At 27.0% G+C, this 57,671-nt stretch carries 64 protein-coding genes (2 of these 64 cut by a window edge); 46 read left to right on the forward strand and 18 right to left on the reverse strand.

Translation table 11 applies throughout. The features are described 5' to 3' along the window. A protein-coding gene (locus AAQM_RS03140; RefSeq protein WP_129096074.1) for a GNAT family N-acetyltransferase crosses the window boundary here: on the forward strand, positions 1-267 show its end. 270 nt of this gene lie to the left of the window's left edge; 267 of the gene's 537 nt are visible here — the last part of the coding sequence; the start codon falls outside the window, past its left edge; it ends in the stop codon at positions 265-267. Between the two features lie 12 nt (positions 268-279). On the opposite strand, the gene AAQM_RS03145 is transcribed toward AAQM_RS03140, so the two are convergent. Further along, positions 280-876, reverse strand: a complete 597-nt coding sequence (locus tag AAQM_RS03145) for a TetR/AcrR family transcriptional regulator (RefSeq protein ID WP_129096073.1) — start codon at positions 874-876, stop codon at positions 280-282. A gap of 104 nt (positions 877-980) precedes the next feature. On the opposite strand from AAQM_RS03145, the gene AAQM_RS03150 reads away from it, so the two are divergent. After that, positions 981-1,178 carry a YwbE family protein gene (locus AAQM_RS03150; protein WP_129096072.1) on the forward strand — a complete coding sequence of 66 codons (198 nt, stop codon included), beginning with the start codon at positions 981-983 and terminating at the stop codon, positions 1,176-1,178. A gap of 33 nt (positions 1,179-1,211) precedes the next feature. On the opposite strand, the gene AAQM_RS03155 is transcribed toward AAQM_RS03150, so the two are convergent. Next, complete coding sequence (locus tag AAQM_RS03155) at positions 1,212-1,634, reverse strand: FKBP-type peptidyl-prolyl cis-trans isomerase (protein ID WP_129096071.1); 423 nt, start codon at positions 1,632-1,634, stop codon at positions 1,212-1,214. A gap of 128 nt (positions 1,635-1,762) precedes the next feature. On the opposite strand from AAQM_RS03155, the gene AAQM_RS03160 reads away from it, so the two are divergent. Beyond that, a complete protein-coding gene (locus AAQM_RS03160) occupies positions 1,763-2,521 on the forward strand; it encodes a hypothetical protein (protein ID WP_129096070.1) in 759 nt (252 codons plus the stop codon). 4 nt (positions 2,522-2,525) lie between these two features. On the opposite strand, the gene AAQM_RS03165 is transcribed toward AAQM_RS03160, so the two are convergent. The 7 genes from AAQM_RS03165 to AAQM_RS03195 all read right to left on the reverse strand — a co-directional run bounded on the left by AAQM_RS03165 (position 2,526) and on the right by AAQM_RS03195 (position 10,637). Then, positions 2,526-5,624 carry an efflux RND transporter permease subunit gene (locus tag AAQM_RS03165; RefSeq protein WP_129096069.1) on the reverse strand — a complete coding sequence of 1,033 codons (3,099 nt, stop codon included), beginning with the start codon at positions 5,622-5,624 and terminating at the stop codon, positions 2,526-2,528. 162 nt (positions 5,625-5,786) lie between these two features. After that, positions 5,787-6,686 carry a phytanoyl-CoA dioxygenase family protein gene (locus tag AAQM_RS03170; protein ID WP_129096068.1) on the reverse strand — a complete coding sequence of 300 codons (900 nt, stop codon included), beginning with the start codon at positions 6,684-6,686 and terminating at the stop codon, positions 5,787-5,789. 9 nt (positions 6,687-6,695) lie between these two features. Then, entirely contained in the window at positions 6,696-7,091 is a 396-nt protein-coding gene (locus AAQM_RS03175) for an ectoine synthase (protein WP_128986530.1), read from the reverse strand. Further along, on the reverse strand, positions 7,091-8,371 hold the full coding sequence (gene ectB, locus AAQM_RS03180) for a diaminobutyrate--2-oxoglutarate transaminase (protein ID WP_129096067.1): 1,281 nt from the start codon (positions 8,369-8,371) through the stop codon (positions 7,091-7,093). The genes AAQM_RS03175 and ectB overlap by 1 nt, the downstream gene beginning before the upstream one ends. A gap of 10 nt (positions 8,372-8,381) precedes the next feature. After that, on the reverse strand, positions 8,382-8,864 hold the full coding sequence (ectA, locus tag AAQM_RS03185) for a diaminobutyrate acetyltransferase (protein WP_129096066.1): 483 nt from the start codon (positions 8,862-8,864) through the stop codon (positions 8,382-8,384). Positions 8,865-9,094: 230 nt separating this feature from the next. Further along, positions 9,095-9,436 (reverse strand): MerR family transcriptional regulator, encoded by a 342-nt coding sequence (locus AAQM_RS03190; protein WP_129094876.1) that lies wholly within the window; start codon positions 9,434-9,436, stop codon positions 9,095-9,097. Positions 9,437-9,446: 10 nt separating this feature from the next. Further along, entirely contained in the window at positions 9,447-10,637 is a 1,191-nt protein-coding gene (locus AAQM_RS03195) for a peptidoglycan DD-metalloendopeptidase family protein (RefSeq protein ID WP_129094875.1), read from the reverse strand. Positions 10,638-10,716: 79 nt separating this feature from the next. Here AAQM_RS03195 and AAQM_RS03200 point away from each other — a divergent pair, with 79 nt between their 5' ends. The 6 genes from AAQM_RS03200 (at position 10,717) to AAQM_RS03225 (ending at position 20,290) form a co-directional block, all read left to right on the forward strand. After that, positions 10,717-11,676 (forward strand): L,D-transpeptidase family protein, encoded by a 960-nt coding sequence (locus tag AAQM_RS03200; protein WP_228254509.1) that lies wholly within the window; start codon positions 10,717-10,719, stop codon positions 11,674-11,676. Positions 11,677-11,739: 63 nt separating this feature from the next. Next, complete coding sequence (purL, locus tag AAQM_RS03205) at positions 11,740-13,953, forward strand: phosphoribosylformylglycinamidine synthase subunit PurL (protein ID WP_129094873.1); 2,214 nt, start codon at positions 11,740-11,742, stop codon at positions 13,951-13,953. An 87-nt stretch (positions 13,954-14,040) separates the two neighbouring features. Beyond that, complete coding sequence (gene purH, locus AAQM_RS03210; protein WP_129094872.1) at positions 14,041-15,573, forward strand: bifunctional phosphoribosylaminoimidazolecarboxamide formyltransferase/IMP cyclohydrolase; 1,533 nt, start codon at positions 14,041-14,043, stop codon at positions 15,571-15,573. A 118-nt stretch (positions 15,574-15,691) separates the two neighbouring features. Beyond that, positions 15,692-18,301, forward strand: coding sequence for an ABC transporter substrate-binding protein (locus tag AAQM_RS03215; protein ID WP_228254508.1), 2,610 nt, complete (start codon positions 15,692-15,694; stop codon positions 18,299-18,301). A 63-nt stretch (positions 18,302-18,364) separates the two neighbouring features. Continuing rightward, positions 18,365-19,633: an adenosylmethionine--8-amino-7-oxononanoate transaminase gene (gene bioA, locus AAQM_RS03220; RefSeq protein ID WP_129094871.1), complete on the forward strand. Its 1,269-nt coding sequence runs from the start codon at positions 18,365-18,367 to the stop codon at positions 19,631-19,633. Next, positions 19,634-20,290 (forward strand): NUDIX hydrolase, encoded by a 657-nt coding sequence (locus AAQM_RS03225; RefSeq protein ID WP_129094870.1) that lies wholly within the window; start codon positions 19,634-19,636, stop codon positions 20,288-20,290. Here the strand turns inward: AAQM_RS03225 and AAQM_RS03230 are convergent. Then, positions 20,287-20,628: a DsrE family protein gene (locus tag AAQM_RS03230; protein WP_129094869.1), complete on the reverse strand. Its 342-nt coding sequence runs from the start codon at positions 20,626-20,628 to the stop codon at positions 20,287-20,289. The genes AAQM_RS03225 and AAQM_RS03230 overlap by 4 nt on opposite strands. 61 nt (positions 20,629-20,689) lie before the next feature. On the opposite strand from AAQM_RS03230, the gene AAQM_RS03235 reads away from it, so the two are divergent. The 3 genes from AAQM_RS03235 to msrA are packed head-to-tail and all read left to right on the forward strand — an operon-like array spanning position 20,690 to position 22,172. Continuing rightward, a complete protein-coding gene (locus AAQM_RS03235; protein WP_129094868.1) occupies positions 20,690-21,304 on the forward strand; it encodes a fumarylacetoacetate hydrolase family protein in 615 nt (204 codons plus the stop codon). 10 nt (positions 21,305-21,314) lie between these two features. Beyond that, a complete protein-coding gene (locus AAQM_RS03240) occupies positions 21,315-21,674 on the forward strand; it encodes a methionine-R-sulfoxide reductase (RefSeq protein ID WP_129094867.1) in 360 nt (119 codons plus the stop codon). Between the two features lie 3 nt (positions 21,675-21,677). Continuing rightward, complete coding sequence (msrA, locus tag AAQM_RS03245) at positions 21,678-22,172, forward strand: peptide-methionine (S)-S-oxide reductase MsrA (RefSeq protein WP_129094866.1); 495 nt, start codon at positions 21,678-21,680, stop codon at positions 22,170-22,172. On the opposite strand, the gene AAQM_RS03250 is transcribed toward msrA, so the two are convergent. Next, a complete protein-coding gene (locus AAQM_RS03250; protein ID WP_129094865.1) occupies positions 22,169-22,507 on the reverse strand; it encodes a hypothetical protein in 339 nt (112 codons plus the stop codon). The genes msrA and AAQM_RS03250 overlap by 4 nt on opposite strands. Positions 22,508-22,608: 101 nt before the next feature. Between AAQM_RS03250 and AAQM_RS03255 the strand changes: the two genes are divergently transcribed. Beyond that, positions 22,609-22,923, forward strand: coding sequence for an MTH1187 family thiamine-binding protein (locus AAQM_RS03255; protein WP_129094864.1), 315 nt, complete (start codon positions 22,609-22,611; stop codon positions 22,921-22,923). 1 nt (position 22,924) lies between these two features. Here the strand turns inward: AAQM_RS03255 and rnhB are convergent, their stop codons facing one another. Continuing rightward, complete coding sequence (gene rnhB, locus AAQM_RS03260) at positions 22,925-23,497, reverse strand: ribonuclease HII (protein WP_129094863.1); 573 nt, start codon at positions 23,495-23,497, stop codon at positions 22,925-22,927. A 91-nt stretch (positions 23,498-23,588) separates the two neighbouring features. Between rnhB and AAQM_RS03265 the strand changes: the two genes are divergently transcribed. From AAQM_RS03265 to AAQM_RS03310, 10 genes are all read left to right on the forward strand, one after another. Then, entirely contained in the window at positions 23,589-24,689 is a 1,101-nt protein-coding gene (locus AAQM_RS03265) for an ABC transporter substrate-binding protein (RefSeq protein WP_164967034.1), read from the forward strand. Beyond that, entirely contained in the window at positions 24,686-26,842 is a 2,157-nt protein-coding gene (locus AAQM_RS03270) for an ATP-binding protein (RefSeq protein ID WP_129094861.1), read from the forward strand. The genes AAQM_RS03265 and AAQM_RS03270 overlap by 4 nt, the downstream gene beginning before the upstream one ends. Positions 26,843-26,903: 61 nt before the next feature. Beyond that, positions 26,904-29,483, forward strand: coding sequence for an ATP-dependent Clp protease ATP-binding subunit (locus AAQM_RS03275; RefSeq protein ID WP_129094860.1), 2,580 nt, complete (start codon positions 26,904-26,906; stop codon positions 29,481-29,483). 65 nt (positions 29,484-29,548) lie between these two features. Further along, positions 29,549-29,683, forward strand: coding sequence for a 50S ribosomal protein L34 (gene rpmH, locus AAQM_RS03280; RefSeq protein WP_118886902.1), 135 nt, complete (start codon positions 29,549-29,551; stop codon positions 29,681-29,683). Further along, entirely contained in the window at positions 29,671-30,006 is a 336-nt protein-coding gene (gene rnpA / locus AAQM_RS03285; RefSeq protein WP_129094859.1) for a ribonuclease P protein component, read from the forward strand. The genes rpmH and rnpA overlap by 13 nt, the downstream gene beginning before the upstream one ends. After that, positions 30,003-30,353 (forward strand): membrane protein insertion efficiency factor YidD, encoded by a 351-nt coding sequence (gene yidD / locus AAQM_RS03290; protein WP_129094858.1) that lies wholly within the window; start codon positions 30,003-30,005, stop codon positions 30,351-30,353. Before rnpA ends, yidD begins: the two co-directional genes overlap by 4 nt. Next, complete coding sequence (gene yidC / locus AAQM_RS03295; RefSeq protein WP_171920646.1) at positions 30,340-31,947, forward strand: membrane protein insertase YidC; 1,608 nt, start codon at positions 30,340-30,342, stop codon at positions 31,945-31,947. Before yidD ends, yidC begins: the two co-directional genes overlap by 14 nt. Positions 31,948-31,955: 8 nt before the next feature. After that, positions 31,956-32,828 carry a Jag N-terminal domain-containing protein gene (locus tag AAQM_RS03300; RefSeq protein ID WP_129094856.1) on the forward strand — a complete coding sequence of 291 codons (873 nt, stop codon included), beginning with the start codon at positions 31,956-31,958 and terminating at the stop codon, positions 32,826-32,828. A 2-nt stretch (positions 32,829-32,830) separates the two neighbouring features. Further along, positions 32,831-34,171, forward strand: a complete 1,341-nt coding sequence (gene mnmE / locus AAQM_RS03305; RefSeq protein WP_129094855.1) for a tRNA uridine-5-carboxymethylaminomethyl(34) synthesis GTPase MnmE — start codon at positions 32,831-32,833, stop codon at positions 34,169-34,171. A gap of 10 nt (positions 34,172-34,181) precedes the next feature. After that, the gene (locus AAQM_RS03310; protein ID WP_129094854.1) at positions 34,182-34,595 is read left to right on the forward strand and encodes a hypothetical protein; all 414 of its coding nucleotides are present in this window, start codon (positions 34,182-34,184) and stop codon (positions 34,593-34,595) included. A 24-nt stretch (positions 34,596-34,619) separates the two neighbouring features. Here the strand turns inward: AAQM_RS03310 and AAQM_RS03315 are convergent, their stop codons facing one another. After that, positions 34,620-35,099, reverse strand: coding sequence for a SixA phosphatase family protein (locus AAQM_RS03315; protein WP_129094853.1), 480 nt, complete (start codon positions 35,097-35,099; stop codon positions 34,620-34,622). A 113-nt stretch (positions 35,100-35,212) separates the two neighbouring features. On the opposite strand from AAQM_RS03315, the gene htpX reads away from it, so the two are divergent. Then, positions 35,213-36,067: a zinc metalloprotease HtpX gene (htpX, locus tag AAQM_RS03320; RefSeq protein WP_129094852.1), complete on the forward strand. Its 855-nt coding sequence runs from the start codon at positions 35,213-35,215 to the stop codon at positions 36,065-36,067. A gap of 86 nt (positions 36,068-36,153) precedes the next feature. Here the strand turns inward: htpX and aroC are convergent, their stop codons facing one another. The 3 genes from aroC to AAQM_RS03335 form a co-directional block, all read right to left on the reverse strand. Next, on the reverse strand, positions 36,154-37,230 hold the full coding sequence (gene aroC, locus AAQM_RS03325) for a chorismate synthase (protein ID WP_129094851.1): 1,077 nt from the start codon (positions 37,228-37,230) through the stop codon (positions 36,154-36,156). A 7-nt stretch (positions 37,231-37,237) separates the two neighbouring features. After that, positions 37,238-37,912: a ribonuclease III gene (gene rnc / locus AAQM_RS03330; protein ID WP_128986574.1), complete on the reverse strand. Its 675-nt coding sequence runs from the start codon at positions 37,910-37,912 to the stop codon at positions 37,238-37,240. Between the two features lie 69 nt (positions 37,913-37,981). Next, positions 37,982-39,031 (reverse strand): tetratricopeptide repeat protein, encoded by a 1,050-nt coding sequence (locus tag AAQM_RS03335; protein ID WP_129094850.1) that lies wholly within the window; start codon positions 39,029-39,031, stop codon positions 37,982-37,984. A gap of 84 nt (positions 39,032-39,115) precedes the next feature. On the opposite strand from AAQM_RS03335, the gene dnaG reads away from it, so the two are divergent. The 7 genes from dnaG to fmt all read left to right on the forward strand — a co-directional run bounded on the left by dnaG (position 39,116) and on the right by fmt (position 44,871). Next, positions 39,116-40,753, forward strand: a complete 1,638-nt coding sequence (gene dnaG / locus AAQM_RS03340) for a DNA primase (protein ID WP_129094849.1) — start codon at positions 39,116-39,118, stop codon at positions 40,751-40,753. 83 nt (positions 40,754-40,836) lie between these two features. Then, positions 40,837-41,220 carry a Rid family detoxifying hydrolase gene (locus AAQM_RS03345; RefSeq protein ID WP_129094848.1) on the forward strand — a complete coding sequence of 128 codons (384 nt, stop codon included), beginning with the start codon at positions 40,837-40,839 and terminating at the stop codon, positions 41,218-41,220. A gap of 117 nt (positions 41,221-41,337) precedes the next feature. Beyond that, positions 41,338-41,655: a 50S ribosomal protein L21 gene (rplU, locus tag AAQM_RS03350; protein ID WP_129094847.1), complete on the forward strand. Its 318-nt coding sequence runs from the start codon at positions 41,338-41,340 to the stop codon at positions 41,653-41,655. Between the two features lie 27 nt (positions 41,656-41,682). Then, the gene (gene rpmA / locus AAQM_RS03355) at positions 41,683-41,937 is read left to right on the forward strand and encodes a 50S ribosomal protein L27 (RefSeq protein ID WP_118886868.1); all 255 of its coding nucleotides are present in this window, start codon (positions 41,683-41,685) and stop codon (positions 41,935-41,937) included. A gap of 143 nt (positions 41,938-42,080) precedes the next feature. Next, positions 42,081-43,190 (forward strand): GTPase ObgE, encoded by a 1,110-nt coding sequence (obgE, locus tag AAQM_RS03360; RefSeq protein WP_129094846.1) that lies wholly within the window; start codon positions 42,081-42,083, stop codon positions 43,188-43,190. Then, on the forward strand, positions 43,171-43,941 hold the full coding sequence (proB, locus tag AAQM_RS03365; RefSeq protein ID WP_129094845.1) for a glutamate 5-kinase: 771 nt from the start codon (positions 43,171-43,173) through the stop codon (positions 43,939-43,941). The genes obgE and proB overlap by 20 nt, the downstream gene beginning before the upstream one ends. 9 nt (positions 43,942-43,950) lie before the next feature. Then, positions 43,951-44,871, forward strand: coding sequence for a methionyl-tRNA formyltransferase (gene fmt, locus AAQM_RS03370; RefSeq protein WP_129094844.1), 921 nt, complete (start codon positions 43,951-43,953; stop codon positions 44,869-44,871). Positions 44,872-44,878: 7 nt separating this feature from the next. Here fmt and AAQM_RS03375 read toward each other — a convergent pair whose 3' ends face one another. Continuing rightward, positions 44,879-45,772, reverse strand: coding sequence for an AEC family transporter (locus AAQM_RS03375; protein ID WP_129094843.1), 894 nt, complete (start codon positions 45,770-45,772; stop codon positions 44,879-44,881). A gap of 65 nt (positions 45,773-45,837) precedes the next feature. Here AAQM_RS03375 and AAQM_RS03380 point away from each other — a divergent pair, with 65 nt between their 5' ends. From AAQM_RS03380 to tolB, 14 genes are all read left to right on the forward strand, one after another. Next, positions 45,838-46,473 (forward strand): biotin--[acetyl-CoA-carboxylase] ligase, encoded by a 636-nt coding sequence (locus AAQM_RS03380; protein ID WP_129094842.1) that lies wholly within the window; start codon positions 45,838-45,840, stop codon positions 46,471-46,473. Then, positions 46,470-47,246, forward strand: coding sequence for a ParA family protein (locus tag AAQM_RS03385; RefSeq protein WP_128986584.1), 777 nt, complete (start codon positions 46,470-46,472; stop codon positions 47,244-47,246). Before AAQM_RS03380 ends, AAQM_RS03385 begins: the two co-directional genes overlap by 4 nt. A 20-nt stretch (positions 47,247-47,266) precedes the next feature. Further along, complete coding sequence (locus AAQM_RS03390) at positions 47,267-48,124, forward strand: ParB/RepB/Spo0J family partition protein (RefSeq protein WP_129094841.1); 858 nt, start codon at positions 47,267-47,269, stop codon at positions 48,122-48,124. A gap of 113 nt (positions 48,125-48,237) precedes the next feature. Further along, on the forward strand, positions 48,238-48,660 hold the full coding sequence (locus AAQM_RS03395) for a F0F1 ATP synthase subunit B family protein (RefSeq protein WP_129094840.1): 423 nt from the start codon (positions 48,238-48,240) through the stop codon (positions 48,658-48,660). Between the two features lie 13 nt (positions 48,661-48,673). Then, positions 48,674-49,189, forward strand: a complete 516-nt coding sequence (locus AAQM_RS03400; RefSeq protein ID WP_129094839.1) for a F0F1 ATP synthase subunit B — start codon at positions 48,674-48,676, stop codon at positions 49,187-49,189. Continuing rightward, positions 49,189-49,719: a F0F1 ATP synthase subunit delta gene (locus tag AAQM_RS03405; RefSeq protein WP_129094838.1), complete on the forward strand. Its 531-nt coding sequence runs from the start codon at positions 49,189-49,191 to the stop codon at positions 49,717-49,719. The genes AAQM_RS03400 and AAQM_RS03405 overlap by 1 nt, the downstream gene beginning before the upstream one ends. A 21-nt stretch (positions 49,720-49,740) precedes the next feature. Then, positions 49,741-51,258 carry a F0F1 ATP synthase subunit alpha gene (atpA, locus tag AAQM_RS03410; protein ID WP_129094837.1) on the forward strand — a complete coding sequence of 506 codons (1,518 nt, stop codon included), beginning with the start codon at positions 49,741-49,743 and terminating at the stop codon, positions 51,256-51,258. Positions 51,259-51,268: 10 nt separating this feature from the next. Next, positions 51,269-52,153 (forward strand): ATP synthase F1 subunit gamma, encoded by an 885-nt coding sequence (gene atpG / locus AAQM_RS03415; RefSeq protein WP_129094836.1) that lies wholly within the window; start codon positions 51,269-51,271, stop codon positions 52,151-52,153. 21 nt (positions 52,154-52,174) lie between these two features. After that, a complete protein-coding gene (gene atpD / locus AAQM_RS03420) occupies positions 52,175-53,569 on the forward strand; it encodes a F0F1 ATP synthase subunit beta (RefSeq protein ID WP_129094835.1) in 1,395 nt (464 codons plus the stop codon). A gap of 24 nt (positions 53,570-53,593) precedes the next feature. Further along, on the forward strand, positions 53,594-53,974 hold the full coding sequence (gene atpC / locus AAQM_RS03425; protein ID WP_128986592.1) for an ATP synthase F1 subunit epsilon: 381 nt from the start codon (positions 53,594-53,596) through the stop codon (positions 53,972-53,974). Positions 53,975-53,980: 6 nt separating this feature from the next. Beyond that, a complete protein-coding gene (locus tag AAQM_RS03430) occupies positions 53,981-54,541 on the forward strand; it encodes a MotA/TolQ/ExbB proton channel family protein (protein WP_129094834.1) in 561 nt (186 codons plus the stop codon). A gap of 4 nt (positions 54,542-54,545) precedes the next feature. Next, the gene (locus AAQM_RS03435) at positions 54,546-54,935 is read left to right on the forward strand and encodes a biopolymer transporter ExbD (protein WP_129094833.1); all 390 of its coding nucleotides are present in this window, start codon (positions 54,546-54,548) and stop codon (positions 54,933-54,935) included. 3 nt (positions 54,936-54,938) lie between these two features. Then, entirely contained in the window at positions 54,939-55,664 is a 726-nt protein-coding gene (locus tag AAQM_RS03440; protein ID WP_129094832.1) for a TonB C-terminal domain-containing protein, read from the forward strand. Between the two features lie 5 nt (positions 55,665-55,669). Then, on the forward strand, positions 55,670-56,938 hold the full coding sequence (gene tolB / locus AAQM_RS03445) for a Tol-Pal system protein TolB (RefSeq protein ID WP_129094831.1): 1,269 nt from the start codon (positions 55,670-55,672) through the stop codon (positions 56,936-56,938). Positions 56,939-56,974: 36 nt separating this feature from the next. Here the strand turns inward: tolB and AAQM_RS03450 are convergent, their stop codons facing one another. Next, entirely contained in the window at positions 56,975-57,490 is a 516-nt protein-coding gene (locus tag AAQM_RS03450) for a ferritin-like domain-containing protein (protein ID WP_129094830.1), read from the reverse strand. Positions 57,491-57,649: 159 nt separating this feature from the next. On the opposite strand from AAQM_RS03450, the gene AAQM_RS03455 reads away from it, so the two are divergent. Continuing rightward, positions 57,650-57,671: the start of an OmpA family protein gene (locus AAQM_RS03455; protein ID WP_129094829.1), read on the forward strand. It continues 518 nt past the right edge of the window; 22 of the gene's 540 nt are visible here — the first part of the coding sequence; it begins with the start codon at positions 57,650-57,652; its stop codon lies off the right edge, out of view.

Below are 57,671 nucleotides of genomic sequence, written 5' to 3' on the forward strand. Positions count from 1 at the left end.
TTGTTATTTTTTATAGCAACTAATTGTCATAGTAAAGGTGTTGGATATAAGGCTTGGAAAGCAATAGAGAAAAAACATCCAAAAACAAAAGTATGGGAAACTACAACTCCTTATTTTGAGAAAAGAAATATTCATTTTTATGTGAATAAATGTGGTTTTAAAATAGTGGAATATTTTAGTAAATATCATCCTGACCCAAATCAAAAATCAGATTATAATTTTGATGAACAAGATGACGAAATGTTCAAATTTGAAAAACAAATGTAAAAAATATAAAATTTATCTTCTTAGTAAATCTTCTAATATTTTAATATAATCTATTAGATTTTCTTTTAGATTGTAATTTTCTAAAGTGATAGATTGAAGATACATTCCATCAGCAGTTGCAATTAAACTTGGAATAAATTTTTTAGCATTTTCTTTCAAGAATTCTTTATCAATCATTTCATCAAAAATTTCATTTGTTGCACTAAATAAATAGTCATAACACTCTGCATTTTGTTGTTTTATAAATTCATTTTCAATATTTAAATACATATAAAACGTATCTTTCATCAATTTATCAAAAGATTTATTTTCAGGGTCTGATAAAACTAAATAAAAAGAGAAAAGAGCTAAAAGTTTTTCAGAAAATGTTTTAGCTTTAGCTATTTCTTTTTCTGTATTAATAAAAAATTTCTCACCTTTTTTGTCAATTACTTCAAAAATCAACTCTTCTTTTGTTTTAAAGTAATGATAAAATTGCCCTTTTGACATATTTAAAGATTCAATAAATTTATTTAAAGAAAAGTTGTTTACTCCATTGCTTATAAATGCTTCATATGCTTTTTCACATATAAAATTAATTTTTTCATTAGAATCAACTATTTTTGGCATTTTTTTTCCCACATTTTATTTCAAAAATATCTTAAGATATTTTGACTAAAAAACTTGTTATTTTTAATCTAGTACAATAGCTTATCTCTTAAATAAGGAAAAAAATGCTTGATAATAAAAAAAGAATAAATATAAAAGCAGGTATAAAAGTAAATATTGTTTTAAAACAAGACCAAAGAACGGGGAAACTTACAAGTGGAATTATAAAAGATATACTTACAAATTCACCAATTCATCCACATGGAATAAAAGTGCGACTTCAAGATGGGCAAGTTGGAAGAGTTCAGGAAATATTACAGTAAGGTAATAAAATAAAAAGATTTAATCTTTTTATTTTATAAAAGCGAATCTATTTTTACTTTATATTCTAAATCTTTTCCAGCTAATGGATGATTAAAATCAACTATAACTTCTTTTTCTTTAATCTCTTTTATTATAAATTGGATTGGTTGGTCATTTTCATCTTCTGCTTGAATTTGCATACCAATTTTTAAATCTTTGATTCCTTCAAATTGTTCAATTGGAAGAGATTGAATTCCTTTTGGGTCATATTCACCATAAGCTTCTGAAGCTGGAACTATAAATTGAGTTGCTTCTCCTGCTTTCATATTCATTATTCTTTTTTCAAGTCCAGCGATTACTTGTCCTACACCAAATTGGAATTCAAAAGGTTTATTACTTCTACTTCCATCTACAATTATTCCATCAATTTTTACTTCAAACATTATTTTTACTGTTTGATTAATTTGTATTGACATATTTTTCCTTATTTAAAATTGTTAAACTATATACTATTTAAAATAAAATATCAAATAGTAACTTTTTTTAAAACTAATTTTATTTTAAAAAGATACAATCAAAAGTACTAGACAAGGAGATAATAATAATGACAAAACTATTACAACTTATTTTTTTGATAATATTATTATTTTTTATGCAAGCTTGTAGTTTAAGTCAAAGTGAAATTAAAAGTATTGCTCAAACAAACTCTGCTTCTCAAATAGAGAGTTTTAAAACTGAAGTTTTAAAAGATCTTATTTTATATAAAAAAAAGTTAGATTTGAGAAATCCAAATGCTTTTAATAAAGATTTGAAAAATAGCATTATTCAACAAATAAAAGAAAACAAGAATTTTATAAATTTAGTTCAAAATTCAAAAGTATTAGTTACTCCTAATGAATATTTTTATTATGCTTTTTCTACACAGAATATAAATAATAGGAATGATTTATTAATATTAGGTTTATATAAATTGATTTTTGATGCTTATAAAATGGATGAAAAACATCAATTTTCTGCAATTGAATATGATAAAGAGAAGATGATAAAACTTTATGAATATTTACAAATAGTTAGATGGAAAATAAGAACAGCAAAAGATGATAAAGAAAATTATCTTTTTAATACTTGGCAAAATAATTGGCAATTAGAATTAGCAAAAAAATATAAAGGTGATTATAATATTATCAATGAATTAAGTTACATAAAATCAAATAACGAATCAATTTATGACTCTTCAAATTTTTCTTATGAAATTGTAATATCAAGAATGATTACAAATATTGAACATACGCTTAGAAAAATAAATATAGAACCTTATGAGATGAGTGTATCTATTTTTAAAGGTTTTATATTTATTATTTAAGTACCTAATTTTCTTTAGGTACTTTTCTTAATTTGTGAGTTAAAGTATATAAAACAGGTAGATAAATTAGATTTAAAACTGTTCCCCATGCAAGTCCAAATCCAAGAGCAATGGCAATAGGTTGAAAAATTACAGCTTCTCCACTTGGAAATAAAATTAAAGATAACATTCCAACAACAGTTGTTACAGTTGTAATAATAATAGGTCTAAATCTTTTAGTTGCTCGTTGAAATATTTCATCCATAGTTTTTGCTTTTTTGAGGTAAGTCATCATAATAATTCCATCATTTATAACAACTCCTGCAAGTCCTAAAGCTCCAATCATAGAAGGCATAGATAGATTCATTCCCATAACCTGATGACCTATTAAAACACCTAAAATTGAGAAAGGTATTACACTCATAACAATGAAAGTTTCTCTAAATGAATTAAATAAATAAAGCATAGAAAGCATTATTAAAACCAATGCAAGTGCTGTTGCTAAAAGCATATCTCTTCTCAAATCAGCATTTTTTTCAGCTTCACCCTTTAAAACTACTTTTACTCCACTTTGTTTGATTTCATCTAAAATTGGTTCTAATTTCTTTAAAGCTTCACTTGCTGTGATAATTTCAGGATTAACGTTTGCAAAAACATAGAAGTTTTTTATTCCATTATCTTTTAGGAGTTGTTCAAAAGCTTTTAGAGTAGTTAGTTCTACAACTTCATATAAGTTTACAAATGTTCCATCATTTAGAGGTATTTTTGTGTTTTTAAAAGCTTCAAAATCATCTTTTTGTAAAGATTTTATTTTTATATCAAGCATCTCTTCTTCATCAAAAGAGACAGCTTTCTTTTTTAGCAGATATAAATTTGAAAGATAATTCCCTATAAATGATTCTGTTAATCCTAATTGTTCTCCATAAGAGTTAATTTTTATTTTTATCTCTTCAATTCCAAATTTCAAAGAATTTGAAGATGATTTTATTCCTTGTATTTTTCCTATTTCTTCATCTAATCTTTCTATTGAATTTATAGCTTTTTGGTTATCTGCTGTTATGATTCCTATTTGAATATCTGATTTTACAGGTCCTACTCTTCTTTCTAAAACTTCCATTTCATCTAAATTAAACTTTGATTTATAATCTTTTTCATTTATATAATCTTTTAATTTTTTTGAAATATCTTTTGAAGCTTCTTCTCTTGTTCTTCCTTCTTTATCATAATAAAAACTTAAATTTGGAGTAACATATTTATCTAATATATTCATCTCTTTTAATTTTTGAAGTTCAACAGTCATATACATGGCATAAGGAAAATTTTCTGTATTGTTACCCACATCTCTTCTAAATCCAGCAACTGAATTAACATTTTTTATATAAAATTCATCGCTTTTTTCCAATAAATCAGCTTCAATAGAACTTACTATTTCAAAGGCTTCTTCTAAAGTTGTATTTGCATTTGCTTTTAGTGTTATTTTTACATCCGTAGAATCAAATTGTGGAAACATTTGAAATCTTGAATCACTTATAAATTTAAAAGTTAGAATAGGTACAAGAATTAAAAAAATAGTAATAAAAGTTTTTTTCCAATTCATAAAAAAGTGAATAATTTTATTGTAAATATTATTTGCTTTTTCCCAAGAAGTTACTTTTGAACCTGTTTTTAGTGTGTGAGCTGCATGAATAGGAAGAAAAATAAATGATTCTATCAAAGAAGCAACAACTAAAGCACTAAGTGCTATAGGAATTAGCTTCATAACTTCACCCATTGTTCCACTAATCATTAAAATTGGTAAAAAAGAAAATAGAGTTGTAAGAGAAGCTATAGTTACAGGTTTTACCATCTCTTTAGCTCCCATAATTGCTGCTTCTTTGGGAGAAAAACCTTCTTCAATGTGTTGTTGGATATTTTCACTAACAACAATAGCATCATCAACAACAATACCAATAGCAATTAAAACACCAACAAGTGAAATCATATTTATTGTATAACCAGATAGATACATATAAACAGCTGCAATTACAAATGAAGTTGGAATACCAACTGCTATAATAAATGACATTCTAGCATTTATTAAAAGAGCTACTAAAATAGTAATTAATATGATTCCTAATAAAATATTTGAAGTTACAACATTTAATCTATCTATAATTCTTTCACTATTATCATCAGCAATTGATATATCTATATCAGGATTGTTTTTTTGAATTTGTGGAAGCATCTTTTTGATATTTTCAACTATTTTAATAGCATCTGCACTATCAGCTTGAACAATTTCTAAAGATAGCGCATTTTTTCCATTAAAAGAGTAAAGAGTTGATGATTCTTCATATGTTTTTGAAATTAATGCTATATCTTTTAGATAGATAGCTTTTCCTGATATTTTTACTAAAGTATTTGCAAAATCTTCAGCATTTTTTGCTCCATTATAAGTGGAAATGTAGTAGTGTTTTTTAGGGTCTTCAATTTTTCCAATTGGAAAAATATAAGAGAGATTTGAAATTACAGAAAAAACATCACTTTTATTTAAATTTAAAGCGTTTATTTTCTTTTCATCTAATAAAATCTCAAAATATTTATCTGAATCACCAAAAACGGTAATTTCATTTATTCCATTTATTGTTAAAAATTTGCTTTTTAAATCATCAGCAAAAGGTTTTAATTCATCAATTGAATATTTTTTTGAAGTAATAGAAACATCAACTAAAGACCTACTTCTATCTAGCGTATTAACAGAAGGTTCATCCATATCAGAGGGTAGATTTGATTTTATTAAAGTTATAGCATCTTTGATTTTATCAGCTTCAACATATTTGTTAAAGCCTTTTTTTAGCTCTATTACAATAGTAAATCTTCCTGGACTAATAATCGTAGACATTGTGTCAATAGAATCAAAATTTTTGATTTTATCTTCTATTTCAGCAACAGCCATTTTATCTAAAATATCAACACTAGCACCACTATAAGCACCTCTTATTGAAATCATATCTAAATCAAAATTTGGGAAAATCTCTTTAGGCGTTTTTGTATAAGACCAAATTCCAATGGCAAAAACTAAAATAAATAGAGTGTAATTCATACGAGAATTTTCAACGAAAAATCTTAAAATTCTTTCAAACATTAAATCCCTTTTGTAAAATAAAAAAAGCATTATAGTTTACAAATATTAATAAGATGTTAATATTTATTTATAAAAAATAGATGTGGATGAATTAAATTATCTACATCTATTTTTGATAGATTTATATTTAATTGAATAGTAAATAAAATTTACATATCTTTATTAAGCTATTTCTTTACTTGCTTTTAGTGGTTTGAAGTTTTTAAGAGATAAAAAAGCAGCTCTTGGTTTTTTTGAAGCAAAAGGTTTAACAGGTATATTTTTTACACTGTTATAAACAAAAAAGATATTTGTTCTATCATTTGGAGAAATATTATCACTACTTCCGTGTAAAATATTTCCATCATGTAATACTAAAGTTCCAGCTTTTCCTAATGCAGAAACTAATTTATCACCTTTTGAAAGCTCTTTTATAGCATTAATACTTGGAACTCCATACTCTTGTTTTTTTAATGATTTTTTATAGTTATCTTTTGGTGTAACACCTTGACAAGATACAAACTTTTTATGACTCTCTTTGATTAGATATAAAGGACCATTAAATTCTGTATTATCGCTTAGCATTAACCAAGCTGATAAACATCTACAATTTGGCATTCCATCTTCACTATGCCATGTTTCAAAATCGCTATGCCATGGAAAAGATTTTCCTTGATATGCTCTTTTTATATTTATTCTTCCATGATGAATATAAACATCACTTCCTAAAATTTGTTTTACTTTATCTAAAATTCGAGAATCTTTTGATAATTTTTTATAAATTTCACTAAAAAGATGTTGATTAAATATTGTTCTTATTTTATTGCTATTTGGTTCACTTATGAACTCTTCATTTTTTCTTAGTTTTTCATTTAATTCTAATACTTTTAATTCTTGTGCGAATTTTTTTACCTCTTTTTGTGAAAAAACATTTGGAATTATTATAAATCCATCTTTTTCGTATAATTCTAGTTCTTTATCATTTAATGAATATTTACCAATTTTTTCTTTTGAATAAACTACTTTATCAACTCTTTTAATAATTTTTTCTTCTTTTGTTCTTGATGGGTACAAATCTTTCATTTTTATTCCTTAATCTTCTAATGGATAAACGCCATTTTCATCATGGTTTTCAGTTCCCTTAATTGGAGGATTAAAAACACAAATCAATCTCATATCAACATTTCCACCATATAAATAGTGTTCATCATGATTATTTAAAGCATACATAACTCCATCATAAATATCATGAATTTCCCCTGTTTTTAAGTCTTCTATTTTTCCATCACCTGCTACACAATAAACAGCTTCAAGGTGATTTTGATAATGTATGTGAGTTTTTGTATGGGCTTTTATGATTGTTTCATGAAAAGAGAATCCCATTGCATCACCTTTTAAAAGCATTCTTCTACTAACCCATTGATTATCTTTTGCAAATACTTCTTTTGAAGTTCCAATAACATCTTTTTTTATATCTCTTACTATCATTAAAATTCACCTTTTAAATTATTTTTTCTTTCAATAATTAATCTATCAACAGCATTTTCAAATCTTTTAAGTCCTTCAATAAGTAACTCTTCATCTATTAACAATGGTGGTAAAAATTTTACAACTTGGCTTTCACTACCACAAGTTTCTACTATTAATCCTTCTTGAAAAGCATACGCTGAAATATCACTTGCCATTGATTTATCATTTTTTATTTCAAAACCATAAGCTAATCCTCTTCCTCTTACTTCTATTTCATAATCATCTTTATATTTTGCTGCAATTTTTTCTAAAGCTTCTTTTAAAATTTTTTCTTTATAAAAAACAGCTTTTGAGATATTGTCATTTTGCCAATAATGGTCTAATGAAACTTTTGAAGCAACAAATGCCAGATTATTTCCTCTAAAAGTTCCTGTATGTTCTCCTGGTTTCCATTGGTCTAAATGTGGCTTGAATAGTAAAAGTGCCATTGGTAAACCACCACCTATTGATTTTGATAAAGTTACCATATCAGGATTTATTCCTGCAAATTCAAAAGAAAAAAACTCTCCACTTCTTCCATTTCCCACTTGAATATCATCAATAATTAATAAAATATCAAACTCTCTACAAATAGCTTCAAGTTCTTGTAACCACTCTTTCGAAGCTACATTTATTCCACCTTCTCCTTGAATAGTTTCAAGTATAACAGCCGCTGGTAAATCAACACCACTACTTCCATCTTCTAAAAATTTTCTAAAATATGTAAGGGTATTCATATCACCAAAATAGCCATCAAAAGGCATAAAAGTTGCATTTGTTCTACTTATATAACTCTCATCTCTATACTCATTATTTCCAGTAACTGCTAGTGAGCCTTGAGAAAGTCCATGATAACCATTTGTAAATGCAACAACATTACTTCTTCCTTTTACAAGTCGAGCTAGTTTAAGTGCCGTTTCAACAGCATTTGTTCCTGTGGGTCCTGTAAATTGAAGTTTATATTCAAGATTTCTTGGCTTTAAAATTAAGCTTTCAAAAGTTTGTAAGAACTCTTTTTTTGCAGTTGTTGCCATATCTAAACCATGAACTATTCCATCTTCTTGTAGATATTCAATCAAAGCTTTACTTATATGTTCATTATTGTGTCCATAATTTAAAGTTCCAGCTCCTGCAAAAAAATCAATATATTCAACTCCTTGCTCATCTGTTAAAGTAGCGCCTTTTGCTTTTTTAAAAATTGTTGGAAAACTTCTTATATATCCTCTTACTTCTGATTCTAAATTTTCAAATATTCTCATTTTTTACCTTTTATTTGTTGTTTATTGGTCCAATTAAATATTGGATTTCTTCTTCATGTGAATTTAAAAAATCTTCTAAAGAAAAAGCAGTTTCATTTTCTATTTTTGTATTAAAATGATTTGCTAATTTCTCAAAAACTCTTTGAGATGGTTTGTTGCTAGGAGAAACAGTTGATAAAATATATTTAATATCTTTATTTGAATTAAATATATTCATAATAGTTTTAAAAGCTATATTTTGACCTCTAAATCTTTCATCAACAGCTACTTGCCATATAAAAAGAGTGTCATTTTTATTTGGGAGTAAATATCCTGAAACAAAACCTATTATTTCATTCTCAAAAGTTGCTACACTACAAGTTTTACTAAAATGTGTACATTGTAATAAATAAAGATATTCAGAATTTAAATCTAAAACTCCACCTCTTTTTATTAAATTATAAATATCTTTTGCATTTTCTTTTAATGGTTTGGAAAATAAAATCTCATTCATTATGCTCCTTTTTTACTTATTTATTGTAAATATTTTACATAAAATATGTAATTATATTACAAATAAGTTGTAAATTTATAGCATATAAAAATTAAATGAAACTTAAAAATAGTTTAAAATAGTAAGAGATATTTATATATAGAGACTATAAAAAGGGCGTGTTTATTAAATTTTGTAATTTATTAAAAAGAAATTAAAAAGAAATTGAAAAGAAGTGGAATAAGTGATAATTAAAATGTATCTAGGTCTTGAATTTCATTTTCAGAGATATTTTCTAATTTAGATTCAATTATTTCTAAAAAGGCATTTCTGTTTTGTTCATCCATATTTTCATTTATTATTTCTAGTATGTATTTAATACCATTAGCATTGATTTTTTTTATATTTGCAAGATAGTGTACAAAAGCAACTATTTTAACGTCATTAATAGAGTAAAGTTTTTTAATTTTATGATTTTTTTGAGGTAATAAACCTTTTTCTTCATACATTTTTAAAGTTCTAATTTTCGCACTTAAAAGTTCAGAAATGCTACTAAGAGGAAGTACATCTTTATCATTATTTAGTAAAGCCATTTTCAACCTTTTATAATATATTTATTTCACTTTTATCTGTTGTTCTATCAAATTTAATTGGAAGACTTCTATTCTCATTTTTCATTTCAGCTTCAAATTTATTTATAATATTTTGAGTATTTGCTAGGAAAGTTTTTTTATCTTTTGGATCTAATCCTTGTAATTTTGGTTTATTTATTACAGTTAGTGGATCAATAGCAGTACCATTTCTATAAAGACCTAGATGTAGATGTGGACCTGAACTAAGACCTGTATTTCCAACATATCCTATATGTTCACCTTTTTTTATATTTTTACCTTGTCTAACTCCTTTTGCAAAAGCATTTTGATGTGCATAAAGAGTTTTATAACCATTTTGATGATTTATAATAATAGTTTTACCATATCCACCTTTATTACCTACAAATTCAATTCTTCCATCTCCCGCAGCATAGATGTTTCTTCCTGTTGGCGCTGCAAAATCTGTTCCTAAATGTGCTCTATATCGTTTTAGAACAGGATGCCATCTTTTATTTGTAAATACACTAGAGATTCTAGTATAAGAAAGGGGGATTTGAAAAAAATAAGTTTTTGTAAAACCTATACCTTTTTCATCATAATACTTATCATCTTTTTGGTTTTTAAATCTATAATAAGGTTTCCCTGAAATTTGAACCATTGCTGATTTTAAATCAGGAAGACCATGAGGTCTTCCAAGATACGATTTTTGTGTATATTCTAAAGCTACAAAATCACCTTTTTGCATCTTTCTAAAATTTACACTATTATCTTGAAAAAGTGATTTTAGAATAGCAGCTAATGTAACATCCCCTGTTGCTTTTAAAATATCATGAGATACAGATTCTGTAATTTGAATAGCAATTAATTCAGTCTTTTCAGTATAATTAATAGGAAGAGTTTGGAATTTATATTCATTATTACTATCTTTATAAATGTGTAACTGAATATCATCAGATACTGGAATTAAAACTTGATTTAAACTTCCATCATCATCAGTATAAAGATAAAATCTCCCATCTGCTGTAATTTCAGAACAAAGCTCTTTATCCTCTTTTTCTAAATCAAAATATAATTTTTGTGAGATTTTGTGTTTATCTAAAAATGTTAAAAAACTCTCTCCTTTTGGCCAAAGAAGTTCTTCAACTTGTGCAGAATATAAAAAATTTATAAATATAATAATGGATAAAATAATTTTTTTCATAGTTTTGTCACTTTTTTTATTAAATAATTAGGATGTGCATTGTACAATAGCGCAACTTAAAGATAACATGGAGAAGATATTGTTTAAAATTATAAGCCTATTAATAATTGCTATCAATTTATTTGCAGTTGATTTAGTAAATATATATAGAGAACAAGGTATTAGTGGAGTTGAAAAAGAGTTAGAGAAAAGTCTAAGAGATATAAATTATTGGAATAATTACTTAGAAAATAAAAATGTTGATTTTGGTTATTATGAAACAAAAAAATATGTTTTATTGACACAAAAAGAACAATTAGAAATTTCATTATATGAGAAAGTTCAAGATGATTATAAATTAATTTTAAGAAATAATATTATTGTCGGAGAAGTTTTAGGAGATAAAGTTTTTGAAGGAGATAAAAAAACTCCAGAGGGTGCTTATGAATTAATAGAAAAAAAACTTCAATTAGATCAATTTTATGGTCCGTTAGCTTTGGTTACAAATTATCCAAATACTTTTGATAAAAGTTTGAATAAAAATGGTTCAGGGATTTGGATTCATGGAATGCCTTTTAATGGTGATAGGGAAAAATTTACAAAAGGTTGCATAGCTTTAGATAATAATGAGCTAGTTAATTTAGAAAATAGTATTGATTATACAAAAACAATATTATTAACAAGTCAAGATGAGTTTAAAAAAGCTACAAAAGATGAAATAGCTCTTATTTTATCATTTATTTATAAATGGAAAGATGCTTGGAAATATTCAGATATAAATGAATATTTATCTTATTATTCTAAAGATTTTAAAAGAGCTGATAGAACGGATTTTAATTTATTTAAAGAACAAAAAACAAGAATTTTTGCAAAAAATGAAACTAAAACTATAAATCTTTGGAATATTGATATTGCACCATATCCTAACTCTTTAAATAAAAGAATGTTTAAAGTATTAATGGATGAAGAATATTTTAGTCCAACAGTTAAATTTTACGGAAAAAAAGAGTTGTTTTTAGAAATAATAAATAATCAAGTGCAAATTCTAACTGAAGATTAAAATAAAATTTAACTCTTTTTAGGTATAATCGCCACAATTAACAACCATATTTTAAGGCGAAAGATGCAAAAACAAGAGATGAACCTTCAAGAGATAGCACTTGCTCACTCTTTAACACTTGAAGAATTTGAAAATATCAAAGAAATTTTAGGAAGAGAACCAAACTATGTAGAAATTGGTATCTTCTCTGCTATGTGGTCTGAGCATTGCTCATATAAATCAAGTAAAAAATATTTAAGTGGTTTTCCAACAAAAGCTCCTTGGGTTATTCAAGGTCCAGGTGAAAATGCTGGTGTTATTGATATTGGTGATGGTTATGCTGCTGTATTTAAAATGGAATCACACAATCATCCATCTTTTATTGAGCCTTATCAAGGTGCTGCAACAGGAGTTGGAGGAATTTTAAGGGATGTATTTACAATGGGAGCACGTCCTATTGCAAATATGAATTCAATCAGATTTGCTTCTATTGAAGGTAATAGCGAAACAGCTCAAAAACATAGATATTTATTAAGAGGTGTTGTTGCTGGTATTGGTGGATATGGTAATTGTATGGGAGTTCCAACAATTGGTGGAGAAACTACATTTGAAGAGTGTTATGCTGGAAATAACCTTGTAAATGCATTTACTTTAGGATTAGCAAAAGCTGATGAAATTTTCTATGGTAGAGCTGAAGGTATTGGAAATCCTGTAATGTACGTTGGTTCAAAAACTGGTAGAGATGGTCTTGGTGGAGCTGTTATGAGTTCTGCATCATTTGATGAAGATTCTGAATCAAAAAGACCAACTGTTCAAGTTGGAGATCCATTTACTGAAAAATTACTTTTAGAAGCTTGTTTAGAGTTATTTAAAACAGATTTAATCATTGGTATTCAAGATATGGGAGCTGCAGGGCTTACTTCTTCTTCTTTTGAAATGGCTGGACGAAGTGGTTCTGGAATGATTATGCATTTAGATAAAGTTCCAGCTAGAGAAGAGGGAATGACTCCTTATGACTTTATGCTTTCTGAATCTCAAGAAAGAATGCTTATTTGTGCTAAAAAAGGTTGTGAGCAAGCAATCATTGATATTTTTGAAAAATGGGAATTAGATGTTGCTGTAATTGGTGAAGTTACAAGTACAGGAAATATGGAGTTATTCTGGCATGGTGATAAAGTTGCTGAAGTTCCAGTTCAACCAGTATCTGAACAAGCTCCAGTGCTTGATAGACCAGTTAAAAAACCAGCATATTTAGATGGAATTGAAAATATCTCTTTAGATAAAGAAATCTCAAATCAAATTGCTTTTGATGATTTATTTTCTGATATGGAAGTTGTTGATAAATCTTGGGTTTATTCTCAATATGATTCAATGGTTCAAACAAATACAATCAAAGGTCCAGGTCAACTTGATGGTTCTTCTATTAGAATTAAAGAGACAGGAAAAGCATTAGCTATGAGTGCTGATTGTAATACAAGACTTTGTTATATTAATCCAGAATTAGGAGCAGCAGCTGCTGTAATGGAATCTGGAAGAAATGTTGCAATGACTGGTGCAGTTCCAAAAGCTATTACAGATTGTTTAAATTTTGGAAATCCTCAGAATCCTGAAGTTATGTGGCAATTTGCTGCTTGTTGTGAAGGTATTAAATCTGCTTGTAAAGAGTTAAATACTCCAGTTATTGGTGGAAATGTTTCATTATATAACGAAACAAATGGTGTAAGTGTATTCCCAACTCCTTCAATTGCAATGGTTGGTGTAAATGAAGATGCAAATAAAGTATTACCTTCTTGTGTTCAAGAAAATGGAAATATTTTATATCTTTTAGGTGAAACAAAAGGTGAGTTTGGTGGTTCTTTATATCTTAAGAAAATGTATGGAAAAGTAGCTGGTACTCACCCTGAAGTTGATTTCTCAAAAGAATTAGCACTTTGGAATACTGTAATTGAAGCAAATAAACAAGGTTTATTAAAATCTGCAAAAGATGTGAATGTTGGTGGTATAGCAATTGCATTAGCTAAAATGTCTGTTGTTGGACAAAAAGGTGTGGAAGTATCTATCTCTTTAAATGATTCAAAAGATATTTTTGCAGAATCTTTAAGTAGAGCAATCGTTGAAGTTAATCCATCAAATTGTGAAGCATTTGAAAAAATTGCAAAAGCTAATAATATTGAATGTACGAAAATAGGTGTTGTTCAAGGTGATAAAATCTCTATAAATGATATTTATAAAGATTTAAATACTGCAAGTGATATTTATTTTAATAGATTTAAAAAAGTAATTGAACAAGATTTATAATAAAAAGTATTTTAAAGCCAAACATCTTGAAATATAGGGGTTTGGCTTTTTTTATTTCTAGATATTTTATAGTGGGAGAAAAGCTAAATGAGAGCATTAATTAGTGTTAGTGATAAAAGTGGTGTTGAAAACTTTGCTAAAGAATTAGTATCTTTAGGGTATGAAATTATTTCAACAGGTGGAACATACAATAAACTTAAAGATGCAGGAATTGCAGTTATTGAAGCAAATGAAGTTACTAAATTTCCTGAGTGTTTTGAAGGAAGAGTTAAGACTTTAAATCCTTATATTCATGGTGGAATTTTACATAGACGAGATAAACAATCTCACTTAGATCAAGCAAAAGAATTAGGTGTTGAGGGAATTGATTTGGTTTGTGTAAATTTATATCCATTTAAAGCAACAATAGAAAAAACTGATGATTTTGAAGAGATTATTGAAAACATTGATATCGGTGGTCCAGCAATGGTTAGAAGTGCAGCTAAAAACTTTGATTCAGTAATCATTGTTACAGATGTTGCTGATTATGATTTAGTATTAAATAATCTTAAAAATGACACAAATACAGTTGAATTTAGACGTGATATGATGATTAAGGCTTATGAGCATACAGCTGCTTATGATTCTATGATTGCTAATTATATGAATAAAAGATTTAATAATGGTATGGGTGCAAAACAATTTATCGTTGGAACTAAAGTATTCGATACAAGATATGGTGAAAACCCACATCAAAAAGGTGCTTTATATGAGTTTGATTCACAATTTTCTAATAAATTTAAAACAATAAAAGGTGAAGCATCTTTCAATAATATGGGAGATATTTCAGGAGCTGCTAGAATTGCTGCTGCATTTGGAAAAGAAAAAGCTATTTGTATTGTAAAACACGGAAATCCTTGTGGATTTGCAATTAAAGATACATTATTAGAATCTTATGTTGAAGCTTTAAAATGTGACCCAGTTTCTGCTTTTGGTGGAGTAGTTGCTGTTAATGGTTGTGTGGATAAAGAATTAGCTGAAAAAATGAATGAAATTTTCTTAGAAGTTATTTTTGCTGCGAGTTTCACTCCTGAAGCAGTTGCCGTGTTTGAAGCTAAAAAAAGAATCAAACTTTTTGAACAAGGAACACAATATTTAGAGCTTGCAAATGATGCAATTGACTTTAAAAGAGTAGATGGTGGATTTGTATTCCAAGATGCTGATAAAGTTGCTGAAGATGAAGTTAGAAATTCTATTTTAAAATCAAAAAGAATAGCAACAGAACAAGAAGTAAAAGATATGGAAATTGCTTATAAAATTGCAAGTTTGACAAAATCAAATTGTGTAGTTTATGTTAAAAATTCTGCAATGGTTGCTGTTGGTATGGGTATGACTAGTAGAGTTGATGCTTCAAAAGCAGCTTTAAGAAAAGCAGAAGATATGGGATTAGATGTAACTGGTGCTGTATTAGCAAGTGAAGCTTTCTTCCCATTTAGAGATAGCATTGATGCAGCTGCAGAAGCTGGTGTTAAATGTGTAATTGAACCAGGTGGAAGTATCAGAGATGATGAAATTATTGAAGCAGCAAATGAATATGATATGGCTTTATATTTCTCAGGAATTAGACACTTTTTACACTAAAATAAAATAAAATTTATACCATCAATAATATATTTTTTGGTATAAATTTTAAACTTTTTTTCTTTACTTTTTAAAACTATTTTAGATATACTCAATAACTATTTATAGGGGAATATCTTTGAGATTAATAAAAAAAATAAATATAATAATTTTATTTCTTTTGATTGTTTCTACTTTTTCTTTTTCAAAAGAGTTGAAAAAAATAACCTTACATCTTTCTTGGTTTGATCAGTTCCAATTTGCTGGATATTATATGGCTAAAGAGAAAGGTTTTTACGAAGCATTAGGTTTGGATGTTGAAATTATACCATTTAATTTTAATGTTGATATTCCTAAAGAAGTAAGTGAAGGAAAATTTGATTTTGCAGTTGGAAGAGAAACACTTATTTTAGAAAGAGCAAAAGATAGAAATATTGTAGCCCTATATGCACTTTTTCAAGCAACACCTTTGATATTAGTTAGTACAAAAGAGTCAGGTATAAATAGTGTAAATGATTTTTCAAATAAAAAAATTATGACTACTATAGATGATTCAAGCGAAGTATCTATAAAAGCTATGATTATTTCAAATAAAATAAAAATAGATAATATAAAATTTCTTAAACATACTCATAATATAGATGATTTAATAAATAAAAATACAGATGTTATTTCAGCATATATTTCAAAATCTCCTTATGAACTTCAAAAAAAAGGTATAGAATATAATATTTTTGACCCAAAAAAATTTGGTTTCGATATGTATAGTGATATGTTATATACAAGTGAAAATTTTATAAATAATGATTTAAATACAGTTTTATTATTTAAGAAAGCTTCTTTAAAAGGTTGGGAGTATGCATATTCAAATATAAATGAAAGTGTTGATGTAATAATTGATAAATACAATAATCAAAATTTAAAGAAAAATGAGCTTATTTATGAAGCAAAAGAATTAAGAAAACTCTCTTATTTTAATACTTCAATTTTAGGTGAAATTAAAAAAGACAAAATACAAAGAATTCATGATTTATATAACTTAATGGGTTTAGTTCCAAAACCAATTGATTTAGAAAAATTTGTATTTGATTTAAATAATCTTAGAAATCTTACTTTTTCAAAATCAGAGTTAGATTATTTAGAGCAAAGAGATATTATAAATATGTGTGTTACTCCAAATGCAATGCCATATAGTGATATAAAAGATGATAAGTTTATAGGATTTATTTCTGATTACATATCTTTGATTGAAAATAGAATAAAAAAACCAATAAGGTTAGTTCCTACTTCAAATTGGAAAGAATCAGTAGAATTTGCAAAAAGAGGTGATTGTGATATTTTACCATCAATGGTTTGGACAAAAGAAAGAGAAGAACATTTTAATTTTACAAAGTCATATTTAAATATTCCATTTGTTCTTTCAACAAAAAGTGATATTTCATTTATAAATAATTTAAAGAGTTTAAAAAATAAAAAAATATCAGTTGTTGAAGAGTATGCAATAATTAATAAATTAAAAGAAAAATACAATAATATAGAGTTTATAAAAGTTAAAAATACAGATGAAGGATTAAAAAAAGTTTTAAATGGTGAAACTTTTGGTCATATTGATACTGTTTCAACTACTTGGTATAAAATTCAAACAAAACATCTTTCAAAATTAGCTATATCTTCAAAATTAGATGAGAATGTTGATATTTCTATAGCTGTTAATAAAGAAGATAACATATTATTTAGTGTATTGCAAAAAGCTGTTTTAAGTATAGATTCTAACGTAAGAGATGAGATTTTAAATAAATGGATTTTCACTGAATATAAAAAAGAGTTTGATTATTCAATTCTTTGGAAAATAGCAATAGTTTTATTAATAATATTTATAGCTATATTATATAGACAAAGATTACTTGCAAAAATGAATGATAGTTTAAAAATAGCAGTTGAAGAAAAAACAAAATCTTTGCAGGAAATAAATAATAAATTAGAAAATAAAATTAAAGAAGAAGTAGAAAAAAATTTAAAAAAAGATAGACTATTATCACAACAACAAAAAATGGTTTCTATGGGACAGATGATAGAAAATATTGCTCATCAATGGAGACAACCTTTATCTTTAATAACAGTAAATGCAACAGCTTTAAAATTAAAAAAAGATTTGAATGATTTAGATGATGAATTTTTACTAAAAACTATAGATTCAATTGTGAATACTTCAAAATATTTATCAAATACAATAGATGATTTTAGATATTTTTTTAAACCCCAAAGAGAAAAAGAGATATTTTATATAGAAGAGTGTTTTAAAAAAACTATTGATTTATTAGGTGCTAATTTTGTGGAAAATAAAATAACTATTATTCAAAATTTTGACAATGTTAAAATTGATGGTTATGAAACAGAATTAATTCAAGTATTAATAAATATTTTGAATAATTCAAAAGATGCGTTAGAATCTTTAAAAAATGAAGAAAAGTTAATATTTATTGATATTAAGAAAATTGCTTCTAAGGTATATATTAAAATAAGAGATAATGCAGGTGGAATAAATCTTGATATTATAGAAAAAGTATTTGAACCATATTTTACCACAAAGCATCAAAATCAAGGTACAGGTATAGGACTTTATATGTGTCAAGAAATAATTCACAAACACATGAATGGAAATATAGAAATTTCAAATGTTGAGTATGAATATAAGAATAAAAAATATAAAGGTGCTCTAATTTTAATAACCCTTGATATTGTTGAGTAATTTATCGATTTCCTAATAATCTTTAGCTATAATTTTTAATATAAATATTATTAGGAAAACTATTTGAATTGGTTAAATATAGATAAAACTCATGTATGGCATCCTTATAACGCACTTCCTTCAAAAACAAAAATTCTTCCTGTAAAAAGAACAGATAAAACAACAATATTTTTAGAAACAGGTGAAGAATTAATTGATGGAATGAGTTCTTGGTGGAGTGCGATTCATGGGTATAATAATCCAAAATTAAATGAAGCCTTAAAAAAGCAAGTTGATATTATGCCTCATATTATGTTTGGTGGATTAGCACATGAACAAGCTTCTCTTTTATGTGAAAAATTAGTTAAATTAACGGGATTAAATTCTGTTTTTTTGTGTGATAGTGGTTCTGTTTCAGTTGAAGTTGCGTTAAAAACAGCAATTCTTTATCAAAAAGCAAAAAATCTAAATAAATATAAATTTTTAGCGTCAAAAAATGCATATCATGGTGATACTTTAGGTGCTATGAGTGTTTGTGACCCTGAAAACTCAATGCATTCAATCTATGGGTCATATTTAAGTGAACATATTTTTACAAAATCACCAGCTCTTGGATTTAATACTGATTGTTCAAAAGAGATAGAAGAATTAGAAAAAATATTAGAAAAACATCATCAAGAAATTGCTGGATTTATTTTAGAACCAATTGTACAAGGTGCTGGAGGAATGAGGATTTATAATCCTTCATATCTGATAAAGGCGAGAGAACTTTGTTCTAAATATGACATTTTGCTTATTTTAGATGAAATTGCAACTGGTTTTGGACATACGGGAAAAATGTTTGCTTTTGAGCATGCCAATATAAAACCAGATATTATAACTGTTGGAAAAGGTTTAACTGGTGGTTATATGACTATGGCTGCTATGATTACTTCAAAAGATGTGAGTGATATTATTTCTAATAGTGAAATTGGTGTATTAATGCATGGACCAACTTTTATGGCAAATCCATTGGCTTGTAGTGTGGCAAATGCAAGTATAGATTTACTTTTAAACTCTTCTTGGCAAGATAAAGTAAAAAGAATTGAAGAGATTTTTACAGAAGAGTTAGAAAAAATAAAAGGATATCCATTAGTAAAAGATATAAGAAATATTGGAGCTATTGGAGTAATTGAATTAAAAGATGATTGTTACGTTCAAGAAGTTCAAGATTTCTGTGTTAAAAATGGAGTTTGGTTAAGACCTTTTGGAAAATTAGTTTATTCAATTGTTGCATATACTATAGAAGAAAAAGATTTAGTAAAAATAATAAGAACAATGTGTGAAGCAATAAAATCTATAAAGAAAAGTTAAATGAAAAAAGATAATTTAAAAAAATTAGTAGCAAATTTGCCAAAACATCCAAATGTTTTAGGAAGACATAGATTTTTTAATAGTGCTGTGTTAGTTCCACTTGTAAAAATTAAAGGTGAATATCATTTACTTTTTCAAAAAAGAGCTTCTCATATTAGACAAGGTGGCGATATTTGTTTTCCTGGTGGTGGTTTTGAAGAAGGTGTTGATAAAGATTTTAGAGATACAGCATTAAGAGAGACTTTTGAAGAGTTAGGAATCGAAAAAAAAGATATAAAAATTTTAGGACAACTTGATACTTATGTAGCTCCTATTGGTGCTGTGATTGAATCATTTGTAGCAAGAGTTAAGAAAAAAGCATACAAAAATATGAAAATTGACCATAATGAAGTTGAAAAAACTTTATTAATTCCTATTACTTTTTTTAAAGAAAATGAACCAGAAGAGTACACTTTAGCCCATGAAATTCAACCATATAAAGTTGATGAAAATGGAAATAAAGAGGTGTTTTTCCCAGTTGAAGAGTTAGGACTTCCTGATACTTATAAAAAACCTTGGGGAAATAAAAAACATAAAATATGGGTTTATAAATATGATGGTGAAGTAATTTGGGGAATTACTTCTGTATTAATAAAAGATGTAATAGATAAGTATTAAATAGTCATTACAGCATAAGTTTCATCTTTTAAAGCTTTAGTTAAAAGCTCTCCTGTATGTGTGATTTCTATATTTAATTCATTTAAAATAGAAGTTGCATCATAATCTTCAACACAAACAATACAAGCACTCATTTTTACACCAGTTTTTTGGATTTTTAGAAGTTGTTCTTGTATCTGTTTATTTTCTTTTGTAAGTTTTATAGATGGACCCCAAATCATCAAATGGGCTGTTTTCCAATATCCTCTATCTAAAATAACAGAAGAGTAAAGTAATGGAAATTTATTTGCAACTTCAATATCACCATTTGTCCAAACAATTAATAAATTATCTTTCATTTAAAAAGCCTTTAGTTATAATCTTTGTAAGATTATATAATAAATTTTTTAAAGGTATAAAATGAATAGAATATTATTAGAAGATATAGAGATTAAACCTTCAAAAGTTGTTTGCATAGGAAGAAATTATATGGACCATATTGCAGAACTTAACAATGAAGTTCCAGAAGATATGGTGTTTTTTATAAAACCAAATTCTGCAATCTCGGATAAATTAAATTTCCCACAAAATCAAAATTCTTGTCATTATGAAGCGGAAATTTCTTTTTTAATTGAAGATGATAAAATCACTGGTGTTGGATTTGGTTTGGATTTGACATTAAGAGAAGTGCAAAGTAAATTAAAAGATAAAGGTCTTCCTTGGGAAAGAGCAAAGGCATTTGATGGTTCAGCTGTTTTTTCTAAATTTAAAAGTTTTTCAGATGATGTTTCTAAAATAGGAATAGAGCTTTATATAAATGGAGAACTAAAACAAAAAGGTGATTACTCTTTAATGATAAATAAACCAATCGATATTATAAAAGAGGCAAAAACTTTTTTAAGCTTTGAAGATGGAGATATTCTAATGAGTGGAACTCCAAAGGGAGTAGGGGCATTTAAAAAAGGTGATATTTTTCTTGGAAAAATATTATATGAAAACAAAGTTTTAATCGAAGAAACTTTTAAAGTAAATTAGGGAATTCAAGATGAAATATAATGAATTAACACAAGAAGAAAAATATGTTATAGAGAATAAAGGAACAGAGTATCCTTTTACTGGAATTTACAATGATTTTTATGAAAAAGGTGTTTATAGTTGTAAAAAATGCAATTCCTCACTTTATAAATCAGAAGATAAATTTAAATCAGGTTGTGGATGGCCGAGTTTTGATGATGAGATAGAAGGAGCAGTAAAACGAGTTTTAGATAAAGACGGAAGAAGAGTAGAAATTGTTTGTGCAATTTGTGGTGGGCATTTAGGGCATGTTTTTGAAGGAGAAGGATTTACATCAAAAAATACTAGACATTGTGTGAATTCTATATCTTTAAATTTTCAAAAGGCTTAATAAATGGATAATAAAAGTATTAAAAAGGCATATTATGCTGCTGGTTGCTTCTGGGGAGTTGAATATTTCTTTGAAAAACACAAAGGTGTAATTAGTGCAATTTCAGGTTATATGGGAGGAGTAATACCAAATCCTAGTTATGAGATAGTTTGTTCTGGTTTTTCAGGACATCTTGAGGTTGTTGAAGTAACTTATGATGAAAGTATTGTTAGTTTTGAGGAGTTAACAAAACTTTTTTTTGAAATTCATGATTTTACTCAAACAAATGGACAAGGTCCAGATATTGGAAGCCAATATTTAAGTGCTATTTTTTATGTGGATGAAGAACAAAAAAGAGTGAGTGAAGAATTAATTTGTATATTAGAAAACAAAGGTTTTAAAGTAGCTACTAAACTAAATCCTCTAGTTACTTTTTATGAAGCTGAAGATTATCATCAAGATTACTATGAAAGACACAAAAAAGTGCCTTATTGTCATAGTTTAAAAAAGATATTTTAAATAGTTCCTAAAATATAGTAGATATGTTTATTATCTAACTTTTCAAGTTTCACATTGTATTTATTTGCCCAATGTGAAACTTCTTCATGAAACTCTTGCAAAATTTCATCAGAGTCATTTTCATCACATTTTATTTTTAAATAATCTGTTTTATTTGATAATCCCACATAAGCATTCATTTTTTTTAAATGATCATTTAATGAAAATATATGTTTTGCAAATTTTTCAAAATTTGTCGTAACATCAATCATTTTTTGAGCTTGTTTTAATGAAGCTTCATTTTTTGAATATCCAAGTTGAGATAATATAACTTCTGCTGATACTTCTAATTGCATTTTTATCCTTAGTATTTTAATTATATAATTGTAGAATATCTTATCAAAACAATTTTTAAGTAAGATTAAAATGTTTAAAAAAAATTATTTAAAGGTTAAAAATGAGTATTTTATTAGAAATGTCTATGTTCCCTACAGATAAAAGCGAGAGTAAAAGTAAAGAAGTTTCAGAAGTTATAAAAATTATAAGAGAGAGTGGATATAGTTATCAATTAACTGCAATGGCAACTTTAATAGAAACCAATACCTTAAAAGAAGCTTTATCTTTGGTTGAAAAATGTTATTCAAAATTAGAGGAATTAGGTAGTAATAGAGTTTATGCGACTTTAAAGTTTGATATTAGAAAAGGTCATGAAAATAGGCTTAAATCAAAAATAGAATCAGTAGAAAAACATATAGGAGAGGTTTCAAAATAGTCTAAAATAGACTTTTTTGAATACCAATATTTTCTTCTCCTAAAGCTTTTAGTTTAAAGCTATATCTATGCTCATCGCTTCTTCCGTATTTTTTTATGGCTTCCACATGAGCTTTTGTCCCATAACCTTTATGTTTTTGAAATTCATATTCTTTATAATTTGAAGCTATTTTATTCATATATCTATCACGACTTACTTTTGCTAAAATTGATGCTGCACTGACTTCTTTTATAGTTGCATCTGCTTTGATTTTATGTTTTAAAATATCTATTCCAAAAGAGGTATTCCCATCCATTAAAAATTCATCACAAAAATCTTTTAAATTATTTATTATTTCTAAAATAGAATTTTTAAGGCAAAAACTAAGTCCTTTTTCATCTATTAATTTTGCATCACTAAAAACAATATGGTATTTTGATTTTTCTTTTATTTCATCAAATAGTTTTTCTCTTTTTTTTTCACTTAAAACTTTAGAATCATTCAATCCTACAATATCTTCTAAAAGAATAACTCCAGCAACTACCAATGGTCCAGCAATTGGACCGCGTCCCGCTTCATCAATACCACATAACATAAAAAATCCTTTAAAATTTACAAAATTGATTATAACATTTATATAAAAAAATTATATAATGCTCATAGACACTTCAAACATGGAGAAAATTATGAAAAAGATATATTTTATTTTATTTGTAATTATTTTGATTGGAATATATTTTTTCATAAGTAAAGAAAAAGAAGAAATAGTAAAAATTGGTTTTGTTGGTGCTTTAACTGCAAAATATTCAGATTTAGGTAATCCTATGATGAATGGTGTCCTTTTAGCGTTTGAAGAGGAAAATTATAAAATCAATGGAAAAAAAATTGAATTAATATTTAAAGATGACAAAAGAGATGAAGAAGTTAATAAAAAAATAGTAAATGATTTTATAAATCAAGGCATAAAAATTGTAATTGGAAATGTTACAAGTAGTATGTCAAAAATTTCTATGTCAATTATAAATAATCACCCAGATATGTTTATGATTTCAGCAGCTTCAGCTAGTAATGAATTTTCAGGAATTGATGATCAATTTTTTAGAGTTCATGTTGCAAATAATGCTCAAAGATTTGATACTTTTACAAAGTATGTAATAAAAAATAATTATAAAAAAATTTATGGAATTTATGATCCTGGAAACATTACTTATACAAAAGATTATTTAGAAAATTTTGAAAAAAGTTTTATCTTAAATGGTGGAGAAAAATTTATTCAATATTCTAAGACTGATGAAAATTTAGATGAGTTGGTATCTGAAGTAAATAGTTTAAACCCTGATTTGATTTTAATTTGTGCAAATTCAGTAGATGCAGCAAGAGTTATACAATACTTGAAAATGAATGGTATAAAAACTCAAATAGCCTCTTCAGAATGGGCAATGACACCTGCTTTTATAGAAAATACAGGAAGATATAGTGAAGGAATTATTTTTAACATAGATTATGATGAGAATTCTCAAAATGAAGATTTTTTAAGATTTTCAAAAAAATTTAGAGAAAAATATAATTTAGAACCATCTTTATATGCATTAAAAGGTTATGAATTAGCAAAAATTATAATTGAACTTTTAAAAGTGGGAGATCAAACAGAACTCAAAAAGAATTTATTAAAAATAAAAGAGTTTAAAGGTTTACAAGACACCATAATTTTTGATGAATATGGTGATGTTGTAAGAGAATTTAGTACTTTTAAAGTAATAAATGGAAAGTTTGAAAAAGTAAAATGAAAAGCAAAAGTTTAAAAAAAGAAATTTTAGTAACTTTACTATCTTTTATAATTTTTATCGGTACTTCTATAGGTTTTATATCTTTGGCGAATTTTTATTTTTCAAAATTAAATATAATTGAGCATAATCAAAGACAAACATTAACTCAAATAGAAAAAGAGATAAATAAATTTTTAACTCAAATATATAGTTTATCTAACTATTTGAAATATAACTATACACCTAATAATATAAATCTTCTTAAAAATATAGTTGATACAAACAACAATATCTCAAGTATAATAATTTTAAATAAAAATGGAATTATTGAAGATTATTATGCTGATTCGAATCTAAATATTTATAAAGGATTTGATTATTCTAGACAAGAGTATTTTAAAGAGCTAAAAGAAAATAAAAGAGATTATTGGTCAAATGTGTTTTTATCAACAGTTGATGAAGAAGCGGCAATATCTTATAGTTTTCGATTAGAAGATAAAATAGTTGTTTTAATGATTCAATTAAAAGAGATATCAGATTTTATTTCACAATTTAAAAATCAAGATGGAACTTATATGATAAAAGTTTTTGATAGTAGTGGAACTGTTATTTTAAATCCTAATAATCCAGATTTAGTTTTGCAAAGGTTCAATGAAAAAACACAAAAAGTGTTTATTGATGTTATTGATAAATTAGCTCCTTATACTTTTAGTATTTTTTATTCAAAAATTTTTGAAGAGAATCAATATGGAACATATACTTCAATAAAAGATACAAATTGGAAAGTTGTAATAAGAGAGAGTTATAGTTTGATTTTAGAGTCTTTAAATGAAATTATTTTTGCAATGATAATAATAATTTTAATTTTTGTATTAGCAGCAATTTTTTTGTCTTTGAAAATTTCGAAAAGAATATTCAAATCATTTGATGATTTGCAACATACAGCAGCTGATATTGCAAATGGAAATTATAAAAGTAATATTGAAAATTCCTATTATAGTGAATTTAATATTTTGATTAATAGTTTTAATAAAATGAGAATAGAAATAGATAAAAGAGAAGATTCATTGGAAGAGTCTTTAAATAGTTTTAAATCTTTATTTAATTCAACTATGGAGATTATTGTTATTCATAATAAAGGAATTTGTGTTGATGCAAACAATGTAGCTATAGAATTTTTTAATTTAAAAGATAAAAATGATTTAATAGGTAAAAATTTATTGGATTTTGTAGATGATAAATATAAAGAATTACTTATTATGAACTATAAAAAAAATAGTTTGCCTTATGAATTTGATTTACTTATTAATAGTAAAAAACTTACTTGTCTAGGTCAAGATAAATTTATTTCAATAAATGGGAAAAATTTAAAATTATCAACTTTGATTGATATAACTGAATTAAAAGATAAAGATAAATTATTATCTCAACAATCAAAAATGGCAGCAATGGGAGAAATGATAGGAAATATTGCTCATCAATGGAGACAACCATTAAGTGTTATTAGTACTTGTGCAAGTGGAATAAAATTTGAAAAAGAGATGAGTGTTTTAACTGATGAAAGATTTGTTGAAACACTTGATTTGATAGTTGAAAATACCCAATATCTTTCTAAAACAATTGATGATTTTAGAAATTTTTTCAAAGCAGATAAAAAAGTAGAAGATTTTTGTGTTAATGAAAGTATGGAAAAGGTATTAAAACTTTTAAAATCAAGTATTCAAAATCATAATATTGAAATAGAAACATCATATCATAAGGATTTGATTATAAATGGTTATCCGAATGAATTTTTACAAGTAATTATCAATATTTTAAATAATTCAAAAGATGCCTTAAAAAATCAAGCAAGAGATAAAAGATTTATTAAAATAAATACTTATATGAAAAATAAAAAATGTTTAGTTCAAATATCAGATAATGGCGGAGGTGTTGATGAATCGATTATCTCAAAGGTATTTGAACCATATTTTACAACAAAACATAAATCTCAAGGAACAGGAATAGGACTTTATATGTCACATCAAATAGTAGTAGAACATATGAAGGGAAATATTTATATGGAGAATAGAGAGTTTATTAAAAATAATAACTCTTATAAGGGTTGCAGTGTAACCTTAGAAATTCCTATTCAAGAAGAAAGTAAAATAGATTATAATATTTATCATATATAACTTGACAAAGAAAGACTAAAGTTGTATAATTTTATTAGCAGTTAAAGTTAAGGAGTGCTAAATGAGTAATAATATTTTTGAAAAAATGACAAATCAAATGCAAGAGACAATAGATTCAAGTGTTGCCCTTGCTTTACATAATAAAAATCAAGAAGTAGAAGTTGTTCATCTACTTTGGGCTTTATTGACAAACACAAATTCTGTATTAAATCAATTATTAAATAAGATGAATGTAAATAAAGCAGCAATCGAATTAGAAGCAAAATCAAATGCACAAAAACTTCCAAGTGTAAGTAGTGTAACAAAAGAGAATATAAAATTATCAAGAAATTTACTATCATCTTTACAAAAAGCTGAAGGTCAAATGGCAAGCAATGGAGACAAATTTATAGCTATTGATACTTGGCTTGTTTCAAATTTTGATTTACCTATTATGAAAGAAATTTTAGGAAAATATATAGATTTAAGAGAAGCAAAAAAAGAGCTTGAAGCTATGCGTGCTGGGAAAACTATAGATAGTAATAGTGGTGATGATAATTTAGAAGCTTTAAGTAAATATGGAATAGATTTAAATAAAAAAGCTATTGATGGACAACTTGACCCAGTAATTGGAAGAGATGAACAAATCAATAGAATGATGCAAATATTAATAAGAAAAACAAAAAACAATCCAATCTTATTAGGTGAACCAGGGACTGGAAAAACTGCAATTGCAGAAGGTTTAGCTCAAAGAATAGTAAACAAAGATGTTCCAACAAGTTTACTAAATAAAAGAGTTGTAAGTCTTGATATGAGTGCGTTAATAGCTGGTGCTAAATATAGAGGAGAGTTTGAAGATAGATTAAAATCAGTTGTTGATGAAGTTAAAAAAGCTGGAAATATAATACTATTTATTGATGAAATTCATACAATCATTGGTGCAGGTGCTAGTGAAGGAAGTATGGATGCTGCAAATATTTTAAAACCAAGTTTGGCTCGTGGTGAATTACATACAATTGGTGCAACAACACTAAAAGAGTATAGAAAATATTTTGAAAAAGATGCAGCAATGCAAAGAAGATTTCAACCAGTTAAAGTTGATGAACCAACAGTGAATGAAGCTTTACAAATTTTAAGAGGTATAAAAGAGAAACTTGAAACTCATCATAATGTAACTATAAATGATAGTGCATTAGTTGCAGCTGCTAAGTTATCAAATAGATATATTACTGATAGATTTTTACCTGATAAAGCAATTGATTTGATTGATGAAGCTGCAGCTGAATTAAAAATGCAAATAGAATCAGAACCAACAGCACTTTCTACAATTAAAAGAGAGATTCAAACATTAAATGTTGAAAAAGAAGCTCTTAAAATGGAAAAAAATAAAAAGAATGAAGAACGAGTTGAGCAAATTGAAAAAGAACTTGCAAATAAAAATGAAGAGAAACAAAGTTTAGAAGCAAGATTTGAAAATGAAAAACAAACATTTAATGCAACAAGTGAATTAAAAGTAAAAATAGATGAATTAAAAACAAAAGCAAATATTGCAAAACGTGAGTCAAAATTTGAAGAAGCTGCAAAAATAGAATATGGAGAAATTCCAACACTTGAAGCAAAAATAAAAGAAAATGCTGAAAAATGGGAACAAATGCAAAAAGAAGGAACACTTCTTAGAAATTCTGTTGATGAAGAAGCGATTGCAAGTATAGTTTCAAGATGGACTGGGATTCCAGTTAATAAAATGATGGATAGTGAAAAACAAAAAGTTTTAATGGTTGAAGATGTTCTTAAAAAAGATGTAATAGGTCAAGATGAAGCTATTAAAGCCATAAGTCGGGCTATAAAAAGAAATAAAGCAGGATTAAGTGAAACTTCACGACCTATTGGAAGTTTCTTATTTTTAGGACCAACAGGAGTTGGAAAAACTGAAAGTGCAAAAACTTTAGCTAAGTTTTTATTTGATGATCCAAAATCACTTATTAGATTTGATATGAGTGAATATATGGAAAAACACGCAGTTTCAAGACTAGTTGGAGCAGCTCCTGGTTATGTTGGATATGAAGAGGGTGGTCAATTAACTGAAGCAGTAAGAAGAAAACCTTATAGTGTAATTTTATTTGATGAGGTAGAAAAAGCACATCCTGATGTATTTAATATACTTTTACAAGTATTAGATGATGGAAGATTAACTGACAACAAAGGTGTTACAGTTGATTTTAAAAATACAATTATTATTTTAACTTCAAATATAGGAAGTGCAAGAATAATTGAAATTAGTGACAAAGAAGAGAGAAGAAAAGCAGTTTTAGATGAATTAAAAATGCACTTTAGACCAGAGTTTTTAAATAGACTTGATGATATTGTTATTTTTGAACAATTAAATTTAAGTGCAATCACAAATATTGTTGATATTTTATTTAATAATATTAAGAAAAAAGTTGAAGAAAAAGATATAAAAATTTCTTTAACTCAAAATGCAAAAGAGTATATTGCAAAAATTGGATTTGACCCAGTATATGGAGCAAGACCATTAAAACGAGCTATTTACGAGATTGTGGAAGATAAACTTGCTGATTTAATTTTAGAAGATAAAATAGGTGAAGGAAGTAGTATAGCGTTTGATGTAAAAGATGATGAGGTAATTATTAATATTTCCTAAACAATATTTAAGTAAAATTTAACTATAATCCACAACTTATTTAGTGAATATAGAGGAAATCTAAAATGAAAAGAACGTATCAACCACACAATACTCCAAGAAAAAGAACTCACGGGTTCAGAGTAAGAATGGCTACTAAAAATGGTAGAAGAGTTATTAATGCAAGAAGAGCTAAAGGTAGACATAAATTAGCTGTTTAAACAAAGAACATCGACTTAATAGTTCGAGAGACTTTACCAAGCTATATAAAAGCGGCAAAAGATGGCACACGACCAGTTTTGTCGCTTTTTTTAGTTCTAGCACTACACTAAAGGCTGCTTTTGTTACTTCAAAAAAAGTAGGAAATGCAGTAAATAGGAATAAAGCAAGAAGAAGAATGCGTGCTTTATTTGCTTCTTATGAAAAACAATTATCACTTGGAAATTATATATTTGTTGCAAAAATAGAATTACACGATAAAAATTTCTCACAACTAAAAAAAGATTTTGACTTCGCTTTGAAGAGGTTAGAGGTTTTAAAATGAAAATAGTTTTAAAATATTTGATAAGATTTTATCAAAAATATTTGACTATTTTATCTTTTGGATCGTGTAGATATTATCCAACTTGTTCTCAGTATGCATTATGGCAATTAGATAATAATACTTTTTTTAAGGCGATTTATTTTACAATAACGCGAATATTAAAGTGTAATCAACTTTTTGATGGAGGATTTGATTATCCTATTATAAATAAGTTGAAAACTAATCAAAATATCAATTTTGAAAAAATCAAAATAAAATATTGGTATATTCCATTAGAAAATGGGAAGTATTTAGTAGTTAAGAATCGGGAGTGGAAAAAGAAGGATGAGTTACATGAATCAAAATAACGGTATGCAAAAACGAATGTTAATTATGACATTGGTAGTTTTTGTATTTTTCATAGCATATGAGTTTTTGGTTTTAAAGCCACAACAAGAAGCAAAAGCAGCTTTAGTAAAACAAGAGCAAGAGCAAAAACAAAATTCTGCACCAGATGTTGATACGACACAAATGGTAGAAAGTGATGTTAATGGTAATCCAATTAATATGTCAAAATCAGTTGATGCTTTATCATCTAAAGCAATTGCTGATAAACAAATAGTTTCTGTTATAAAAACAGATAAAAATATTATTGAAATTGATACTCTAGGAAGAGTTGCACAAGTTACTTTACTTGAAGAAAAATATAAAGATGAAAATGGGAATCAAATAAAATTATTTGAAGCTAATCAATTAAGACCTTTAGAAGTTAGATTTGCAGATAAAAATATCAATACAGAAGCTTTCAATGCACCTGTAATAGCTAGTTCTTCAAATATTGATGCAACTACTTCGAAACAAGTATTAACATTAACACAAACTTTAAGTGATACAGTTTTAACTAAAACATTAACTTTTTACCCTGATGGACATTATGATTTAAGTGTAAGTGCTACTAATGATAAGCAGTTTTTTATTACAAATGGATTTAGACCAAATGTTTTAGCAGATATGTATGCACTTCATGGATTAATTACAAAATTAAATGATAATACTTTGACTACTATAGAAGATGGTGATTTAAGTAAAAATGAAAATATTACAGGTGTAAAATTTGTTTCAAATTTTGATAGATATTATGCTACAGTAATTTATAATTTTGAAAAATCTTTAAGCATTACTTTAATGCCAGATTTATCTTCAAATCCACAAGCATTTATACATGCAGGTTCATCAATAAATTTTAGTGGATTTATGGGACCAAAAAACTTTAAAGATTTATTAGCTTTAAATAAAGAATTAACAGATGTTATTGAATATGGTTGGTTTACATTTATTGCAAAACCAATGTTTGTTCTTTTACAATACATTCAGTCTTATGTTGGAAACTGGGGTTGGACAATTGTTATTTTAACTATTTTAATTAAATTAGTTTTATATCCTTTATCTTATAAAGGTATGGTTTCTATGAATAAGCTAAAAGAATTAGCTCCAAAAATGAAAGAAATTCAATTAAAATATAAAGATGATAAACAAAAACAATCAATGCACATGATGGAATTGTATAAAAAACATGGTGCGAATCCAATGGGTGGATGTTTACCATTAATTCTTCAAATCCCAGTATTTTTTGCTATTTATAGGGTTTTAATCAATGCTATTGAATTAAAAGGTGCAGAGTGGATTTTATGGGTTCAAGATTTAGCAGAGATGGATCCTTATTTTGTTTTACCTATTTTAATGGGTGCTACAATGTACATTCAACAAAAAATTACACCAAATACAATGCAAGACGAGATGCAAAGAAAAATATTCCAGTTTTTACCAGTTATTTTTACATTCTTCTTCTTATGGTTCCCAGCAGGACTTACATTATATTGGTTTATAAATAACTTGTTTACTATTGGTCAACAATACTATATAAATAAATTATTTGATAAAAAAAGAGCTGAAAAAAATTAGGGAAATTCATGAAAAAGTTTGAAGCAAGTTGTTTAGAGAAGGTTTATGAATTAGCGACAGCAGAATTTAATTGTTCAATTACTGAATTAGAAATTGAAGTTATCCAACAACCAAGTAAAGGTTTTCTTGGTTTTGGTAAAAAAAATGCAATTATTCAAGCATGTTTTAAAAACAATTGTAGAACATACGTTCAAGAGACAAAAACTTTTAAAAATAAAGATGTAAAGATTGAAGAAATTTCTCAAAGAATTGAGAATTCAATTAAATCTGAACAAAATAGTGTTATTAGAGAAAAAGAAGAGCAAGTTGTATCAACATCTCCAAAAATAGAATCGAAAGATAAAATTTTTGATAATTTTTATAATGAAAATGCTTCTCAATCAGAAATCTCTAAAATAGTAGTAAAAAAAGACAAAGAAAAAATTTTAGAGGAAGTAAAAGAAGGAGTTTCTCTTTTATTTGATAATACTTGTTATAAAATTGAAAAAATCAATGTTGAATTTTATGATGAAGAAACACTTTATATTGAGTTTTTAGGAGAGGATTCTGCTTTATTAATTGGTAAAGAAGGATATAGATATAAAGCATTATCATATATTTTATTTAATTGGATTAATGAAAAATATGGTTTGATGTTAAGACTTGAAGTTGCAGAATTTTTAAAAAATCAAGAGGAAGCAATTTATACATATCTTGAACCAATAGTTGAGATTATAAAAGAAAAAGGTACATTTAAAACAAAACCTCTTGATGGCATTTTAGTTCATATCGCATTGAAAAAACTTAGAGAAGAATTTCCTGATAAGTATGTTGCTGTAAAAACAAATGTTAGGGGTGACAAATATGTACTTGTTAATGAATACAGAGCAAGAGAAATTTAATCTTGTTTGATGATGCTACAATTGTTGCAATTGCAACAGCCAATGGAATTGGTTCTATTTCAATAGTAAGAATTTCAGGAGTAAATGCTCTTGAAATTGCTACAAAAATTTCAAAAAAAAATAATTTTACTCCAAGATTGGCAACTCTTTCTTATCTTTATGATTCAAATAATGAAATTATTGATGAAGCTTTAATTTTATATTTTAAGGCTCCTTTTTCTTTCACAGGAGAAGATGTAGTAGAGTTTCAATGTCATGGTGGAATAGCAATTGCAAATATGATAATAGATGAAGCATTAAAGTATGGAGCTAGAATTGCTAATCCTGGAGAATTTTCTAAAAGAGCATTTTTTAATAATAAAATAGATTTAACAAAAGCAGAAGCTATTTCAAAAATTATTGAAGCAAGAAGTGCAGATGCTGTTAAGTTATTAGCAAGACAATTAAAAGGTGAGTTAACAAGTTTTGTAAATGAAATAAGAGAAGATTTGCTTTTTATGTTAGCTTATACAGAAGTTTCAATAGATTATGCTGAAGAAGATTTACCTAGTGATATTTTTGAACAAATTAAAAATAAAATAGAAAAAATAAAAATTAAACTTTCAAATACTTTAGACGCAAGTAAGAGAAGAGAAGGAATGATAGAAGGTTTTAAAGTTGCAATCATCGGAAAACCGAATGTTGGAAAATCTTCACTCCTAAATAAGCTTTTAAACTATGATAGGGCTATTATTTCAGATATTGCAGGAACTACTAGGGATACTATTGAAGAAAGTGTTAAAATTGGTACTCATATTATTAAAATAGTTGATACAGCAGGTATTAGAAATGCAAGTGATGTGATTGAAAAAATTGGAATCGAAAAATCAATTCAAACTATAAATGAAGCAGATGTTGTAATAGCATTGTTTGATAATAGTAAGATTTGTGATGATGAAGATAGAAAAATTTTAGAATTAATAGATGAAAATTCAAATAAAGAAATAATTAAAATTTTAAATAAATCTGATTTAGAAAATAGATTTGATAAATCTAATATTACAGATTTTATAGAACTATCGACAAAAGAAGATATAAATCCATTGATCAAAAAAGTTGAGCAAATACTTGATTCAAATACTTTTGGTGATGAAATGTCATTGATTTCAAAAAGACAAGTAAGTTCAGTAGAGAAAACTCTATACAATATAAATTTATCAGTTCAGCCTTTAAATAGTGGCGAATTGGAATTTTTTGCACATTTTATAACTGAAGCTTTAGAAAGTATTTCATCAATAACAAGACCTTATGAAAATGATGAAATGTTAGATGTTATGTTTGGTGAATTTTGTTTAGGTAAATAAAGGAAAGTATGTGAAAAAGTTTTTATTTTTTATTTTTATGATATTTAGTTTTTCAAGTCTTTTTGCAAATCAGTGGGATGGATTTTTTAAAGAAACAGGTTTCCCTCGTAAAGTTATTGATGATGGTTCAATCGTTAAAGGAAAATTATATCAAGCTAAGATTACTTATCAAATTTCAAATAATGATGGAATAAAAGGTAATTTTGAAAATAGTGATACAGCAAAAGTTACTGTTACAAATAACAAAGGTAAAGTTATATCTACAAATAAATTTATGACTGTAGCTGAGTTGAGAACTTGGGGAAGAGTTAATCTTCTAGAAATATTATCTTCTATCTTAGGAGATGAAGAGTTAAGTAAAGAGAAAATAGCAGAATTGACAAAATTAGCTTCTGTTGCTCTTTTAAATAAAAATATTGATTAAAAATAACAAGCTATTTAAAACTTGTTATTTTGGAACTTCATAGCTAATAAGTTTAGCATTCTCTTTTGATATATCAATCCAACTATTACAGTCAAATTCTATTTCCATAATTCCACCCATTTGGAATTTTTCTTTGAAACCTACTAGTGTAACAGCAAGGGCAGTTAATGAAGGGTTATGACCTACTATTATCATAGAATCTATAGTATCAAATGTATAAGAAATAGTTTCTAATAATTCATTTACAAATGCCATATATAAGACATCATTTAACATTACAGTCTTATTATAATTTAAATATTTAGCAAATATTTCAGCTGTTTGACGAGTTCTATTTGCCGGACTTGATACAATTAAATCAATTTTATGATTTCTACTTGCAAAATCCTTAGCAATTTTTTCTGCTTCAGCTATTCCTTCTTTAGACAAGTTTCTATCATAGTCATCAATGTTTAAATCTTCATCTTCTTTTTTTGTGTGTCTTAATATATAAAGTTTTTTCATATTTACTCTTAAATAAAATAATAAACAGATTTTAAATAAATTTAGCTTTTTATTTTATAAAAGAATTCTTTATTAACTTATATTTGATAAAATTATGCAAAAAGGAGGGTAAAATGGAACAAACTAAAACAATTTTTTTACTTACATTTCTGACAGTATTATTTGTGTTTATAGGTTATTCTTTTGGAGGAACTTCAGGAATGTTGATAGCATTTTTAGTCGCAGGTGGAATGAATTTTTATGCATATTATTATTCTGATAAACAAGTTTTAAAACACTATGATGCAACTTTATTAGAGGATGTTAGACATCCAGTATATAGAATTACTCAAAAACTAACATCAAAGGCAGGACTTCCTATGCCTAAGGTTTATTTAATTCCTGATCATACTCCAAATGCTTTTGCAACAGGCAGAAATCATGAAAATGCAGCTATCGCTGTAACTATGGGATTATATGAAATGCTGAATGAAGATGAACTTGAAGGTGTAATTGCACATGAATTATCTCATATTAAACACTATGATATTTTAATAGGAACAATTGCTGCTGTTTTTGCAGGTGCTATTGCGATGATAGCTAATATGATGCAATTTAGTTCTATGATGGGAAATAATAGACAAAATGCTAACCCAATTATGATGATTATTATGGCTATTTTACTTCCAATAGCAGCATCAATTATACAAATGACAGTAAGTAGGAGTAGAGAATATATGGCAGATGAAGGAGCTGCAAGAATGACAGGAAATCCTGCAGGTTTACAAAGTGCATTATCAAAACTTGAAAATTATGCAAGAAGTGGTCATCAAATTCATAATGCGACTGAACAAACAGCTCATATGTTTATAATAAATCCATTTTCAGGATTGAAATCAAATCTTGGGAATTTATTTAGAACACATCCTACAACAGAAGATCGAATAGCAAGACTAGAAGAGTTAAAATTTGAATTAAGAACAAAATAATATAAATAAAAAAAGCAACCCTTGACCAAAGAGTTGCTTTTAGGTACGTATTCTATTTCAAATTAGATTAAAAATATCTTTAATTACTACTTTGTGTAAACTTTTTTAACATTTTCTATTTTAGATGACATATTAAGTAATACCATATCTGCAAGAACTAATGCCATCATAGATTCAGCCACGACACTTCCTCTAACTGCAACACAAGGGTCATGTCTTCCCTTTAGCTTACATTCTACTTCATTATCATAAATATCAATTGTTTCTTGTTCTATAAATATAGAAGGAGTTGCTTTAAAATAAACTTTTACATTTATATCATCGCCATTTGAAATACCACCAAGAATTCCACCACTATGATTTGTTTTAAATCCTGATTTTCTTATTTGGTCATTATTTTCATAACCTTTTACTCTTGAAGCCAAAATTCCATCTCCAATTTCAACTGCTTTTACTGCATTTATTCCCATCATTGCATTTGCAATTTGAGAATCAAGTTTGAAATATAATGGTTCTCCAAGTCCAATAGGAAGATTTTTTACATTTATTAATGCAACTCCACCAACACTGTTATGTGAATTTTTTGCTTCTAATATTGCATTTTTTTGAGATTCTTCTACATTAGAATCAAGTGCAAAAATTTCCGATTTATTTACATTTTCAAAATCAAAATTTTCTGCTTTTATTCCATCAATTTCACAAATTCCACTTTTTACATCGATATTTAATTCTTTTAAAAGAAGTTTTGCAATAGCTCCAGCTGCAACTCTAGCTGCTGTTTCTCTTGCACTACTTCTTCCTCCACCTCTATAATCTCTAATTCCATATTTATTAAAATACGTAAAATCAGCATGACCTGGACGAAATAAATCTTTTACATTTGAATAATCACTTGATTTTTGATTTTCATTAAAAATAATCATAGAAATACTTGTTCCTGTTGTATATCCTTCAAAAACTCCTGAAAGAATCTCTACTACATCTCCTTCTTTTCTTGCCGTTGCATATTTATTAGCTCCAGGCTTTCTTCTATTCATTTCACTTTGAATAAATTCTTCATCTATTTTAATCCCTGCTGGAACTCCATCTACTATACAGCCAAGAGCTTTCCCATGTGATTCACCAAAAGTTGTAAATCTAAATCTATGTCCAAAACTATTCATTTAATTATTAATCCTCTTTTAGTTTTTCAATAGCTATTTTAGCTGCTGCTTGTTGGGCAAGTTTTTTACTTTTACCACTTGCACTTCCATAATTAACACCATCTATCCAAATTGATACTTCAAATTCTTTTTTATGATCAGGTCCATAAGAACCTTCTATTTTATATTCTGGAATTGAAGCAAATTTTGCTTGAGTTATCTCTTGTAGTGCAGTTTTATAATCACTAAATAGAACATCAAGATTAATTTTGTCATAAGATTTTTCAAGTAAATCTAAAATTATTGGCTTTAAGACTTCTAAACCAGATTCTAAATAAATTGCTCCCATTATAGCTTCAAAAGCATCTGATAAGATAGAGGCTTTTGTTCTTCCTTTATTTCTTTCTTCAGCAGTTGAAATAAAAATATAATCACCTAGTTTTATCTCATTTGCAAGTCTTGTAAAACCTGTTTCATTAACTAAACTAGCTCTTATTTTTGATAGTTCCCCTTCATTTGATTTTGGGAATTTAAGATATAAATATTCACCAACAATTAAGTTTAAAACAGCATCTCCTAAAAACTCTAATCTCTCATTATTATATGGTTTTTTGTAACTTTTGTGGGTAAGTGCTTCGATTATCAGATTCTTATTTTTAAACTGATAATCCAAACACTTTTCCAATTTCGAATAATCGCTCATTTGTTTCCTTTTATTAATTTTAAGCAAAAGTATATCACATCTTTTATTAGGTTTTATCTTGTTTTAATTTTATTGTAAAGATTGATTCATTGTAAAAAATGATTTAGTCAGCCTATGTTTTACATCAAAACTTAAAATACTATGACAATGTGGACATCTAGTATCAAATACTGGATGAGAATGTTTACATGAACTGCAAATAAATTCAAAATCTAATGAGGCTTTTATTTTATGTTCATGTTTATTTATTAAAATCAAAATATCTAAATCAAAATCTTCACTATGTAAAAGATTATTTAAATATCCTTTTGCATTAAAAAGTTCAGTTAAAAACTTATTTTCCATAACTTTTTCAAAATCTATATCTTCAAAATTTAAGTACCACATAATATCTATACATTTTTTGCAATCAAACTCTTTGATATGTTCCCAGAAAAATGGTTTGTTATAGTGAATTAAAAAAGATATAAATACTCTTTCAATAATTTTATTTTCTTTAAAAATTTCATATAAAAGAGAAGTTCTTTTTTCATATGATAATACTGAATCATTTATGATTACTAAAGAATCTAAATATATTTTATCTATAGATACATCACAGTTTAACTCTTCTAAAGATGAAGTTATCTCTTTTGCTTTCTTAAAATCTTTTAATTTTTCATTGATAAGTAAAAGGTATTTTAACGCATTTTCATTATGTGGTGAGAATTTTAATATTCTTAGAAAAATTTCTTTAGACCTTTGTAAAAATCCACCTTTGAAATATGTTGTTCCTAAAAGTTCAAGTAATTCTTCTTTTTTTACTCTATCATTTACATGTTCAAGAAGTGTTAGATAAACAGAAATAGCTTTGTTATATTCACCTTTATGTAGAAAAGTTGAAGCTAAAAGTAGAATAGAATCAAAAGGAAGATTATAGGTTTTATAAAGATGAACATAATCTTCTTCTTTTAGTTTTCCAAGTTCAAATCTTAAAGATAATTTTCTGTAATCTTTTCTTGCATTTCTCTCTTTGTAAATCCCATAAGAGTATGTGATAAAAGATATGATAAAAATTAGTCCAACAATAAGAATAACACCAAGTAAAGGATCTCTGTATTCTAAAACTATATTATCCAAGTAATACCTTTATTATTTTTTATAAAAAGTTTTTCATCTTAACATAAAAGTTCATATAAAATAATAAAAAGATATAATTCTTTTATGATAAAAAAAGAATCTATAGAAAATTTAAAAAACCATCTTGATGTAGTTGATGTTGTCTCACAATTTATAGAATTGAAAAAAAGTGGAGCAAATTTTAAAGCTTGTTGCCCTTTTCATGGAGAGACGACACCTTCTTTTGTTGTTAGTCCAGCAAAACAGATATATCATTGTTTTGGATGTGGTGCAGGAGGGGATTCTATAAAGTTTGTTATGGAATATGAAAAATTATCATATCCAGAGACAATAGAAAAACTAGCATCAATGTATAATGTTAATTTAGATTATGAAAATAATAGTGATGAAAAAAAACAAGACACGAAAATTTTGGAAGAAGTTAATAAATTTTACCAAAAGCTTTTTGTAAATAATAATGCATCAAAAGAGTATATAAAAGATAGAGGGATTTCTGATTTTTCAATAGAAAAATTTGAAATAGGATATGCTCCTGCTTCAATTGATACAATAAATTTTTTAAAATCAAATCATTACAATTTAACTGAAGCAATAGATTTAGGAATAATTGATACTGGAACAAATGGTTTATATTCAAGATTTATAGAAAGAATTACTTTTCCAATTTATTCAATAAATGGAAAACTTGTAGGTTTTGGTGGAAGAACAATAACTGGACATAATGCAAAATATGTAAATTCTCCTCAAACAAAACTTTTTAATAAATCAAGACTTTTATATGGTTATAATTTAGCTAAAGAGAAAATTTATAAAAATAAACAAATAATTGTTTGTGAAGGTTATTTAGATGTAATAATGCTTCATCAAGCAGGATTTAATACAGCAGTTGCAACACTAGGAACTGCACTTACAACGGAACACTTACCACTTTTAAGACGAGGTGAGCCAAAAGTTATACTTGCCTATGATGGAGATAAAGCGGGACTAGGAGCAGCTTTTAAAGCATCTGTAATGCTTAGTCAAAGTGATTTTGAAGGAGGAGTTGTAATTTTTAGTGATGGTCAAGACCCTGCTGATATGGTAAAAGGGAAAAAGATTGAAGAATTAAATAATATTTTTACAAATCCAATATCTTTTATTCCTTATGCAATAGATTATATTATTTCAAAATATGATATAAATGAACCTAGCCAAAAACAAAAAGCACTTAATGAAGCAAATGATTATTTAAAAAGTTTAAGTCTATTAAATCAAGATGAATATAAAAGATATTTAGCTCAAAAATTGAATGTTAGAGAAAACTTAGTAAAAATTAGTTCAGATAAACAAAGAATTAATGATGTTAATTTATCAAAAATAGATATTGCTGAACTTTGTATAATAAAATCAATACTTGAAAAACCAAAAAGATTAGATTTAGTTTTAGATATAGTTGATACTTCTATGTTTGAATTTCATAAAAATGAATTTGAATTAGTCTTAACTGATATAGAAAACCCATCATTAAATTCGATTATTTTAAATGAAAAACTTGAAAATTATGATGATGAAAGACTTAATCAAGAACTTCTTACATTGGTATATAAATTTTATACAAATAAATTAACAGCAATTTCATATGATAAAAGTCTAGATTTTAAACAAAAAGCAAATTTAATTAGAAAAATTAAAGATAATATTTATCAATTAAAGCAAGGAAAACTTGTAAGTTATAATCTATAAGAATTAATTTTCAAAATTTATTTTATTAGTAGTTTATTTTTTGTAGAATTCCAAAAAAGTTATTTAAACTTAAGGAAAATCCAATGAAATTTATTGAAAGTGATAATTTACCTTTAGCAATAGGACCTTATTCTCCTGCTGTAAAAGTAAATGGTATGATTTATACATCTGCACAAGTTCCAGTAACATTAGATGGAACAATGGTGGAAAGAGATATAAAAGTTCAAACTAGACAAGTTTTATCAAATCTTAGAACATTATTAGAAGATGCAGATAGTGGTATGGAGAAAGTAATAAAAGTTTCTATTTATTTAGAAAATATAGAAGATTTTGGAGTGGTAAATGTTTTGTTTGCTGAAGCTTTTGGTGAACATAAACCAGCACGTAGTACTATTAGTGTAAAAAGTTTGCCAAAAAATTCACTAATAATGGTTGATGCAATAGCATTATCAAATGATTACCATTAAAAGTATTAAGGCTTAAAGAAAGTTTAAACTAAAATAAGATACTATTCCGGTTCGAAAAATAGAGTTAGTATGACAATATATGAACCTAGCATATAGAATTGAATTAGAGGAAGAAAGATGTACGCAATTATTAAGTGTGGTGGAAAACAGTATAAAGTTTCTGAGGGTGATATCTTAGATATTGATTATACTGGAAAAGCTGCTAAAGAAACTTTAGAAATTACTGATGTTTTAGCTTTAAACAACGGTGAGTTAAAAACTGGTGATGCAGTTGCAAATGCAAAAGTAGAAGCAGTTGTAGTATTAGACGGTACTGGTGTAAATAGAGCTAAAAAAGTAATCATTTACAAAAAAAGAAGAAGAAAAGATTCTAAATTAAAAAGAGGTTTTAGAAAAAGCTTCACTAAAATTAGAATTACTAAAATTGCTGCATAAGCATAATAAAAGTTAAGGAGAACAATTATGGCTCACAAAAAAGGTCAGGGTAGTACACAGAATAATAGAGACTCAGCTGGTAGAAGACTTGGAGTTAAAAAATATGGTGGTGAGGTTGTAAGAGCTGGTAATATCATTATTAGACAAAGAGGTACAAAAGTACATTTAGGTCAAAATGTTGGTATGGGAAAAGATCATACAATTTATTCTTTAATTGATGGTGTAGTTAAATTTGAAATTAAAGATAAAAAAAGAAAAAAAGTTTCAGTTTACGCTTCGTAATTCTGAACTTATTTGTTTTTTTAAAGGGTGTATGGCTTTGCCTACACCCTTTTTTTATTTAAAATAAAATAATTAATTAAAAGTTAATAGTTAAAACAAAGGTTTTACTTTTAGTTTTTAAGTATTTATTAAAAGGAATTTATATGTTTATAGATAGCGCTAGATTTTCAGTTACATCTGGAAAAGGTGGACAGGGATGTGCAGCATTTAGACGAGAGAAGTTTGTAGTAAAAGGTGGACCTGATGGAGGAGATGGTGGAAAAGGTGGAGATGTCTATTTTTTAGTTGACAATAACACTGATACTTTATCAAATTATAAAGGTAGAAAATTTTTCAAAGCTGATAATGGTAAACAAGGATTAGGTGGAAGAATGACTGGAAAGTCAGGTGAACATCTTGTTTTAATAGTTCCTCCTGGAACACAAGTAATTGATGATGAAACGAATGAAATTATTTTTGATTTAGTAGAGGTTGGAGAAAAAGTTTTATTTTTAGAAGGTGGAAAAGGTGGACTTGGAAATGTGCATTTTAAAAACTCAAGAAATCAAAGACCAACATATTTTCAACCAGGACTTCCAGGACAGCTTAGAAAAATTAGGCTGGAACTTAAATTGATTGCAGATGTAGGACTTGTTGGATATCCAAATGTTGGAAAATCAACTTTAATTTCAGTTACATCAAATGCATCTCCTGAAATTGCAAATTATGAGTTTACAACTTTAACTCCAAAATTAGGAGTTGTTGAAGTTGGAAATTATAACTCTTTTGTTATGGCTGATATTCCAGGAATTATTGATGGTGCAAGTGAAGGACGAGGTTTAGGATTAGAATTTTTAAAACATATTGAAAGAACAAAAACACTTTTATTTGTTATTGATGTTGCAAATTATAGAACAATGATTGATCAATATAGGGTTTTAAAAGAGGAAGTTTCAAAATTCTCAGGTGAATTAGCAAAAAGAAATTATGCAATAGTGTTAAGTAAAATAGATGGTTACATTGGTGAAAATTTAGAAGAAGATATTAATAAATTTATTGAAGATATTGGTTTAGAAGTTTCAAAAACAAATGAATTTAAATTTGAAGGTGATTATCCATATTTTATTCAAGATTTAGTTTATTCAAGATTTGATAATACTAAACCATATTTTGTTTTACCTATTTCATCTTTAACTAAACTGAATTTAAAATCACTTGGATTTGCTTTATATAATTTATTAGAACAGGGTAAAGATGAAAAGATTAGTAATTAAGGTAGGAACAGCTGTTTTAACTCAAGATGGACAATTAGCTCTTGATAGAATGGAAAACTTAGTAAAATTAATAGCTAAATTAAAAAATGAAAAAAATTTAGAAGTTATTTTGGTATCTTCAGGTGCTGTTGGTGCTGGATTTACTTCTTTAAAATTAGACAAAAAAATATTAGCAAACAAACAAGCATTAGCTGCGATTGGACAACCCCTATTACTTAAACATTATAAAAAAAGGTTTAAGGAGTATAATATTACTTGTGCTCAAATGCTTTTTATCGGAGATGATTTTGATTCTAGAAAAAGAACTAAAAACGCTCAAAATGTAATGGAAATTTTACTTGAGAATAAAATTCTTCCAATTATAAATGAAAATGATGTTATAGCAACAGAAGAACTTGTTTTTGGAGATAATGATCAACTTGCAGCTCATGTTGCTTACCATTTTAAAGCAGATATGTTAGCAATTTTATCAGATATCGATGGGTATTATAATAAAAATCCAAGAGAATTTACAGATGCAGAGTTACAAAAATTTGTTTATGAAATTAAAGAAGAAGATTTACAAATGAAGCATAGTGCAAATTCTGAATTTGCAACAGGTGGAATAGTTACAAAATTGAAAGCAGCTAATTTTTTAATGCAAAGAGAAATTCCTATGTATCTATCTTCAGGTTTTGATTTAACTAATGCTTATGATTTTTTATTTGATGGAAATCATAAAAGCGGAACAATTTTCCAAGTAAAAAAATAAGGAATATTTATGAGTAAAAGAATTTTATTTATGGGAACTCCAGATTATGCAACAACTATTTTTAAAGAGTTGTTAGATAGTAATTATGAAGTTGTAGGATTATTTACTCAACCTGATAAACCAGTTGGAAGGAAACAGATTTTAACTCCTCCTCATATAAAACAGTTTTGTATAGATGAAAAAATTAATTTACCAATTTATCAACCATTAAAGTTAAAAAATAATGAAGAAGCTAAAAAACAAATAGAAGATTTGAAACCTGATTTTATAATTGTTGCTGCTTATGGTCAAATCTTACCCAAAGAAATTTTAGATATCGCACCTTGCATAAATCTTCATGCTTCTTTATTGCCAAAATATAGAGGAGCTAGTCCTATCCAAGAATCACTTTTAAATGATGATAAGTTTACAGGTGTTACTTCTATGCTTATGGAAGAAGGGCTTGATAGTGGAGATATATTAGCACTTCAATATTTGAAAATTACACATAATATGGAAGTTTTAGAAGCTTTTGAAAAATTATCACAGATTGCTGCAAAACTTACCATTTTAACATTGGATAATTTTGAAAATATAAAACCTCTAAAACAAAATGAATCAGATGTTAGTTTTTGTAAAAAAATTAAAAAAGAAGATGGTTTAGTAAATTTTTTAAATGCAAAAAAATTATATTTAAAGTATAAAGCTTACTCTTTTTGGCCTGGTATTTTTTTAGAATCAGAATTAAAATTAAAAGATATAGAGTTAATTGAAGAAAATTCAAATAATAACCTGGGAATAATTTTAGAAATAAACAAAGACTTTATAGTTATTGGATGTAAAAAAGGAAGTTTAAAAATCAAAACTTTACAAGCTCCATCTAAAAAAGCAATAAATGCAGTTGATTATGTGCGAGGTCAAAGATTAGAAGTTGGAAGTGTTTTAATTTAGCGTAAATTTACGCTAAATATGATACGAAAATTGGTATAGTAACTAAACTTATTAAAACACCTAATACTAAAGAATTTATTGCAATTTTTTCATCTAATCCACCTTTTATAGCTAAGACTGTGGCCATTGTCATAGGTGGCATTGCAACTTCAATTATAGTTACTTTTACCCAAGTTTGATCAATTCCATAAAAATATTTAAATCCAATAAGAATAATTATAGGAATAATAAGCATCTTTAAAATAACTGCTACAGATACAATATGTAATCTTGCAAAAATATGTTTTACTTCAAGTTTCATTCCAATTGCAATCATAGCAAGAGGAACTAGTGTTGACCCAAGAGTTTCAGATGTTAACATTATAAAATTTGGTATTTCAAAATTTTTCATAAAAATAGTTACAAAAAACATAATTGCAGGAGGAAATAAAAAAATAGATTTTGAAATTGATTTTAAACTATTTTTTTTACCACTTCCCCACGTGATAATAAACATACCAATAGAAACTAACAATAAAAAAGAACCAAATATATCATAAATCAATGCATAAACAACAAAGTCTTGTCCATAAAACGCATCGATATAAGAGAACCCAATAAATGATGTATTTCCGAAAGTTGCCATAATCATAAAAGTTGCAAGGTATAATTTATTCAATTTCATAGCTTTACCAATAAAATAGGCAAATAAAAGATTAAATAAAATAAAACAAATAAACATAAAAATTAAGCCGACGATTCTTTCATCTAAAGTTAAGGGATAAATTTTTGAAAATACAATAGCAGGAAGAGAAAAATAAATTACAAAATCTACCAATTGTTTAGAATTATCTTGGAAAGCCAACTTAAATAAATATCCTAAAAGTAAATATATTGCAATTGGCAAAATAGGCTCTATCATTGTATACCTTTTTAAAATGATTATAATTAATAAAATCTTCTATTTTAATTATGTATAATCAAAAAATGAAGATTATAAGATTAAATGAAGTTACTTCTACTCATACATATTTAAAAGAGTATATTTCTAAAAATGGTTTTATCGAACCTATATGTATTTTAACTGATTATCAAACAAATGGAATTGGTAGTAGAGGTAATTCTTGGAGTGGGAAAAAGGGGAATCTTTTTTTTTCTTTTGCTTACACTAAAAATTATTTCCCTAATGATTTACCAATTCAAACTATTTCAATTTATGTTTCTTATATTTTAAAAAATTGTTTAAAACAACTAGGTTCTAAAATATGGATTAAATGGCCTAATGATTTTTATATTGAAGATAAAAAAATAGGAGGTACTATTACAAATTTATCAGGTAATATAGTTTATTGTGGAATAGGTATAAACTTACTTGATGTGGAAAAAGAGTTTGGTAAATTAGATATCAAAATAGAAGTAGATAGTGTGTTAGAAAGTTATTTCTTAGAAATAGAAAAAAAGATTTCATGGAAGCAAATATTTAGTGATTTTAAGATAGAATTTCAACTTAGCAAAAAGTTCCAAACAACCATAGACGATCAAAAAGTTTCACTCGAAAATGCGATGTTAAATGAAGATGGTTCAATACAAGTAAACAATAAAAAGGTATTTAGTTTAAGATGACAGAAATTATTTCAATAGCTAATCAAAAAGGTGGAGTGGGTAAAACTACTACTGCTGTAAACTTAAGTGCTGCTCTTGCATTAGAAGGTAAAAAAGTATTATTAATAGATGCAGATCCACAAGCAAATGCAACTACATCTTTGGGATTTCATAGAGACACTTATGAATACAATATTTATCATGTAATGTTAGGAACAAAAGAATTAAGCGAAATTATTTTAGATTCAGAAATAGAGAATTTAAAAGTTGCACCTTCTAATATTGGTTTAGTAGGAATAGAAAAAGAGTTTTATAAAAATACAAAAGAAAGAGAATTAGTTTTAAAAAGAAAAATTGATCCAATTAAAAAAGATTATGATTATATAATAATCGACTCACCTCCTGCGCTTGGACCAATTACAATAAATACTTTAAGTGCTTCAACTTCGGTATTAATTCCTATTCAATGTGAGTTTTTTGCTCTAGAAGGTTTGGCACAGTTATTAAATACTATTAAACTAGTAAAACAAACAATAAATCAATCTTTACAAATAAGAGGTTTTTTACCTACAATGTATAGTGCGCAAAATAATCTTTCAAAACAGGTTTTTGCAGATTTAGCTCAACATTTTGAAAATAAATTATTCAAAATTGATGAAAATTCATATGTTGTTATTCCAAGAAATGTTAAATTAGCAGAAAGTCCAAGTTTTGGTAAACCAATTATGCTTTATGATACAAATTCAAGTGGTACAAAAGCTTATACAAATTTAGCAAGAGCAATTGCTGGTTAATTTTTTAATAGGAAATTTTTATGGCATTAGGTAGAGGATTAGGAGAATTATTAGGAGAAGTTGAATCAGCTTATGAGAATTCAACGGGAAATACTAAATCAGGTATAAGAAAAATAGATGTTTCAGCAATAAAAGCTAATCCAAATCAACCAAGAAAAATATTTGATGAAGAAAAATTACAAGAATTAAGTGAATCTATAAAAGAACATGGTTTATTGCAGCCAGTGGTTGTAGTAGAAAATAGTGATGGGAAATTTACATTAGTTGCTGGTGAAAGAAGATTAAGAGCTCATAAAATTGCAAAAATAGATAAAATTAAAGCAATTATAATTGATGCTGATGATTTTAAATTAAGAGAACTAGCATTAATTGAAAATATTCAACGAGATGATTTAAATATTATTGAATTAGCTTATTGTTATGCTCAATTACTCAATGAACATAATATTACACATGAAGAATTATCAAAAAAAGTTTTCAAAAGTAGAGCTTCTATTACTAATACTTTAAGATTATTGCAATTAAACTCTTATGTTCAACAACTTTTAGCAACTGAAAAGATAAGTGCAGGTCATGCAAAAGTTATGATTGGACTTACAAATGATGAACAAAAAATGGTTGCTGATTCAATTATTGGACAAAAACTTTCAGTAAGAGAAACAGAGAAATTAGTTAAAGAACTAAAAGAAAAAACTAATGAAAAATCAAAAAAAGAGAAAAATCAACAATCATATAATATAGCACCATTAAAAAATTTGATGGGAAAACTACAAGAGAGTAATTTAAAAGTTAAAGTTGAAAAAAACTACTTTAAGATTGAATTCAATTCACAAGAAGATATTGATAAAATCACTAGTTACTTTAATCTACAATCGTAACAAAATTTAAAAAAATAAAATCTAATTTTTTCTTTTAATAAAAATTTATAGTTTATTTCGCTAAAATATTTGAGTTTTAGTTAAACTAAACTGTAAAAAATATGGAGGAATGAATGTTAGACATAAGTCCTGTATTATTGCTTAGCTCTGGTATCATCTTTCTTTTAGTTGTTGCTAGACTAAACAGTTGTCTTTTCAAACCATTATTAAAGCATATGGATGATAGAGCAGCTTCTATAAAAAAAGATTTAGAAGATGCAAAATCAAATAGTGCAGATGTAGATGGTTTGTTAGCTGAAGCAAATGATATCATTTCTAAAGCTAAAAAAGAAGCAGCTGTAATTAGAGAACAAGCTTATAAGGAAGCAAAAGATAGTGCTGACGCAAAACTTGCAAGTGCTAAATCTAATTTAGAAGCAAAATCTGCTGAATTTGCTAGAAACTTACAAGATGAGACTAAAGCTCTAAGAGATTCTTTAGTATCTTCTATGCCTCAATTTAATGAGAGCCTAAAAGCTAAGCTTAGCTCAATTTAAAGGGATTGAAAATATGAAAAGAATGTTATTACTTGGGCTAGCTTTAGTTCCTGTTGCATTATTTGCAAGCGAAGGTGCGGAAACAAACTATGATATAGTTCAAAGAACCGTTAACTTTATAATATTTGCTGCTATTTTATGGTATTTACTTGCTGATAAAATTAAAGCATTTTTTTCTGCTAGATCTTTATCTATTCAAGCAGAACTTGATAAAGTACAAGATACTTTAAAAGCTTCTCAAGATAAAGTAGCAGATGCACAAAAGAAACTAGAAGAAGCTAAAAAGATAGCTGCTGAAATTGTTGAAAGTGCGAAAGCTGATGTAGATTCGGTTAAACAAAAAGTTGCAACTGCTGTTGATGTTGATATTGCTAATCTAAATAAAAATTTAGAAGAGATGATGAAAGTTCAGACATCAAAAGTTAAAAAGCAAGTTGTTGCTGAAGTTCTTGAAGAGCTATTAAGTTCTGAAAATATTAAATTAACTCAAAGTGAGTTAGCGAATATTGTTCTTAAGAAGGTAGCATAATGAAAGATTTAGTAGCAAAAAGATATGTAAAAGCTTTAATTGATGGTAGAGATAGTTCAACTATAAATACTATTAGTAATAAGCTAAATGAAATTTCTTCAGCTTTTGCTGATGAAAAGTTTAATTCTATAATCTCTTCACCAGAAATTTCTTCTGATTCTAAAGTGAATTTAGTTAATTCTTTAGTTGATGTAATTGATGGTGCTTTAAGTAATTTTATAAAATTACTTGGTGAAAAAAGAAGATTGGATTTATTGCCATTTATAGCTAAAGAATTAAATACTCAAATAGCAAAAATGAATAATAGTTATGTTGGTGTTGTTTATACAAATCAAGAATTGTCAAATGATTATGTATCTTCAATAGAAGAACAATTTAGTAAAAAATTTGATGTTAAATTGTCATTATCACAATCAGTTTGTGAATATGATGGAATTAAAGTAGATATTGATGGACTTGGTATTGAAATATCTTTTTCTAAAGATAGATTAAAATCACAGTTAATTGATCATATTTTAAAAGCAGTTTAGAACTTATAAAGGAGAAATTGAATGGGTGCAAAAATTCAAGCTGATGAAATCAGTTCTATAATTAAAGAAAGAATTGATAACTTTGAATTAAATGTAGATGTAAACGAAACAGGTAAGATTATCTCTTATGCAGATGGTATTGCTCAAGTTTATGGTCTAAAAAATGTAATGGCTGGAGAATTAGTTGAGTTTGAAAATGGTGAGAGAGGTCTTGCATCAAACTTAGAAGAATCTTCTGTAGGTATAGTTGTTCTTGGTAAAGGTGAAGGTCTTAGAGAAGGAACATCTTGTAGAAGATTAGGAAAACTTTTAGAAACGCCAGTTGGTGAAGCAATGATTGGAAGAGTTGTAAATGCACTTGGTGAACCAATTGATGGTAAAGGTGTTATTGCATCAACAGAATCAAGATTTGTTGAAGAAAAAGCTCCTGGAATTATGTCAAGAAAATCTGTACATGAACCATTACAAACTGGTATTAAAGCAATCGACGCACTTGTTCCAATTGGAAGAGGACAAAGAGAACTTATTATTGGAGATAGACAAACTGGTAAAACTACAGTTGCTATTGATACAATTCTTAACCAAAAAGGTGAAAATGTAATTTGTATTTATGTTGCAATTGGTCAAAAATCATCTTCTGTTGCTTCTGTTGTTAGAACATTAGAAGAGTCTGGCGCTATGGATTATACAATTGTTGTTAATGCATCAGCTTCTGATTCATCTGCATTACAATTTTTAGCGCCATATACAGGTGTTACAATTGGTGAGTACTTTAGAGATAATGGAAAACATGCATTAATTATTTATGATGATTTATCAAAACATGCAGTTGCATACAGAGAAATGTCATTAATCTTAAGAAGACCTCCAGGAAGAGAAGCATACCCAGGGGATGTATTCTATCTACATTCAAGATTATTAGAAAGAGCTGCAAAAATGAGTGATGAAAAAGGTGCTGGGTCTATGACTGCATTACCAATTATCGAAACTCAAGCTGGAGATGTTGCTGCATATATTCCAACAAACGTAATTTCTATTACTGATGGTCAAATTTTCTTAGAAACTAACTTATTTAACTCAGGTATTAGACCTGCAATTAATGTTGGTTTATCAGTATCAAGAGTTGGTGGAGCTGCACAAATTAAAGCTACAAAACAAGTTGCTGGAACTTTAAAATTATCACTTGCACAATATAGAGAACTTGAAGCATTTGCACAATTTGCATCAGACTTAGACGAAGCTACAAGAAGAGAATTAGAGCTTGGACAAAGAATGGTTGAAGTATTAAAGCAAGGTGTTAATAAGCCATTAGTTATTGAAAAACAAATTGTAATTATTTATGCGGGAACAAAAGGTTACTTAAATGATGTTGCAGTTAAAGATGTTGTTAGATTTGAAGCTGAATTACACGCGTTCTTTGAGCAAAAATATTCTAATATTTTAGAAGCAATTAAATCTTCTCAAAAAATTGATGATAATACAGAAGCAGAATTAAAAGCTGCATTAGAAGAGTTTAAAACTGTATTTAGTGCAAACTAAGGATTAGTCAATGGCTAACTTAAAAGAGATAAAATTAAAAATAGGTAGTGTTAAAAATACTCAGAAAACTACAAAAGCTATGAAGCTTGTATCTTCTGCAAAATTAACTAGAACTAGACAATTGTCTGAGCAATCTAGAAGTTATGCAATTAAGATTAATGATGTACTTTCTGATATTGCTGCTAGAGTTAGCAAAGTTCAAGATGAAGGAAATATTGGTAGAGCATTTATTCAAAATGACAATCCAAAAACAGTTGATATTGTTTTTGTAACTGCTGATAAAGGACTTTGCGGTGGTTTTAATATGGCAACAATTAAAACTGTTAGTAAATTAATTTCTGAATATGAAGCAAAAGGTACAAAAGTTAGATTAAGAGCAGCGGGAAGAAAAGGTGTTGATTTTTTCTCTTTCCAAGGTCTTACATTAGAACAAAAAGCTATTGATTTATCATCTGCACCTGATTATGATAGAGCTGCTGATTTTATTCATTCTGCGGTTGAAGATTTTAGAAATGAAGTTACTGATAAAGTAATAGTTGTTTATAATGGGTTTTTAAATATGTTAACTCAAGAAATCAGAGTTAGAGAATTATTACCAATAAGTTTAGAAACAGTTGAAGTTAAAGATACTTCATCTATGTTAGATATTGAACCAGATGATGATGAAGAAGTTTTAAATGAATTAACAGATAAATATATTGATTTCAATATGTATTATGCTTTAATTGACTCTTTAGCTGCAGAACATAGTGCTAGAATGCAAGCAATGGAAGCTGCAACTAAAAATGCAAAAGAAAAAGTTAATAGTTTAACAGTAGAATATAATAAAGCTAGACAAGCTGCAATTACAACAGAGCTGATAGAAATTATCAGTGGTGTTGAAGCATTAAAATAATTTAATAAAGGAGCTGCCCGTATGAAAGGTAAAATTATTCAGGTAATGGGTCCTGTTGTTGACGTAGAGTTCGACGGATACTTACCAGAAATTAATGAAGCTATTAATGTAGTATTAGCTGATGCTAATAAAGACAGATTAGTATTAGAAGTTGCTGCGCATATTGGTGATAGTAGAGTTAGAACTATTGCTATGGATATGACAGAAGGTTTAACTAGAGGTCAAGAGTGTAATGCTACAGGTGGACCTATTAAAGTTCCAGTTGGTGAAGCTGTACTTGGAAGAATCTTCAATGTTATTGGTGATCCAGTTGATGAAGGTGATGCAATTCCTGCTGATGTAGAAAGATGGTCAATTCATAGATCTGCACCTTCATTTGAAGAGCAATCAACAAAAACTGAAATGTTTGAAACAGGTATCAAAGTTGTTGATCTTTTAGCACCATATTCAAAAGGTGGAAAAGTTGGACTATTTGGTGGTGCTGGAGTAGGAAAAACAGTTATTATTATGGAATTAATCCATAATGTTGCATTTAAACACTCTGGATACTCTGTATTTGCTGGTGTTGGTGAGAGAACAAGAGAAGGAAATGACCTTTACCATGAGATGAAAGACTCAAACGTTCTTGATAAAGTTGCACTGTGCTATGGTCAAATGAGTGAACCACCAGGTGCAAGAAATAGAATTGCATTAACAGGTCTTACAATGGCTGAGTACTTCAGAGATGAAAAAGGTCTTGACGTTTTAATGTTCGTTGATAATATCTTTAGATTTGCACAATCTGGTTCTGAAATGTCAGCACTTTTAGGAAGAATTCCTTCGGCTGTTGGATACCAACCAACACTTGCTTCAGAAATGGGTAAATTACAAGAAAGAATTACTTCAACATCAAAAGGTTCTATTACTTCTGTTCAAGCTGTTTACGTACCAGCGGATGACTTAACAGATCCAGCTCCAGCTTCTGTATTTGCGCACTTAGATGCTACAACAGTTCTTAACAGAAAAATTGCTGAAAAAGGTATTTATCCAGCGGTTGATCCACTAGATTCTACTTCAAGAATTTTAAGTGCTGATATAATCGGACAAGAACATTATAATACAGCAAGAGGTGTTCAATCTGTATTACAAAAATACAAAGATTTACAAGATATTATTGCAATTCTTGGTATGGATGAATTATCAGAGTCTGATAAACTTGTTGTTGCAAGAGCTAGAAAAATCGAAAGATTTTTATCTCAACCATTCTTCGTTGCTGAAGTATTTACAGGAAGCCCAGGTAAATATGTTGAATTAAAAGATACTATTGCTGGATTCCAAGGAATTTTAGATGGTAAATATGACAACATTCCTGAAATGGCATTTTATATGGTTGGTGGAATCGACGAAGTTCTAGCAAAAGCTGAGAAAATGAAATAACAAAAAACCATTTAAGGCATAATTATGGATACAACAATTAGATTATCAATAGTTACACCTAATGGAGAAATTTTTAACGATGATGTTAAGACTGTAACTCTTCCTGGAAAAGAGGGAGAGTTCGGTGTTCTACCAGGGCATTCATCTTTAGTTTCTTCATTAACAGTTGGTGTGATTGTTATTGAAAAAGCAAACTCTACTGAAGCAGTTGCTATTAACTGGGGACATGTAAAAGTAGACGAAAAATCAGTGGATGTATTAGCAGATGGAGCTATTGCATTAACAGCTGGTAAAGATTCTGAAATTGCTAAAAATATTGAAGCAGCGAAAGCATTAGTTAATTCTGTAAAAGATTCTAATATTTCTGTTGCAGCAGTTGAAGCAAGAATTAATTCATTTGCATAAAAGCTTATGATTACTACATTACTAAATTATTTGGCAAATAGTAGTGCTATAACTTATATAGTTTTAGCACACTTGTCAATTTACTTAATAGTTACATTTTGGATATTCTTTTATAGAAACAGTGCGCTAAAAATACTTATCAATAATGAAAGAAAAGCACTAGAGGCTTTAACTTCTAGAGAGAGTAAATTTTCACCATTATCAGCACTTAATAAGTGTTCAAATAATTCTAATTCAAAAGAGTTATTACATGCATGTGAAATTAATATAATTAAAGATGCAAGTTCTGGTATTTCGTGGATGGCAATTATTGCATCAACTTCTCCTTTTGTGGGTCTTTTTGGTACAGTTGTTGGTATATTAGAAGCATTTGCAAAATTTGCAAATGAAACAAAAGTTTCTTTTACAGTAATTGCACCGGCAATTAGTGAAGCCTTGGTTGCAACTGCAGCGGGTATTTTAGTAGCAATTTTTGCTTATACATTCCATCAAATACTCTCAAGAAAAGTTTATGAATTAAATGTTTTTCTTAAGGCACAATCAGAAATTATTATAGCTAAAGGTTAATCTAGTGTATGATTTTAATGATAAACCAGATTTAAATATTACACCTTTAGTTGATATTATGCTAGTTTTATTAGCTATATTAATGGTTACGGCACCTGTTGTTGAGTTCGAAGAAACTATAAATCTTCCAACAGGAAGTAGATCTCAACAAACTCAAAATGTTCAAAAAATTGATATTATTATTACGAAAGAAAGAGTAGTTACATTAAATAAAAATAAAGTAGAAATAAAGAATTTTCCAGACAGTTTTTTACAGTTTTCAAGTGGAAAAGATCAAAATACTCCAATATACATAAGAGCAGATAAAACTTTACAATATGATGATATTATTTTTGTATTAAAATCGGTTAAAGAAGCTGGGTTTTTTAAAGTAGCTTTAGTAACAGATGGATAATAAATGAAAAACAATTCTTCATTCTTAATTTCAGGCTTAATAGCTTTTTCTATATATTTTTTTATGTGTTTTTTGGTTCTTTTTTATATTATGAGTCCAGTTCCAAATACAATAAATATTACTCCTGCTTCAACTGCAATTGAACTTGATATGATTGTAGAAAAAGCAGAAAAGAAAATGGTTGAAAGAAAAGTAGATAAAATAATAGAAAAAGAAGAAGTTAAAGAAAAGTCAACTTCTGCTTCTAATGAAAAGAGACCAGATTTAAAATCTTTATTTGCTAATGTAAAAGAAACAGCGAAAACTGTTGCAAAAGAAGAAGTTAATAATGTTGAAAAATCTATAGATCCAAAACGATTCAAGTCAAAATTTGAAAAAGAGAAAAAATCATCTAATATAAAAATAGATAGATTATTAGAAGATGAAAAAACTGCAACTAATACTAATAACAAAAATGCAGCAAAAGGTCAAGAAAGTGATGAATATTTTACTTTAGTTAGTGATTTGTTATCAGCTTGGATACCAGTTGGCACAGGACTTAAAGCAGTAGTTTTAGTAAAAATTGACTTAAATGGTAAATTTGATTATAGTTTCGTAAAAAAATCTGGAGATGAAACTTTTGATTCTTCTTTAAAGATTTTTTTAGATGAACAAAAAAATACTGCTTATCCTAAGCCAACAAAAGGAAAAGCAGTAAGAATTAATGTTGATTTTAAATCAGAAGGATAAGAATTATGTTTAAAATATTTTTGCTAATTTCATTATTGTTTAGCACAGTTTTTGCAGAAGTTGATGCAAATTTAGAGATTGTTAAAAAAGCTAATGCTTTACCTAAAATTTTAGTTTCTGTTGCAAATGACACAGCAGAAGTGGAAACCTTGAATAAAATAAAAAAAGGTATTGTTGATGATTTTGAAGTAAGTGGACATTTTGATATGGCTACTATTACTAGTCAAGCTCCGTATGATTCTATTCCAGATATTTTAACTTTATCTAATCAAGGGGTAAATTTATTCTTAAATTTATCTGCTAAAAAAGAGTCTAATGGTAATTATACTTTAATGACAAAATTATATGATGTAAATGCAAGAGCTTTAGTTTTAGAAAAAAATTTTACAACTACTCAAGAAGAAAGATTTATATTTTTAGCACATAAAGCTGCTATTTCTATTAATGATTTTTTTAAAGCTCCTAGTATTGCATGGATGGAAAAATTTGTTGTCTTTTCAACATACAAAGGTCCAGGTAAAGCAGATATTATGATAGGTGATTATACTTTAACTTATAAGAAAACAGTTGTAACAGGTGGTTTAAATATTTTCCCAAAATGGGCAGATAAAGAACAAAAAACAATTTATTACACATCATATAATTATAAAAAACCTACTTTAGTTAAATTAAATATTTATAATAGAAGTAAAGAAATTATAATGGAATCAGATGGAATGTTAGCTTGTTCTGATGTAAATGCTGATGGAACTAAACTTTTAGTTACAGCATCTCCTACTGGTCAACCTGATATTTTTTTATATGAAACTAGAAGTAAGAAAAAAACACAAATTACAAAGTATAGTGGAATTGATGTAGGTGGACATTTTATTGATGGAGATTCAAGAATTGTATTTGTATCAGATAGATTAGGTAGTCCAAATATTTTTGCCCAAGGTATTAATTCTACAGCTGTAGAGAGATTAGTATATCATAGTAATAACAACTCTTCAGTTACTTCTCACGAAAGTAATATAGTATTTAGTAGTAAGGATGCACAAAATGAGTTTGGAGGGAAAAATTTTAACTTATATTTGATTTCAACAAAAACAGATAGCTTAAAAAGATTAACTTCAAGTGGAATCAATCAATTTCCAAAATTCTCAACGGATGGAGAAACTTTATTATATATAAAAACTGAAGGAAACAGTTCAATAGGAATTATTAGATTAAACTATAATAAATCGTTTACCTTCCCTTTAACAGGCGGAAGAATCCAATCTATTGATTGGTAATTTTATAGATGCATATATTTAATATGCATCTATTTCTTAATTTATATTTTTCTTTAAATCACTTATAAATTCTGTAATATCATCATGAAGTGTTTGTAAATCTTCTTCATGTTCAACTTCATCAGCTAATATTTGACTTACTATATCATAAGTAACAATATCTTTATTTCTTGTAATTTCTACTATTTCTGAATAAGTGTTAATCGCACACTGTTCCCCTTTTATTGCATCTTTTAAAATTGCAACTACATCAAAATTAGTAGGAGCATCATAACCACAGTTTGTATATTTCATCCAATCATTAGGATGTAAGATAGGAGTTCCACCTAATTGAAGAATTCTATCTGCAATCATATTTGCATGTCTTAATTCATCAGTAGCATGTTGATTTAACTCTACAATTGCTGCATCCTTCATTATCCCTTTTACAACTTTGCTTTCGATAAAATATTGATAATAAGCTAACCATTCATCAGCATAAGCTTTGTTTAAAAGATCAATAATGTCGTTTATTTCTATACCTTTTATAATTGAATTTCCAACTCTTGCCATTTTTTATCCTTTATTTTGTGATTAAATTTATCTTACAAGAGATAATCTTAATAAATAATAATAAAGAATTTTTACAACTTATTTTATTTATAAAATATAAACAATAATTAAGCTTACATTTAATATTATTTCAGGAAATTTTATTTCAAGGAAAAAAGTATGAAAAAATTAGGTATTTATT

The organism is Arcobacter aquimarinus (assembly GCF_013177635.1).
GTDB classification, from domain to species: Bacteria; Campylobacterota; Campylobacteria; order Campylobacterales; family Arcobacteraceae; genus Aliarcobacter; species Aliarcobacter aquimarinus.

Excerpts from the sequence above, each read along its gene's own strand:
- AAQM_RS03145 (WP_129096073.1), bottom strand. The coding sequence starts at position 876 with ATGCCAAAAATAGTTGATTCTAATGAAAAAATTAATTTTATATGTGAA.
- AAQM_RS03150 (WP_129096072.1), top strand. The coding sequence starts at position 981 with ATGCTTGATAATAAAAAAAGAATAAATATAAAAGCAGGTATAAAAGTA.
- AAQM_RS03155 (WP_129096071.1), bottom strand. The coding sequence starts at position 1,634 with ATGTCAATACAAATTAATCAAACAGTAAAAATAATGTTTGAAGTAAAA.
- AAQM_RS03160 (WP_129096070.1), top strand. The coding sequence starts at position 1,763 with ATGACAAAACTATTACAACTTATTTTTTTGATAATATTATTATTTTTT.
- AAQM_RS03165 (WP_129096069.1), bottom strand. The coding sequence starts at position 5,624 with ATGTTTGAAAGAATTTTAAGATTTTTCGTTGAAAATTCTCGTATGAAT.
- AAQM_RS03170 (WP_129096068.1), bottom strand. The coding sequence starts at position 6,686 with ATGAAAGATTTGTACCCATCAAGAACAAAAGAAGAAAAAATTATTAAA.
- AAQM_RS03175 (WP_128986530.1), bottom strand. The coding sequence starts at position 7,091 with ATGATAGTAAGAGATATAAAAAAAGATGTTATTGGAACTTCAAAAGAA.
- ectB (WP_129096067.1), bottom strand. The coding sequence starts at position 8,371 with ATGAGAATATTTGAAAATTTAGAATCAGAAGTAAGAGGATATATAAGA.
- ectA (WP_129096066.1), bottom strand. The coding sequence starts at position 8,864 with ATGAATGAGATTTTATTTTCCAAACCATTAAAAGAAAATGCAAAAGAT.
- AAQM_RS03190 (WP_129094876.1), bottom strand. The coding sequence starts at position 9,436 with ATGGCTTTACTAAATAATGATAAAGATGTACTTCCTCTTAGTAGCATT.
- AAQM_RS03195 (WP_129094875.1), bottom strand. The coding sequence starts at position 10,637 with ATGAAAAAAATTATTTTATCCATTATTATATTTATAAATTTTTTATAT.
- purL (WP_129094873.1), top strand. The coding sequence starts at position 11,740 with ATGCAAAAACAAGAGATGAACCTTCAAGAGATAGCACTTGCTCACTCT.
- purH (WP_129094872.1), top strand. The coding sequence starts at position 14,041 with ATGAGAGCATTAATTAGTGTTAGTGATAAAAGTGGTGTTGAAAACTTT.
- AAQM_RS03225 (WP_129094870.1), top strand. The coding sequence starts at position 19,634 with ATGAAAAAAGATAATTTAAAAAAATTAGTAGCAAATTTGCCAAAACAT.
- AAQM_RS03230 (WP_129094869.1), bottom strand. The coding sequence starts at position 20,628 with ATGAAAGATAATTTATTAATTGTTTGGACAAATGGTGATATTGAAGTT.
- AAQM_RS03235 (WP_129094868.1), top strand. The coding sequence starts at position 20,690 with ATGAATAGAATATTATTAGAAGATATAGAGATTAAACCTTCAAAAGTT.
- AAQM_RS03240 (WP_129094867.1), top strand. The coding sequence starts at position 21,315 with ATGAAATATAATGAATTAACACAAGAAGAAAAATATGTTATAGAGAAT.
- msrA (WP_129094866.1), top strand. The coding sequence starts at position 21,678 with ATGGATAATAAAAGTATTAAAAAGGCATATTATGCTGCTGGTTGCTTC.
- AAQM_RS03250 (WP_129094865.1), bottom strand. The coding sequence starts at position 22,507 with ATGCAATTAGAAGTATCAGCAGAAGTTATATTATCTCAACTTGGATAT.
- AAQM_RS03255 (WP_129094864.1), top strand. The coding sequence starts at position 22,609 with ATGAGTATTTTATTAGAAATGTCTATGTTCCCTACAGATAAAAGCGAG.
- rnhB (WP_129094863.1), bottom strand. The coding sequence starts at position 23,497 with ATGTTATGTGGTATTGATGAAGCGGGACGCGGTCCAATTGCTGGACCA.
- AAQM_RS03265 (WP_164967034.1), top strand. The coding sequence starts at position 23,589 with ATGAAAAAGATATATTTTATTTTATTTGTAATTATTTTGATTGGAATA.
- AAQM_RS03270 (WP_129094861.1), top strand. The coding sequence starts at position 24,686 with ATGAAAAGCAAAAGTTTAAAAAAAGAAATTTTAGTAACTTTACTATCT.
- AAQM_RS03275 (WP_129094860.1), top strand. The coding sequence starts at position 26,904 with ATGAGTAATAATATTTTTGAAAAAATGACAAATCAAATGCAAGAGACA.
- rpmH (WP_118886902.1), top strand. The coding sequence starts at position 29,549 with ATGAAAAGAACGTATCAACCACACAATACTCCAAGAAAAAGAACTCAC.
- yidD (WP_129094858.1), top strand. The coding sequence starts at position 30,003 with ATGAAAATAGTTTTAAAATATTTGATAAGATTTTATCAAAAATATTTG.
- yidC (WP_171920646.1), top strand. The coding sequence starts at position 30,340 with ATGAATCAAAATAACGGTATGCAAAAACGAATGTTAATTATGACATTG.
- AAQM_RS03300 (WP_129094856.1), top strand. The coding sequence starts at position 31,956 with ATGAAAAAGTTTGAAGCAAGTTGTTTAGAGAAGGTTTATGAATTAGCG.
- AAQM_RS03315 (WP_129094853.1), bottom strand. The coding sequence starts at position 35,099 with ATGAAAAAACTTTATATATTAAGACACACAAAAAAAGAAGATGAAGAT.
- htpX (WP_129094852.1), top strand. The coding sequence starts at position 35,213 with ATGGAACAAACTAAAACAATTTTTTTACTTACATTTCTGACAGTATTA.
- aroC (WP_129094851.1), bottom strand. The coding sequence starts at position 37,230 with ATGAATAGTTTTGGACATAGATTTAGATTTACAACTTTTGGTGAATCA.
- rnc (WP_128986574.1), bottom strand. The coding sequence starts at position 37,912 with ATGAGCGATTATTCGAAATTGGAAAAGTGTTTGGATTATCAGTTTAAA.
- dnaG (WP_129094849.1), top strand. The coding sequence starts at position 39,116 with ATGATAAAAAAAGAATCTATAGAAAATTTAAAAAACCATCTTGATGTA.
- AAQM_RS03345 (WP_129094848.1), top strand. The coding sequence starts at position 40,837 with ATGAAATTTATTGAAAGTGATAATTTACCTTTAGCAATAGGACCTTAT.
- rplU (WP_129094847.1), top strand. The coding sequence starts at position 41,338 with ATGTACGCAATTATTAAGTGTGGTGGAAAACAGTATAAAGTTTCTGAG.
- rpmA (WP_118886868.1), top strand. The coding sequence starts at position 41,683 with ATGGCTCACAAAAAAGGTCAGGGTAGTACACAGAATAATAGAGACTCA.
- obgE (WP_129094846.1), top strand. The coding sequence starts at position 42,081 with ATGTTTATAGATAGCGCTAGATTTTCAGTTACATCTGGAAAAGGTGGA.
- proB (WP_129094845.1), top strand. The coding sequence starts at position 43,171 with ATGAAAAGATTAGTAATTAAGGTAGGAACAGCTGTTTTAACTCAAGAT.
- fmt (WP_129094844.1), top strand. The coding sequence starts at position 43,951 with ATGAGTAAAAGAATTTTATTTATGGGAACTCCAGATTATGCAACAACT.
- AAQM_RS03375 (WP_129094843.1), bottom strand. The coding sequence starts at position 45,772 with ATGATAGAGCCTATTTTGCCAATTGCAATATATTTACTTTTAGGATAT.
- AAQM_RS03380 (WP_129094842.1), top strand. The coding sequence starts at position 45,838 with ATGAAGATTATAAGATTAAATGAAGTTACTTCTACTCATACATATTTA.
- AAQM_RS03385 (WP_128986584.1), top strand. The coding sequence starts at position 46,470 with ATGACAGAAATTATTTCAATAGCTAATCAAAAAGGTGGAGTGGGTAAA.
- AAQM_RS03390 (WP_129094841.1), top strand. The coding sequence starts at position 47,267 with ATGGCATTAGGTAGAGGATTAGGAGAATTATTAGGAGAAGTTGAATCA.
- AAQM_RS03395 (WP_129094840.1), top strand. The coding sequence starts at position 48,238 with ATGTTAGACATAAGTCCTGTATTATTGCTTAGCTCTGGTATCATCTTT.
- AAQM_RS03400 (WP_129094839.1), top strand. The coding sequence starts at position 48,674 with ATGAAAAGAATGTTATTACTTGGGCTAGCTTTAGTTCCTGTTGCATTA.
- AAQM_RS03405 (WP_129094838.1), top strand. The coding sequence starts at position 49,189 with ATGAAAGATTTAGTAGCAAAAAGATATGTAAAAGCTTTAATTGATGGT.
- atpA (WP_129094837.1), top strand. The coding sequence starts at position 49,741 with ATGGGTGCAAAAATTCAAGCTGATGAAATCAGTTCTATAATTAAAGAA.
- atpG (WP_129094836.1), top strand. The coding sequence starts at position 51,269 with ATGGCTAACTTAAAAGAGATAAAATTAAAAATAGGTAGTGTTAAAAAT.
- atpD (WP_129094835.1), top strand. The coding sequence starts at position 52,175 with ATGAAAGGTAAAATTATTCAGGTAATGGGTCCTGTTGTTGACGTAGAG.
- atpC (WP_128986592.1), top strand. The coding sequence starts at position 53,594 with ATGGATACAACAATTAGATTATCAATAGTTACACCTAATGGAGAAATT.
- AAQM_RS03430 (WP_129094834.1), top strand. The coding sequence starts at position 53,981 with ATGATTACTACATTACTAAATTATTTGGCAAATAGTAGTGCTATAACT.
- AAQM_RS03440 (WP_129094832.1), top strand. The coding sequence starts at position 54,939 with ATGAAAAACAATTCTTCATTCTTAATTTCAGGCTTAATAGCTTTTTCT.
- tolB (WP_129094831.1), top strand. The coding sequence starts at position 55,670 with ATGTTTAAAATATTTTTGCTAATTTCATTATTGTTTAGCACAGTTTTT.
- AAQM_RS03450 (WP_129094830.1), bottom strand. The coding sequence starts at position 57,490 with ATGGCAAGAGTTGGAAATTCAATTATAAAAGGTATAGAAATAAACGAC.